The sequence below is a fragment of the Pseudarthrobacter oxydans genome (genome assembly GCF_030812335.1).
GTDB lineage: Bacteria > Actinomycetota > Actinomycetes > Actinomycetales > Micrococcaceae > Arthrobacter > Arthrobacter oxydans_B.
Map to the genome: position 1 here is coordinate 1 of NZ_JAUSSN010000002.1, position 55,932 is coordinate 55,932.

Sequence of the window (55,932 nt, forward strand, 5' to 3'; positions counted from 1 at the left end):
ACGGGGTGGCGGATCCAGTCAATTCAACCAATTCAATACAATAAATTGGTATCAACAAACTTGGCACACTATTGAGTTCTCAAACAACAGACACATTCGAAGTACTATCCGAAACAATTCAATACAATTGAATTCTTTTGTTTCGCTTTTTCTTCGCTGCGATATTTGAAGCTTATTTCATTCATATCCACTTTGCAAATCCAGATTTTCATCTAAATTCCACTCGGTGGAACAATTGCACCCACCAAAATGTGAAGCAATTTTTCATTCTTGCGCCGCGTGCTCCAGGGGAGCCGAAAGCGCTAGAAGAATTGCTTCTCTATTTTTGTTGGGGTTGGTCACCACTCTGCGGTGGCGACTCAGAAAACAATACACCCTCCGGCCCGACCTTGCAACTGTGTCGGGCAGGAGGGTGCAGGTGGCGTGTGGTGCCGTTCTAGGCGGCGGAAACTTCCACAGTTGCGAGGTTCTTCTTGCCCCGGCGCAGCAGCAGGTAGCGTCCGTGCAGCAGCTGGCCGGGCTCGATCACGGCGTCCGGATCCGCGACCTTGGCGTTGTTGACGTACGCCCCGCCCTCCCCCACGGTTCTGCGGGCGGCCGACTTGCTCTCCGACAGGCCCGTGGCGACCAGCAGTTCGATAATGCCCAGGCTGCCGGCATCAACGGTGGCTGACGGGAGTTCGGACGTCGCCGCCTTGAGCGTGGCCTCGTCCAGGGCGCTGAGGTCACCATTGCCGAACAGGGCGGCAGAGGCAGCGATGACTTTCTCCGTGGCGTCCACACCGTGGACGAGGGAGGTCACCTCGTAGGCCAGCTTCCGCTGTCCTTCGCGGGCGAAGGGTCGCTCGGCAACCGCGGCTTCCAGGGCCTCGATCTCGGCACGGTTCAGGAAGGTAAACACCTTCAGGCGTGCCGCCACGTCGCTGTCCGCCGTGTTGAGCCAGAACTGGTAGAAGGCGTACGGGCTGCACATCTCCGGATCGAGCCAGATGGCGTTGCCCTCGCTCTTGCCGAACTTAGTGCCGTCGGAGTTCGTGATGAGGGGGGTACCCAGCGCGTGGACGTGCTTGCCCTCGACCTTGCGGATGAGATCGGTGCCACTCGTGAGATTGCCCCACTGGTCCGACCCGCCGGTCTGCAGAACACAGCCGTAGTCTCGGAAGAGCTGCAGGTAGTCCATACCCTGAAGAATCTGGTAGCTGAACTCCGTGTAGCTGATCCCCTCGTCGGAATTCAGTCGGTTGGCAACAATGTCCTTTTTGATCATGGTGCCGACCCGGAAGTGTTTGCCGATCCCGCGAAGGAAGTCGATCGCGCTCAGGGGCGCGGTCCAGTCCAGGTTGTTGACCATTCTGGCCGCGTTGTCACCCTCGAAGCTGAGGAAGCGCTGGACCTGCGCCTGCAGCTTTCCAACCCACTCGGCGACCGTCTCGGGGGTGTTGAGCACGCGTTCGGCGGTCTGCCGGGGATCCCCGATCAGGCCGGTGGAGCCGCCGACCAGCCCGAGGGGCTTGTGGCCGGCCAGCTGGATCCGGCGCATCAGCAGCAGCTGGACCAGGTTGCCCAGGTGCAGGCTTGGCGCGGTGGGATCGAAGCCGCAGTAGTAGGTCGCGGGGTCGCCGGCGAGGAGCTTCTCCAGCTCCGCCTCATCGGTTGAGACGTGGACCAGGCCTCGCCATTTCAGCTCCTGCCACACGTTGGCGAAGCTGGGGTCATTCTGCTGGGAACGTAGATCATTTAGCTGGGACACGGAATCTAAGTTAGCAGGATCCGGGCACCGTCAGCGCGTGTGACCGGCGGGCGGCCGGGCGCCCGACGGCGGGTCTCAGTCCTCGATGCCGGCTGGCACCCCGGCGGAGGCGATGAGCCGCAGCCGCTGGGTGGGCCGGGTCATGGCCACATACAGGTCCCCGACCCGGCCGTGCTCATGGTTGAGCATCGCCGACGGCTCCAGCACCACAACGCCGTCGAACTCCAGGCCCTTGGCCTCACGGGGGCTGATCACCACGATGTCCTGCACATAGCTGCCGGCATCCGTGCCGACGCGGCGTCCATAGACTGCGCGCAGCGCGGCGGTCGCCTCCGGAAGGAGCTCGCCGTCGGCAATGACGGCCAGCAGGCCGCCCTCAAGCGCGCCCAGCTCCTCCGGCAGGACCTCCACGAGCTTGCTGATGATCCCGCCGCGCTCGACGCGGTCGATCACCGGCGCCCAGCGGCCCTCGCGGACCGCCTTCGGTGCGGACACCACCAGCCCCGCCGCGTTGGCCATCCGGGCCGCCGCTTCCGCGATCTGCGAGGGCGTGCGGTAGTTGACCGTGAGTTCCTCGAGCTGCCAGCGGTCGCCGAACATGGGGGCGAGGGCGCTGTGCCAGGAATTGGCGCCGGCCACGGAGCTCGTCTGGGCAATATCGCCCACGATGGTGAAGGACTTCAGCGGGCAGCGGCGGACCAGCAGGCGCCACTGCATCGGCGAGAGCTCCTGGGCCTCGTCCACGACAATGTGCCCGAACGCCCAGCTGCGGTCCGTCGTCGCGCGCTCGGCGGCGGTCAGCCGGGCCTCGCGTTCCTGGTTCTGGTCCACGAGCTCTTCCGCGGAGATCAGGACGTCCACGCCGGCTGTTTCCATGTTGACCAGCGTCTGCTTGGCATTGGCCAGGTCGCGGGCACGGTCGTGTTCCTGCTGGGCCAGTCCCCGGCCCGCGGCCGCGTCGAGTTCGCCGAGGAGTTCGGCGGCCTCGTCCAGCAGCGGCACGTCCGCCTCGGTCCACGGAGAGTCGGCGGGCCGGAGCAGCAGTTCACGCTCGGCCGGGGTGAGGTGCGGAGTGCAGGCTGCCAGGATCGCCGGCCGGCTGAGGAGCTCCCCGATGAGCTTCTCCGGCGTCATCGGCATCCAGCACAGGTTCAGGGCGATGCGGACGTCCCGCGCGGAGCGGACGTCCTCGGCCAGATAGGAGCGGTCGGCGTTGTTGCCGATGCTGCCGGCTTCCACGAGTTCCGTCATCTGCTCGGTCAGTTCGCGCAGCAGGATCTTGACGAACGAGACACGGGCCTCGTTGTGCGGCTTGCCGGTCGAGCGGGCCCGGTCCCTGGCACGGCGGACCTGCCGGGGAGTGAGCAGGAGTTTGCGCCCATCGACTTCGAGGACGCGGTTCTCTGCCGGGATGCGCTGCCGGTTCGCCACGGCGTTCGCCACGACCTCGGCCATGTCGAGCCGTCCCTTGATCGCCGCGACCGCGGAATCGGGTTCGGCGATGGCGTGGATGCCGGGCATCAGGCGCCCTACGCTCGCCATCACGACGCCGGTTTCGCCCAGCGACGGCAGGACGCGCTCGATGTACTTCATGAACGACGACGACGGGCCCACCAGCAGGACGCCGGCAGTCTTGAGCCGGTCACGGTGGGTGTAGAGCAGGTAGGCGGCGCGGTGCAGCGCCACGGCGGTCTTGCCGGTGCCGGGTCCGCCCTGCACCACGAGGGCACCGGAAATCGACGAACGGATGATCCGGTCCTGCTCGGACTGGATCGTCCCGACGATGTCCGACATCCGTCCGGTCCGCTTGGAGTTCAGGGCCGCGAGCAGGGCGCCCTCGCCCTGGAGGGACTCGTTGTCGGCCAGCAGGTCGGCGTCGAGGACGTCATCCTCGATCGCCTTGACCTCGCGGCCCTGCAGGATCAGGTGGCGGCGGCGGCGCACACCCTGCCGGTCGAACGCGGTGGCCTGGTAGAAGTGCCCGGCCTCGGGGGCGCGCCAGTCCAGCATGAGGCGCTGGAGGTCATCGGTGGTCAGGCCGATACGGCCGATGTACTGGGCCTCCCCGGAGTCGAGGTCGAGGCGGCCGAACACTAGCCGGTCGTCTACGGCGTCGAGCTGCGCCAGGCGGTCCTCGTACAGCGCGGCGAATGCGTCCCGCTCGGAGACGTTCTGCATGGTGCCCACCGCTCCTGCACGCCGTACCTGCGCCAGCTGGGCGCGCTTTTCCGCCCGCAGCTCATCCAGCCGGGCGTAAAGTCCGGCCACGTAGTCGCGTTCATGGGCCAAATCAGCGTCGTGCATCGAACGTTCCCCTATCGAAAAAGACAGACCAACCATTCTACAACCATTTCGGTCTCCCCACCGGCACATGTCTGTTTTGTGCAGGAAGTCTACCGAGGCGCGCGGAATCGTCCACTCCTCCCGGCGGTGATTCGCCCGCGGCCGGGGCGGGGGCTACAGGCGCAGCAGGGAGCTGACCCGGTGGCCGTCCAGGGCCGAGCGCCCGCCGAGTCCGCCGAGTTCCATGACCACGCCCACGCCGGCCACCTCGACTCCGCAGCGTTCGAAGAGCCGCACGGCGGCGCCGAGCGTGCCGCCCGTGGCGAGGACGTCGTCGAGGATCAGGACGCGGCTGCCGGGAGCGAGGTCCGTAGTGTGCAGTTCCAAAGTGGCGTTGCCGTATTCGAGCGCATAGTCCTCGGAGACCACCTCGCGCGGCAGCTTGCCGGCCTTGCGGACGGTGATGACGCCGGTGCCGGTGGCGTACGCCGCCGCGGCAGCCAGCAGGAAACCGCGGGCTTCCACCCCGGCGACGGCGTCAAACTGGCCTTCGAACGGCTCCACCAGGGCGTTCACGACAGCCTTCAGCGCGGCACCGTCGGCGAAGACCGGGGTCAGGTCCTTGAAGACGATCCCGGGCTTGGGGTAGTCGGGGATCGTGGCGCACAGGCTGCTGATCAGCTCATCCACCGCTGCGGTGGTCTCATTCCGGGTCATCGTGGTCTGGTGGTGCTCGCTATGATTCACCCATCAACCTTACTGGCTGGTGCCGCGGCGCCGGCCGGGCCCGCGTCGCTGGCTGGAGCTGGCCCGGCCGGCGCGTCGCCGGCTGGAGCCGCGCCGGTGGCTGGAGGTTCGTCGCTGGCCGGTGTGGCCGGTGACCGCAGGAGCCCGTGCGCGAGTCCGTAGCTAACGACGTCGAGTGCCTTGCTGAGCGCATGCTCCGCGTCGAACCGCCGGGCCGCCGCCGCACCCAGGCGGTCGCGGTCCTTCGCCCATTCGGAACGGCGGAACCGGTCAGCGTCACCGTGCAGGAGCCGTCCGTAGAGAACGTCCTCGAAAAGCTCACGACCGTCGTCCTGGGCCGGTCCGGGCACCTCATGCTGCCGGCCCTGGACCATCTCGGCGGTGAACAGTTCCGCCACCGCCTCCGTCCCCTCCGCGAGCCTGCGGTCTTCCGCGTAATTGCACAGGCGGAGCGCCCTCACCACCAGCTTGAGGGACACGTGTTCATCCCGCACGATGAACTTCCGCAGCAGGGCCGCCCGGAAGAGCTCCACCCACTGCCGGCGCTCCGCCTCGGGGGAAGCCGCCGGCACCGGTCCGTCAGCAGGCCTGAACAGCTCGACCATCCGGAAATAGTCGGCGGCCAGCTGCACAAAGATCTCCAGCCTCTCGAGCTCGCTGCGTGGTTTGCCGCGCTTGCCCTCGCCCATCCGATACCCCTCCCCCGCCGCCGGTCCCAGGTAGACCTCCAGAACCACCAAACCACCAGAATCACCGCAGCCGCCCGGCTAGGCCGTCCGCACCTTCGCCGCCTTATAGCGGGAGACGGTCGGATCACCCGTCAGCCAGAAGCGCCAGGGGTAGTCGTGGGAGCCTCCGGCGCCGGAGACGCCGACGCGCGGCCCGGCGCTGACGTCCACAGCCTGCAGGGCGGGGAGCTCCAGTCCGAACGGGGCCTGGAGGGCGTCCCTGCCGCTGTCCGCCGTCGTGATTCCAAGCGACGTGGCGAGCCGGGCCGGGCCGCTCGCCAGGTCCTTGGGGGATTTCGACGCCGGCCGCCGGCTGAGGGCGAGCTGCTCGCCGGCCACAATCTCGCCGGCCCGCAGCAGCACGGCGGAGGCGACGCCGGCCGGCCCGCACACGATGTTGGCGCAGTGGTGCATGCCGTAGGTGAAGTAGACGTAGAGATGGCCGGCCGGGCCGAACATCGGGGCGTTGCGCGCGGTCGCGCCGCGGAAGGTGTGCGAGCCGGGGTCCGGGTGCGGCGAGTCATGCGGGCCGAGATAGGCCTCCACCTCCGTGATCCGCACGGACACCGGGCCGTCGTTCCCCTCATGCGTCAGCACCGCGCCGAGCAGCAGGGGCGCCACCTGCCGGGCGTCCAGGGACAGGAGCTCCCGGAGTGCGTCCGCGGACGGCCCGCCGGCAGGGAGTCCACGGCCCGGCGCACGGAGGGGAGGCGTCAACGTCATGCTCCGACTTTAACAAACGGCACCTGTCCCCCTCCACAGCCGTGTCCGATTTCCGCTAGCAGCTGTTCCCGGAAGCTGGCAGGATGAACCCATGGACTTCTGGCAGCGCTACCGGGCAATCGATGCCCGGGACACCCGGTTCGACGGGCAGTTCTACACCGCTGTCCGCACCACGGGCATCTACTGCCGGCCCTCCTGCCCGGCCCGGACCCCCAAGGCGGGGAATGTCACCTTCTACGAAACGTCCGCCGCCGCGCACGACGCCGGCTACCGGGCCTGCAAGCGCTGCCTGCCCGAGGCAGTCCCCGGCACGCCGGCCTGGAACGTGCGCTCCGACATTGCCGGACGCGCGATGCGGCTCATCAATGACGGTGTCATCAACCGCGACGGCGTGGAGGGGCTGGCCGCCCGGCTGGGCTACTCCTCGCGGCAGCTCAACCGGATCCTGAGCCACGAACTCGGCGCGGGACCGCTGTCGCTGGCCCGGGCCGGCCGGGCCCAGACCGCCCGCACCCTGCTCGTCTCCACGTCCATGAAAGTCGCCGACATTGCCTTCGCCGCCGGTTTCAGCAGCGTGCGGCAGTTCAACGAGACCATCGGCGAGGTCTTCGCCATGACACCCTCGGCGCTGCGGGCCACGGCCCGGCACCACCGTCCGTCGGGCCCGGCCGCCCAGTCGACGACGGCCCTGACGCTCAATCTGCCGTACCGCGAGCCGTTCGACCCGGGCGTCTTCGACTTCCTCGCGGTCCGGGCCATCCCCGGCATCGAGGAAGGCTCGTCCACTTCCTACGCCCGAACCCTGCGCCTGGCCCACGGCGACGCCCGCTTCCGGGTGGACTACGACGCCGGCTCCCCGGGCCGCCCGCTCGTGCTGACCATCGGCGCCGTCGACCTGCGGGACCTGCCGCCCCTGCTCAGCAGGGTCCGCCGGCTGCTGGACCTCGACGCCGACCCGGTCGCCATCGACGGTGCGCTGGAGTCGGATCCGCGGCTCTCAGCCAGTGTCGCCGCGACTGCGGGGATACGGATGCCCGGCGCCGTCGACCCGCAGGAGCTGCTGGTCCGGGCCATGATCGGCCAGCAGATCACCGTCGCGGCAGCCCGTACCGCCCTCACCCAACTGTCCGCGGCCGGCAGCGACAGCCTGGTCCCGGCGGACGGCCTGCACCGGCTGTTCCCGACGGCGGAGCAGATCGCGGGGCACGGTTTCGAGCTGCTCCGCGGGCCGCAGCGCCGCATCGATTCCGTCCGCGCCGCCGCGGCGGCGATGGCCTCGGGAGGGCTCGACTTCGGCTACGGCGACGACCTGCCCGGCCTGGAGTCCAAACTGCTGCCCCTCGCCGGTGTGGGGCCGTGGACGGTGGGTTATGTGGCGATGCGCGTGATCGGCGCCCCGGATGTCTTCCTGGCCAACGACGCAGCGGTGCGCAATGGCATCCGCTCACTCGCCCGGAAGACCGACGTCGCGGCAGCGGGCCCCGAGGGAGCCCTGAGTCCTGATTTCCGGGAGCTCAGCCCCTGGCGCTCCTACGCCACGATGCACCTCTGGCGCGCTGCAGCGGCCGCCCAGGCCGCGGCGCGCAAGCCGTCCCCGACTGAACCTCAGACACCACCGCAGGGTCCAACAGACACTCCAGTGCAGGTTTCACCGCAGACTCCGAAGAAAGCGATCCAATGAAAGCCCAGTTGTTGACCATGTCCACCCCGGACGGCCCGTTCACCATCATTGCCCGGGACGGGACCGTGCTGGCCTCGGGGTGGACTGCCGTGCCCGGCGAACTGACCGGCCAGATCCATCCGGAGCTGCTCCCCGCGGAGTACGAGACCGTCACGGGGCTCGGCGGCATCTCGGCGGCGGTGGAGGACTTCTATGCCGGGAACCCCGGACCCGCCATGGCGGTTCCGGTGCTGCAGAAGTCCGGTCCGTTCCGGGGCCACGCGTGGGATGTCCTCCGGACGGTCGCGCCGGGCCACCCCGTGACCTACACCGAGTACGCGGAGCTGTCCGGCAACGTCAAAGCCGTGCGCGCCGCGGCCAGTGCCTGCGCCTTCAACGCTGCAGCGCTGTTCGTCCCCTGCCACCGGGTGATCCGCACCGACGGCAGCCTGGGCGGCTTCCGCTGGGGACTGGCCATCAAGGAGAGCCTGCTGGATCGGGAACGCCGGCAGGCCGCCGCCGTGGCGTAACGCCAGCCGCACGGCGCCGAGGAAGCGTAACGCCAGTCGCACACCGCCGAGGTGAGGCTTCGCGCCCATGTCGCGGCGGGTCATGGGCGTCAAATGTCACCTCGGCGCGGGTCCCGGGGGATGTGAGAGCCGGGCGCCGGGTGCCCGGCGCCGAGGTGAGACTTCGCGCCCATGTCGCGGCGGGTCATGGGCGTCAAATGTCACCTCGGCGCGAGTCCCGGGGCATGTGAGAGCCGGGCGCCGGGTGCCCGGCGCAGAGGTGAGACTTCGCGCCCATGTCGCGGCGGATCATGGGCGTCAAATGACACCTCGGCGCGAGTCCCGGGGGCGCGGGTGGCAGGGGCGCAAGACCCGGGGCTTGAGTGCTACGGGGTGACGGGCACTCCGGCCGGCCAGGGCAGCAGCGCGGGGAGGTCCACGCCGTCGGCCGCCGCGGTGGCGCGCAGGCTGCCGAGGGTCGGGGTCCGTCCCGCGAGCCAGGCCGCGATATCGGTGAGCATCCCGTTGATGGCGGTCGAACGGCCGCCGGGGGTACCGATCGAGACGGCTGGCAGGCCGAGCGGCTGGAGCACGAACCGCTGTCCTTCCGGCACCCGCTCGGCGAGGAAATCGAAGAGATGCTCGCAGAACGGCCGGCTCCAGGTTTCCGGCCCGCGGCCCGTGCCGAGGTCGGTGGCATGGATAACGAGCTCGCGCCAGAGCGCCAGTCCGCCGTCGAAGACGACTCCCCCGCGGAAGCTGATCGGCGCCTGCCAGCCGTCGTCGTCCAGCGTGCCAAAGGCCTGCAGCGCCCGGTCCAGGGCGGCGTCCACGTCGGCCCGGTGTTCCGCGATCGTGTGTCCGGCCGCCATTTCGATGGCGCGGGTCCGGCCCTCGTAGCCGCCGTCGTAGAGCTCGATGCTGTCGCCCCGGGCGGCGTATTCCAGCTGGCGGGCCATCGCATTGGCGATCCCGCAGATGTGGGCCAGCACGTGGCCGCGGGTCCAGCCCGGCAGTTCCGAGGGCGCCTTGACGACGTCCTCGTCGGAGAAGCTGGCGGTGATTCCAGCCACGATTCCGGCGGCGCGGCGGAGTTCGTCCAGGAGTTTTTCCGGGGTGATGGTGGTCATGGCGATCATCCTAATACGAAGGTCCTTCCAACACCGGATAAATGCCGGTTAACTGAAAGACTCCGGACCAAAGCGGTGGCGCAGGTGCCGGCGGTCATGCCGGGCCTGCCAGAACTCGATTTCCCGGGGCCTAAGGGCGTACAGCTGCCAGTCCGGGTTGTCGCTGCCGTCCGCGCCGGGCCGGGCGTGCCAGTCCGCAGCCGAGGCCTCGGCGGACAGCTCGACGACGTGCCCGGCCACGCGGACCTGACGGCCCTGCCCCTGCCAGAAGAAGTTCAGGGCGGCGTGCGGGTTGGCCGCGAGTTCGTGCCCCTTCCGCGATGCCCGGGAGGTCGCGAAGTGCCAGCCGTCGGCGTCGATGTCCTTGAGGATCAGCATCCGTGAGGACGGCCGCCCGAGTTCATCCGCTGTGGCCAGGCTGCAGGCGTTGGGCTGCGGGACACCGGCGGCCAGCGCCTCCTCGAGCCAGAGCCGGAAGAGCTCCGCCGGGTCCGCGGGGGCGGCGTCCGGGTCGAAGTCCGGGAGCAGTTCGGGGAAATCGGGCAGGGCGCGCAGCAGCTGGCGGAACGTTTCGCTCATGTCGCAATGCTAGCGGGGAGGTTCCAGCGGCAAACACAGAACGCCCCCTCAGTTATTGCGTGAAAGTTATTGCGTGAAAATCGGCAACGCTCTCTCACTTTCTTGGCGAAAGTGAGAGAGCGTCGGCCTAAACCCTGCCGAAACTGAGGGAGGGTCCGGAGTGGCGGCTACCCCGCGTAGCCGCGGACGGCGGCGAGCTCACCCTCGAGGGCCAGCAGCTGGCGCTCGACGGCGGCCGGTGCGGTGCCGCCCTGGGAGTTCCGGCTGTTCAGCGAGCCTTCGGTGCTGAGGACCGTCCGGACCTCCGGCGTCAGGTGCTCGGAGATGGCCGCGTACTCCGCGTCCGTGAGGTCCCAGAGTTCGACGCCGCGGCTTTCGGCCTGCTTGACCGCGGAGCCGGAGAGCTCGTGCGCCTCGCGGAACGGAACGCCCTGGCGGACCAGCCATTCGGCGATGTCCGTGGCCAGCGCGAAGCCCTGCGGCGCCAGCGCCTCCATCCGTTCGGTGTTGAACGTCAGCGTCGCAATCATGCCCGAGACTGCCGGGAGCAGGACCTCCAGCGTGTCGGCGGCGTCGAAGACCGGCTCCTTGTCCTCCTGCAGGTCGCGGTTGTACGCGAGCGGCAGCCCCTTCAGGGTGGCCAGCAGCCCGGTCAGGTTGCCGATCAGCCGGCCGGCCTTGCCTCGGGCCAGTTCCGCCACGTCCGGGTTCTTCTTCTGCGGCATGATCGAGGAGCCGGTGGAGTAGGAATCGTGCAGGGTGGCGAAGGAGAACTCCTTGGTGGCCCACAGGATGACCTCCTCCGACACCCGGGAGAGGTCCACCCCGATCATGGCCGTAATCCATGCGAACTCGGCGAAGACATCGCGGGAGGCGGTGCCGTCGATCGAGTTGTGCGTGGCGGAGAAGAAGCCCAGGTCCGCGGCCACGGCCTCCGGGTCCAGGCCCAGGGAGGAGCCCGCGAGGGCGCCGGAGCCGTAGGGCGAGACGCCGGCGCGCTTGTCCCAGTCCGACAGCCGCTGCACATCGCGCAGCAGCGCCCAGGCGTGGGCCAGCAGGTGGTGGCTGAGCAGCACCGGCTGGGCGTGCTGCAGGTGGGTGCGGCCGGGCATGGCCACGCCCTGGTGCGCCTTGGCCTGCTCCACGAGGGCATCGATCGTGGCGAGCACGCCGCGGGCGATGATCCGGGCGTGGTCGCGCAGGAACATCCGGCCCAGTGTGGCCACCTGGTCGTTGCGGGACCGGCCCGCGCGGAGCTTGCCGCCGAGCTGGGTGCCGGCGCGCTCGATCAGTCCGCGTTCCAGCGAGCCGTGCACGTCCTCATCGGACTCCGCCGGCAGGTAGGCGCCGGAGGCGACGTCCTCGTCCAGCCGGCCCAGGGCATCCAGCATGCCCTCGAGCTCGGCGTCGTCGAGCAGGCCGGCCTTGTGCAGCACGCGGGCGTGCGCCTTGGACCCGGCGATGTCGTAGCGGGCCAGCCGCCAGTCAAAGTGCGTGGACTTGCTCAGCGCGGCAAGAGCGTCCGCGGGGCCGCCGGCGAACCGGCCGCCCCACAGCGCACCGGTGTTGGTAGCTTCGGACTTTTGCTCAGCCACAGGGGCTACTTTCCGTCGACGCGGAGGTCGCGCTTGGAGGCCACCTTGGCGGACATGCCCCACAGCTCGATGAAGCCGCGCGCCATCGACTGGTCGAAGGTGTCGCCGGTGTCGTAGGTGGCGAGGTCGAAGTCGTAGAGCGAGGTCTCGGAGCGGCGTCCGTTGACGATCGCTTGGCCGCCGTGCAGGGTCATCCGGATGTCCCCGGAGACGTAGCGCTGGGTGTCCTCGATGAAGGCATCGAGGGAGCGCTTGAGCGGCGAGAACCACTGGCCGTCGTAGACCAGCTCGGACCAGCGCTGGCCGACGGTGGCCTTGAAGCGGGCCTGCTCGCGCTCGACCGTGATGTCCTCGAGGTGCTTGTGCGCGGTGATCAGCGCCATCGCGCCCGGTGCCTCGTAGATTTCGCGGGACTTGATGCCGACGAGGCGGTCCTCGACGACGTCGATCCGGCCGACGCCCTGGGCGCCGGCGCGGCGGTTGAGTTCCTTGATCGCCTGCAGCGGCGTGACCTTGACGCCGTCGATCGCGACCGGGATGCCGGCCTCGAAGGAGATGATGACCTCATCGGGTGCCGGCGGGAATTCCGGGGTGGCGGTGTAGTCGTAGATGTCCTTGGTGGGGGCGTTCCAGATGTCCTCGAGGTAGCCGGTTTCGACGGCGCGGCCCCAGACGTTCTGGTCGATCGAGTACGGGTTCTTCTTGGTGGTCTCGATCGGCAGTCCCTTTTCCTCGGCGAAGGCGATGGCCTTGTCGCGGGTCAGGGCGAGGTCGCGGACCGGGGCGATGCACTTCAGGTCCGGCCCGAGGGTCTGGATGCCGACTTCGAAGCGGACCTGGTCGTTGCCCTTGCCGGTGCAGCCGTGGGCCACCGTGGTGGCGCCGAATTCGCGGGCGGCCTTGACGAGGTGCTTGACGATCACCGGGCGGGAGATCGCGGAGACCAGCGGGTAGTGGCCCTGGTAGAGGGCGTTGGCCTTCAGCGCGGGCATGCAGTACTCGTTGGCGAACTCGTCGCTCGCGTCGGCCACGTAGGCCTCGACTGCGCCGCAGCCCAGGGCACGCTGGCGGATCGTCTCCAGCGACTCGCCGCCCTGTCCGACGTCGACCGCCACGGCGATGACCTCGGCGCCGGTCGCTTCGCCGATCCAGCCGATGGCTACGGAAGTATCCAGGCCGCCGGAGTAGGCCAGCACAATACGCTCAGTCACTTGAAATGCTCCTTAGTTGTTTGGGAAAAATGTCGGGGAAAAGCTTGTCTACTGAAAGCCTGTCACATCCCTGTGGCAGGCCCAATCTTCAGGCCGGGCAGGCTCAGCCGGTGCCGGCTTCCTCGGCTAGCTGCAGGAAGCGGGCGGCCACGTCGGCCCCGCCCAGCGGGTCCCGGGTGACCAGCAGCACGGTGTCGTCGCCCGCGATGGTGCCGAGGATCGAGGGCATCACGGAGTGGTCGATCGCGAGGGCCAGGAAGTTGGCGGCACCCGGCGGCGTCCGGAGCACCACGATGTTCGCGGACGCTTCGGCGGTGACCAGCAGTTCGGCGCAGAGCCGGGCCAGACGCGCGTCGAGGATCTCCTGGGTGACGCCGCTCTTGGCCGCGCGTTCCCCGCCCTCCCCCGGCACCGCGTAGACGAGCACGCCGTCCTTGCCGCGCACCCGCACCGCGCCCAGCTCCACCAGGTCCCGGGACAGGGTGGCCTGGGTGACCTGGACGCCGTCGTCCGCGAGCAGCGCCGCGAGTTCGGCCTGTGAGCGGACCGACTCACTGGTGAGGATCGCGGTGATCCGCGCCTGCCGGGCCGTCTTGGTGGCCGGGCTGGCCCCCGGCGAGGCGGGCTGGACGGACACTATCCGAGAGCCTTCGGTGTCTGCGTCCGATTCGGCGCCAGCCCCTCGACCATAGCCAGGCCGGAGCGGTGCATCAGCCACGCCATCAGTGCCTTCTGGGCGTGCAGCCGGTTCTCGGCCTCGTCCCAGACGACGGACTGCGGGCCGTCGATCACGGCCGCGGCGATCTCGTAGCCGCGGTAGGCGGGCAGGCAGTGGAGCACGACGGCGTCCGGCGCCGCGAGCTTCATCGCCGCCTCGTCCACGGCGTAGCCGCGGAACAGCTGCAGCCGGGCCTCCTTCTCGTCCTCCTGGCCCATCGACACCCAGGTGTCGGTGGCGACGACGTCGGCGCCGAGCAGCGCTTCGGCGGCGTCCACGGTGACGAGCACCGAGCCGCCGGTCTCCGCGGCACGGTCTTCGGCCGCGGCGATGATGGCCGGGGACGGCAGGTAGCCGTCCGGGCCGGCGATGCGGACATGCATGCCGGCGGTGACGCCGGCCAGCAGGTAGGAGTTGGCCATGTTGTTGGCGGAGTCGCCGAGGTAGCTCATGGTCAGGCCCGCCAGGTCGCCCTTGTGTTCCTTGATGGTGAGCAGGTCCGCGAGGAGCTGGCAGGGGTGGTAGTCGTCGCACAGGGCGTTGATGACCGGCACGCGGGAGTTGGCGGCCATGGCCACGAGCCCGGAGTGGGCGCCGGTGCGCCAGACGATGGTGGACACCATGCGCTCCAGGACCTTCGCGGTGTCCTCGACCGATTCCTTGTGACCGATCTGCGCCTCGCCCGGGTTGATGATCAGCGCGTTCCCGCCCATGTCGGCGACGCCGGCGGCGAAGGACACCCGTGTCCGGGTGGAGGTCTTGTCGAAGATCACGGCGACGGTCTGGCGCCCGCTGCCCTCCGCGGCGAAGGGCTGGACGCTGTAGGGGGCGGCCTTCATCCGGACGGCGAGGTCCAGGACCTCGGCCTGCTCGGCCGGGGTGAGGTCCGTGTCCTTGAGGAAGTGGCGGACCTGGCTGTTAGAAGTCACGGTCGAAGTGTCAGTCGCGGTCACTGGGCGTCCTTTGCGGTCTGGAGGAGGGCGGGCAGTGCCGCGAGGAAGCGGTCGGCCTGTTCGGTGGTGAGGATCAGCGGCGGCGCGAGGCGGATGGTGCGCGGGCCGGGGCTGTTGACGATAAAGCCCGCCCCGAGGCCGGCGGTCACGACGGCCGGGGCGACGTCGGCATCCAGATCGAAGCCGATCAGGAGCCCTTCGCCGCGGACCTCGGTGACACCGTCGACCGCGGCGAGGCCGGCACGCAGGTGCTCCCCCACCTCCCGGACGTGGCCCAGGACCTGCTGGTTTTCCAGCACGTGCAGGGTCGCCAGCGCCGCGGCGGTGGCGACGGGGTTGCCGCCGAAGGTGGTCCCGTGCTGGCCGGCGGTCAGCAGGGCGGACGTGTCCGGGCCGTAGGTGACGAGGGCGCCGATCGGGAAGCCGCCGCCGAGGCCCTTGGCGAGGGTCACGGCGTCGGGCATGATCCCGGCGTCCTCGCTCGCGAGCCACTTGCCGGTGCGGCCGATGCCGGTCTGGACCTCGTCCAGGATCAGCAGGGCACCGGCGGCGCTGGTGGCCTCCCGGGCCGCCCGCAGATAGCCGTCGGGCAGCGGGCGGACCCCGGCCTCGCCCTGGATCGGTTCGAGGAAGACCGCGGCGACGGTGTTGTCCACCGCGGCGCGGAGGGCGTCGATGTCGCCGAAGGGAAGGTGTTCGACGCCGCCGGGCAGCGGGGCGAACGGCGCCCGGTAGGCTTCCTTGGCGGTCAGCGCCAGGGCGCCCATTGTGCGGCCGTGGAAGGCGCCTTCGAGGGCGATGATCCGGGTCCGCGGCTGCGCCTCCGGTCCGGCGTTGCGCCGCGCCAGCTTGAAGGCCGCCTCGACGGCTTCGGTGCCGGAGTTGGCGAAAAACACTTTGGACCCTGCGGGTGCCCTGGTGATCTCCAGCAGCTTCTCGGCCAGGGCGATCTGGGTGGGGCTCGTGAAGAAATTGGAGACGTGGCCCAGGGTGGCGAGCTGGCTGGAGATCACCGAGGTGACGAAGGGATGGGCGTGGCCCAGGGCGTTGACCGCGATCCCGCCGAGCAGGTCCAGGTATTCCTTGCCGTCGGCGTCCCAGACCAGGCAGCCGGAGCCGCGGACCAGGACCCGCTGCGGGGTGCCGAAGACGCCCAGCAGCGAGGAGTTGTAGCGGGACAGCCACTGCGCGCCGGTGGCATGGGAGTGGACGAGCTCGCCCACCGGGGAGTGCTCGAGATCCGTGGTCGGTGCTGTTTCGGTCGGGTTCATTTGTTGTCCTCGTCCGGGACGACCTGGGTGCCGATGCCCGCCGTCGTGAAGGTTTCCAGGAGCATCGAGTGCGGCAGCCTGCCGTCGACGATGTGCGCGCGTTCGACGCCGCCCTCAACGGCCTTGAGGCAGGCTTCCATTTTGGGGATCATTCCGGACTCCAGCCGCGGCAGCAGTGCGCGCAGTTCCGACGCGGTGAGCGAGGAAATCAGCGAGGAGCGGTCCGGCCAGTTGGCGAAGAGTCCCTCGACGTCGGTGAGGATGACCAGCTTCGAGGCGCCGAGGGCTTCGGCCAGGGCAGCCGCGGCGGTGTCGGCGTTGACGTTCAGCACCTGGCCGGTGGTCTGCGCCTGCTTGGCGCCCGGATCGCCGCCGCCGTCCTCGAAGATTTCCGGCGCGACCGTGGAGATCACCGGGATGCGCCCGGCCGCGATGATGTCCAGGATTCCCTCCGGGTTCACGCCGATCACTTCGCCGACCAGGCCCAGGTCCACCTCTTCGCCGTCCACGACGGTGCCGGTCCGGACCGCGCGGAGCAGGCCGCCGTCCTCGCCGGACATCCCGACGGCGTAGGGGCCGTGGGAGTTGATCAGGCCGACGAGCTCGCGGCCGACCTGGCCGGTCAGGACCATGCGGACCACGTCCATGGCCTCCGGCGTGGTGACCCGCAGCCCGCCCTTGAACTCCGATTCGATGCCGAGCCGGCTGAGCATGGCGTTGATCTGCGGGCCGCCGCCGTGCACCACCACCGGGTGGATCCCGACGTGGTGCAGGAAAACGACGTCCTCGGCGAAGGCGCGGCGGAGCTCGTCGTTGACCATGGCGTTGCCGCCGTACTTGATCACCATGGTGGTGCCGGCAAAGCGCTGGATCCAGGGCAGTGCCTCGATCAGGGTGCCGGCCTTGCTCTGGGCATCGGACATGGAGGTGGTCTCGCGGGTCTCGGTGTTCATGCTGTTCGTCCCTCCGGGAACTGCCTAGCTGGAGTAGGCGCTGTTTTCGTGGACGTACTCGTGGGTGAGGTCGTTGGTCCAGATCGTGGCCTCGGCCCCGCCGGCCTGGAGGTCGATGTCGACCCGTACCTCGCGGGGTTCCAGGTCCACGAGGCTGCGGTCATCGCCGATGCTGCCGTTGCGGCAGATCTGCACGCCGTTCATGGACACGTTGAGCTGGTCGGGCTCGAAGACGGCGTCGGTGGTTCCGACGGCGGAGAGCACGCGGCCCCAGTTGGGGTCCTTGCCGAAGATCGCGGCCTTGAAGAGGTTGGAGCGGGCGACGGCGCGGCTGACCACTTCGGCGTCCTTTTCGCTGGCGGCGTTGAACGTGCGGATCGCGATGTCGTGGCTGGCGCCTTCGGCGTCGCCGATCAGCTTGCGGGCCAGTTCCGCGCAGACCTGGGTCAGGCCCTTGCCGAAGTCGACGGCGGACGGCACGGCGCCGGAGGCTGCGGAGGCGAGCAGCACCACGGTGTCGTTGGTGGACATGCAGCCGTCCGAGTCCGCCCGGTCAAAGGTGACCCGGGTGGCGTCCCGGAGCACGACGTCGAGCATGTCCGGCTGGACGTCGGCGTCCGTGGTGAGGACCACCAGCATGGTGGCGAGCCCGGGGGCGAGCATGCCGGCGCCCTTGGCCATCCCGCCAATGGTGAATTCCTTGCCGTCGGCATCGGCGCCGATGAAGAGCGCCTGCTTGGGCACGGAGTCCGTGGTCATGATCGCGGTGGCGGCGTCGGGTCCGCCGTCGGTGCTGAGCGCTGCCGTGGCGGCACCGATCCCGGCGAGGATCTTGTCCATCGGGAGCTGCTCGCCGATCAGGCCGGTGGAGCAGACGAAGACGTCGGTGGCGGAGACACCGAGCGCCTCGGCGGTCTTCTCGGCGGTGGTGTGCGTGTTCTGGAAACCCTGCGGGCCGGTGCAGGCATTGGCTCCGCCGGAGTTCAGGATCACGGCGTCCACACGGCCGTCCTTGACGACCTCGCGGGACCAGTGCACGGGGGCGGCGGCCACCCGGTTGGAGGTGAACACGGCCGCGGCGGCCTTGGCGGGGCCGTCGTTGACCACGAGGGCCAGGTCCGGGTTGCCGGAGGCCTTCAGGCCGGCCGTGACGCCGGCGGCGCGGAATCCCTGGGGGACGGTGATGCTCATGGTGCGACTCCCTGCAGATCGAGGCCGGCGGTTTCCGCCAGGCCGAGGGCAATGTTCATGGACTGCACGGCCCCGCCGGCGGTCCCCTTGGTCAGGTTGTCGATGGCGCAGGTGACGATGACGCGGCCGGTGTGCCCGTCGAGGGCCAGCTGCATCACGGCGTGGTTGGATCCCTGCACCGACTTGGTGGAGGGCCAGCGGCCTTCCGGGAGCAGGTGGACAAACGGCTCGTCGTCGTAGGCCTCGCTCCAGGCGTGACGGAGTTCCTCGGCGGTGACGCCGGGCCGGACCTTCGCCGTCGCGGTGGTGAGGATGCCCCGGCTCATGGGGGCCAGTGTGGGGGTGAAGGACACCGTGACCGGCGCGTTCAGGGCACGGGAGAGCCCCTGCTCGATCTCCGGGGTGTGCCGGTGTCCGCCGCCGACGCCGTACGGGCTCATCGAGCCCATAACCTCGGCGCCGATCAGGTTGACCTTGGCGGCCTTGCCGGCCCCGGAGGTGCCGGACGCGGAAACGATGACGACGTCGTCGGCCTGCAGCAGGTGGTTGCTGAAGCCCGGGATGAGGGCCAGCAGGGCCGACGTCGGGTAGCAGCCCGGCACGGCGATCCGCTTGGCGCCGCGCAGCTCCTCACGCTGGCCGGGAAGCTCCGGCAGCCCGTAGGGCCAGGTCCCGGCGTGCGGGGAGCCGTAAAACTTCTCCCAGGCGGCCGCATCGGACAGCCGGTGGTCGGCGCCGGCGTCGATGACGAGCGTTCCGGCCGGCAGCTGCGCCGCGATCTCCGCGGAGGCGCCGTGCGGCAGGGCCAGGAACACGACGTCGTGTCCGGACAGGTTCGCCACCGTCGTGTCTTCGAGGATTCGGCTCGCCAGACCGTGGAGATGGGGCTGCAATTCCCCTAGTCTGGAACCTGCGTTGCTGTGGGCCGTGATGGCGCCGATCGTCACGTCGGGGTGGCCGGCGAGGAGCCGCAGCACCTCGCCGCCGGCATAACCGCTCGCGCCGGAGACGGCAACAGAAATAGTCATAGCACCGACTATACAGCAAGAGTATGCATAGATGCCGATATTTATGCATCCGATGCTCCATGTCCGGACCGGGTCCCGGGAGGCCCCGGCGGGCTCTTCGCCCATGCTCCGCGCTGCGCTTTGCCCTGGGCAGGTCGTTCCGATTCGGGAGGGCAATGCAGTCCGGGGGCGTATGCTTGGTATAGGGTGACCCCCAATCTTGCAGTCCGAGTGTCGGGCGCAGCGTTGCCCGTTACAGTTTCGAGGCACGCGCTACATGACCCTCACCACCGCCACTCCGGAGCGACCAAAATCCCGAATCCGGCAGCCGAACGCCGTCGTCCTGAGCTACTCGGAACTCCTGAAAACCGTCAAGGCCGCAGGCCTGCTGGAACGCCGCGTCGGCTTCTACATCACGGTGTTCTCCGTTCTGGTCCTCCTGATGACCGCCACCTGGTTCGGGTTCGCCCTGATCGGTGACAGCTGGTTCCAGCTCCTCATCGCCGCGGCCCTGGGCATCATCTGCACCCAGCTGAGCTTCCTGGCCCACGAGGCCGGACACCGCCAGATCTTCGCCTCCCGCCGCGCCAACGACTGGGCCGCACGGCTGCTGGCCACCTCGGTCGCCGGAATCAGCTACTCCTGGTGGGAGCAGAAGCACGGCGCGCACCACAACCACCCCAACGTGATTTCGAAGGACCCCGATATCGCCACCGGCGCCATCGCCTTCTTCCCGGAAGCCGCCGCCACCCGGCAGGGACGGTTCTCCTTCCTCACCCGCAAGCAGGGCTGGCTCTTCTTCCCGCTGCTGTTCCTGGTGGGCCTGGGCCTGCAGATCGACTCGATCAAGTTCATCTTCCAGCGCGCCCAGGTTACGCACCGCTGGGTTGAGATCCCGATCCTCGTGGTCCGCCTGAGCCTGCTCCCGGTGCTCGCCTTCACCTTCCTGCCGTGGGGCATGGCGCTCGCGTTCATCGCGGTCCAGCTCGCCGTCTTCGGTTTCTACATGGGGGCCTCGTTCGCCCCGAACCACAAGGGCATGCCGGTCCTGCCGGCCGACAGCCGCGTGGACTTCTTCAGCCGCCAGGTCCTGACGTCCCGGAACATCTCCGGCGGCCGCTACATGGACATCCTGCTCGGCGGCCTCAACCGCCAGGCCGAGCACCATCTCTTCCCGGACATGGCCCGGCCGCAGCTCGACAAGGCCGCCGTGATCGTCCGCGAGTTCTGCGCGAAGCACCAGGTTCCCTACACCGAAACGACGCTGATGCAGTCGTACGGCATCATCGTCCGCTACCTCAACGACGTCGGTCTCTCCGCCGGACGCCACTTCGAGTGCCCGATGGCGACCGTCACCCGCCGCTACTAAGACGGCGGCACCGGGCTGCGGCGCGGTTCCGCGGAGGCCTCCTGCCCGGGGCCATGATTTTCCTGTTTGACCCCAAGTGACGGCCGGTTACCGGCCGTCACTTCGTCGTTGGCGCCGGTGTACCTAGGATGGTGCAGGACAGGGCCGGGAACTCCGGGCCCGGAAGTACTCAATCCGGAAAATTCGGCCGGACATTCAGCCAGGAAGTTCATTGCGGAGCTTCCTGGCAGCAAGGAGACACAGGTGCATGCAATCGTCGCCCGCGAGGCCGGGGGCCCCGAGGTCCTCACGCTCGCCCCGGTGGAACGCCCGGTTCCGGGTCCCGGCCAGCTGCTGGTGAAGGTCGCCGCCGTCGGGGTGAACTTCATCGACACCTACAAGCGCAGCGGCAGCTACAAGGTGGGCTACCCCTTCACCCCCGGCACGGAGGCCTCGGGCACCGTGGAGGAACTCGGCGACGGCGTGAGCGTCTTCTCCCCGGGCGACCGGGTCGCCACGGCCGAAGGCGTCAACTGCTATGCCGGCTACGCCCTGATCGATGAGGACAAGGCGCTGCCGGTCCCCCACGGCGTGGACGACTTCACGGCCGCGGCGCTGCCGCTGCAGGGCATCACCGCGCACTACCTGATCAATTCCTCCTTCAAGGTCGAGCCCGGACACACCGTGCTGCTGCACGCCGGAGCCGGCGGCGTCGGACTCCTGCTGATCCAGCTGCTCAAGGCCAGGGGCGCGCGCGTCATCACCACCGTCTCCACCGAGGACAAGGAGCAGCTGGCCCGCGAGGCCGGCGCCGACCATGTGCTGCGCTACGACGGCTTCGCCGCCAGGGTGCGCGAACTGACCAACGGGGCCGGCGCGGACGTGGTGTACGACGGCGTCGGGAAGGACACCTTCGACGGTTCCCTCGCGGCCCTGCGCGTCCGCGGCACGCTGGTGCTCTTCGGTGCCGCCTCCGGGCCGGTGCCGCCGGTCGACCCGCAGCGGCTCAACGCCGGGGGCTCGCTGTACCTGACCCGGCCGACGATTGGCCATTTCCTGCGCGACGCCCAGGAGCGCCGCTGGCGCTCGGACGAGCTCTTCGCGGCGGTGGCCGACGGAAGCCTCAAGGTCCGGATCGGCGCCCGCTACGACCTGGCGGAAGCCGCCCGGGCCCACGATGACCTGGAGCAGCGGCGCACCACCGGCAAGGTCATCCTGGTTCCGTAGGCCCTGCCGCCCGGGGGCAGGGGAACACGTCGGGAAAAGAGCGTGCGATCGACCGGCCGGAGGCGGAGTATTAACACAAAGCGAAGCCGGACACCTTCCGTTCACCTAGGCCGGAGACGATCCCCCTGTGACTGAGCAACAACAGCAACCCCAACGCAGTGACCTTCCCCAGGCGCTCGCCACCGTCAGCCCGGTCTTCCAGGCCCAACTTCCGGGGTCGCTGGCCACACCGCCGGAGCGGACGCTGGTCGACATCCTGCATGACACAGCCCGGCGCTTCCCGGATGCCTCCGCGCTCGACGACGGCCACCAGTCGCTCAGCTATGCCCAGCTGCTTTCGGCGGTCCGGGCCAAGGCGCGGGAGCTGCACCGGGCCGGTCTGGGGGCCGGGGACAAGATCGGCGTCCGGATTCCCTCCGGCACCAACCAGCTTTACATCGCCATCCTGGCCGTGCTTCTCATCGGGGCGGCATATGTCCCGGTCGACGCCGACGACCCGGAAGAGCGCGCCCGGCTGGTGTTCGGCGAAGCCCGGGTCGCCGGCACGGTGCGCGGCGCCGGGGAGATTGTGACCGATGGCCCGCGGCCCCGCCCGTTCCCGGACCCGCGGCTGCCCGGCCCGGACGACGACGCCTGGGTCATCTTCACGTCCGGCTCCACCGGAACCCCGAAGGGCGTCGCCGTGCAGCACCGCTCCTCGGCGGCCTTCGTCGACGCCGAGGCCCGGCTTTTCCTCCAGGACGAACCCGTGGGTCCGCAGGACCGTGTCCTGGCCGGGCTGTCCGTGGCCTTCGACGCCTCCTGCGAGGAGATGTGGCTGGCCTGGCGCCACGGCGCCTGCCTGGTCCCGGCGCCGCGGGCCCTGGTCCGGACCGGCATGGACCTCGGTCCCTGGCTGATCAGCCACGGCATCACCGTTGTGTCCACCGTCCCCACCCTCGCCGCGCTCTGGCCGGTGGAGTCGCTCGAGAGCGTGCGGCTGTTGATTTTCGGCGGTGAGGCGTGCCCGCCGGACCTCGCCGAACGGCTCGCCGTCGAAGGCCGCGAGGTGTGGAACACCTACGGCCCCACCGAGGCCACCGTCGTCGCCTGCGCTGCGCCGCTGGGCGGTCCCGGACCGGTCCGGATCGGCCTGCCGCTGGACGGCTGGGACCTCGCCGTCGTGGACGCCGACTCCCTGCCGGTCGCGGAAGGGGAAATCGGCGAACTGATCATCGGCGGAGTCGGACTGGCCCGGTACCTGGACCCGGCCAAGGACGCCGAGAAATATGCCCCCATGCCCTCGCTCGGCTGGACGCGCGCCTACCGCTCCGGCGACCTGGTCCGCTACGAGGCCGCAGGGCTGATCTTCCAGGGCCGCGCCGACGAACAGGTCAAGCTGGGCGGGCGCCGGATCGAGTTGGGCGAGATCGACGCCGCCCTGCAGTCGCTCCCGGATGTGGCCGGCGCCGCCGCGACCGTGCAGACGACGGCGGCCGGCAACCAGATTCTCGTCGGTTACCTGTCCCCCGCCGGCGGCCGCGAGCTCGATCTGGCGGCCGCCCGGGAGCTCCTCGGCGAAAGCCTGCCGGCTCCCCTGATCCCGCTCCTGACCGTCGTCGATTCGCTGCCCACGAAGACCAGCGGCAAAGTCGACCGGCACGCGCTGCCGTGGCCGCTGGCGGGGGCCGGCGCCGCCGACGCCGCAGCGGCCCCGCTGAACCTCCCGGACGATGCGGCCTGGATCGTGCAGCAGTGGAGTGCGGTGCTCGGCAGCGCCGTGTCCGACCTGGACGCCGACTTCTTCGCCTACGGGGGCGGGTCCCTCGCCGCCGCGCAGCTCGTCTCCGCCCTGCGCGTGCGCTACCCCACCATCACGGTGGCCGACATCTACGCCACGCCCCGGGTCGGGGCGCTCATCGACGCCGCCCGCCAGTCGCTGCCCGAGGGCGGGGCGGGCCCCGCCCCGGAACGCACGGTCCGGCGCACGGCCCGCAAGTCGCAGGTCTTCCAGACCATGATGGGCGTGCCGCTGCACATCCTGGTCGGCATGCGCTGGCTGACGTACCTCATGGCGGCGAACAACCTGCTCTCCTCCCTCGCCGGCTTCTCTGCGGCGCCCACGGTGTCCTGGTGGTGGGTGGGCGCCTCCTGGCTCATCTTCGTCAGCCCGGCGGGCCGGATGCTGGTCTCCATCGCGGCCGCGCGGCTGCTGCTGCGCAAGGTGGTGCCGGGGACGTACCCGCGCTCCGGCCGGGTGCACCTGCGCCTCTGGCTGGCCGAGCAGATCCAGGACCTGGCCGGCGCGGTGAGCCTGGCCAGCGCCCCCTGGGTGCCGTATTACGCCCGGGCCCTCGGGGCGAAGATCGGCGACGACGTCCAGCTCCACTCGCTCCCGCCCGTCACCGGCCTGCTCTCGCTCGGCAGCGGCTGCAACGTCGAGCCCGAGGTGGATCTGTCCGGCTGGTGGATCGACGGCGACATCGTCCACATCGGCGCCATCCGTATCGGGCCCGGCGCGACGGTCGGTGCCCGCAGCACCCTGATGCCCGGCGCCACGATCGGCGCCGGGGCCCGGGTGGAACCCGGCTCGGCCGTGCTGGGCAAGGTCAAGGCCGGGCAGCTCGTCGCCGGGTCCCCGGCCGAGCGGCGCGGCAAAGCCAAGCACTCCTGGCCGGAGACTCCCCCGGAGCACCGGCTGATCGGCCGGCTCTGGTTTGCCGGCTTCGCCACCGCCTCGGCCGTCCTGGCCCTGATTCCCTATCTGTCCGCCGCCGCCGCGGCCCTGGTGGTCTTTAGCTTCATCCGGGGCAGCGCCTCGCTGACCGCCGCGCTGCCGCAACTCCTGCTGTCCCTGCCGCCGGCGGCCCTGGTCTGGTTCCTGTCCAACCTCGTGCTGATCCTCCTCACCACCCGGCTCCTGGGGCTGGGGCTGGCCGAAGGCTACTACCGGGTGCGCAGCAGGATCGGCTGGCAGGTCTGGGCCACCGAACGGGTCCTGGACCTGGCCCGCGACCTGCTCTTCCCCATCTACGCCAGCCTGTTCACGCCCGTCTGGCTGCGCCTGCTGGGCGCCAGGATCGGCAAGAACGTGGAGGCCTCCACGGTCCTGCTGATCCCCAAGATGACCACCGTGGGCGAAGGCGCGTTCCTGGCCGACGACACGATGGTGGCCTCCTATGAGCTCGACGGCGGCTGGTTGCGGATCGCCCCCGCCAAGATCGGCAAACGCTCCTTCCTGGGCAACTCCGGGATGACCGCGGCCGGCCGCAGCGTGCCCAAGAACTCCCTCGTGGCGGTGCTCTCGGCAACCCCCGCGAAGGCGAAGTCCGGGACATCCTGGCTGGGCAGCCCGCCGGTCCGGCTCCGGCGCACCGCCATCGCCTCCGACGACACGAGGACGTACCAGCCGCCGCTGAGGCTGAAGGTCGCCCGGGCGCTGTGGGAGCTGTGCCGGTTTGTCCCCGTTGTCGCGACGGTCGCGATCGCCGCCGGGGTCCTCCTCGCCTTCGACTGGCTCGCCTCAGTCTTCAATTACGGCATCGCGGCGCTCCTGAGCGGAGTCGTGATCCTGCTCGCCGGCGCCGCGGCAGCCGGCAGCGCCGTCGTGGCGAAATGGCTGCTGGTGGGGCGCATCCGCCCCGGCGAGCATCCGCTGTGGAGCTCCTTCATCTGGCGCAACGAGGTCGTGGACACCTTCATCGAAATGGTCAGCGCACCCTGGTTCGCGCGCTCGGCCGCCGGGACCCCGGCCCTCGTCTGGTGGCTGCGGGCCCTCGGCGCACGGATCGGTGCCGGGACCTGGTGCGAGAGCTACTGGCTTCCCGAAGCGGACCTCGTGACCCTGGGCCGGAACTCGACGGTCAACCGCGGCTGCGTGGTCCAGACCCATCTCTTCCACGACCGCGTCATGAGCATCGACACTGTTACGCTCGATGACGGGGCAACGATGGGACCGCACGGAGTCATCCTCCCGCAGGCCCGGATTGGCAAGGGCGGCACTGTGGGCCCGGCATCCCTGGTGATGCGGGGTGAGACGGTGCCCGCCGCGAGCTACTGGATGGGGAATCCGGTGAGCCCGTGGGGCGGACCGGCGGTGCCGGCTCCCAAGCCGAAGTAGCCCCGCGCTGTTCGTCCTGCACCTGCAATCCCGAAAGCCGATTTGATGAGTCCCAGACCCGTGAGTCCCGCTGCCCCAGCGGGCGCCGGCAGCGGCCTGCCCGCCGACGATGCGGCCAGCTCCCCCGACCCCTACCTGCCGGGCCATGGCACGGATGCCTACCGGGTGACCCGCTATGAACTCGAGCTGGACTACAAGCTCAGCAGCAACCGCCTGAACGGACGCGCGCTGGTGCATGCCGTGACGCAACGCCCCACTTCGGCCATTGTCCTGGACCTGACCGGGCTCCGGGCCACCAAGATCCAGCTCAGCGGGCGAAGGGTGCGGAAATTCAGCCAGCGCGCCGACCAGCTCGTCGTCGTCCCCGATGCCGGCCTGCTGCCCGGTGAGGAATTCACCCTGGACATCCGATACGAGGGCAACCCCACGCCCCGCCGCGGGCTGTGGGGCGAAGTGGGCTGGGAGGAACTGACCGACGGCGTCCTCGTGGCCGGCCAGCCCAACGGCGCACCGTCCTGGTTCCCCTGCAACGACCACCCGCTGGACAAGGCCAGTTACCGGATCTCGGTGACCACGGACGCGAACTACCGGGCCGTGTGCAACGGGATCCTGATCGCCCGCACCAGCCGGTCCAGCCGCGAGACCTGGGTCTACGAGCAGTCCGAGCCCATGTCCACCTACCTCGCCACGGTCCAGATCGGCCGCTACGAACTGCTGGCCCTCAATCCCGTCACAGCGGCGTCGGAGGTTCCCCAGCACGCGGCTGTTCCGTCTGCGCTGGCCGACGCGGCCCGGGCGGGACTGGCGAGGCAGCCCGAGATGATGCGCACCTTCATCGACTGCTTCGGCCCGTACCCCTTCGCCGAGTACACGGTCGTGGTGGCTGGCGACGAGCTGGAAATCCCGCTGGAGGCGCAGAGCCTGTCCATCTTTGGCCCCAACCACCTGGAGCAGGACTGGGACTCCCAGCGGCTCATCGCCCATGAGTTGTCCCACCAGTGGTTTGGCAACTCGCTGACGGCGGCCTCGTGGAAGGACATCTGGCTGCACGAGGGATTTGCCTGCTACGCGGAGTGGATCTGGTCCGAAGAGGCCGGCGTCATGACCGTGGCGCGCCGGGCCGCCAGCGCGTGGCGGAAGCTGAGTGCCGGCAAGCAGGACCTGCTCGTGGGCGACCCCGGGCCGGAGATGATGTTCGATGACCGGGTCTACAAGCGGGGCGCCCTGGCGCTGCACGCCCTGCGCCTGCGCTGCGGCGACCTGGCGTTCTTCTCGCTGCTGCATGAATGGGCCAGCCAGAACCGGCATGGCTCCGTCTCGACGCCGCAGTTCATCCTCACCGCGGACCACGCGACCGGCCTCGACACCGAGGCGTTGCTGCACCCGTGGCTGTACCAGGAGGCCCTGCCGCCGCTGCCGCTCAGCTAAGGCGTGTCACGAAATTGATGCGTGCCGTGCAACGTACCCGTTCAGGCTCATTGGATCAGGACGTCTTCCGGGTATGGTCCATCGGGAGGCGCTGGCCAGCCCCGACGGTCCGTGTCTGCTGCGGGCCATGGGTGCCCGGACAGAAATTCGCGCCAGTCCGCTAAGGGGTCCGGGGGAAGTTCCAGGTTTGGATCCCGGCCGGGGTCAGGGGGCAGGTCCAGGTCGGGATCCCAGCCTGGATACGCCGGCAGACCTGAATCCTCGAGTGTGTCCGGGAGCGTCTCCGTGGCCGGGATGCCGGGTGGCCAGTGGGTTGGTTCCCAGTCCTGCTGCTCGCTGGGGTAGTACCGTCCGGAGGGTGAGGTCCACCCTGGCGGTTTGTCTTTGCTGGCCCCGGACGGTGTCCAGGCCGAGGCGTGTTTCAGCCCGTGGTGCTTGGGACATGGCTGTCCGAGGTTGGTGATGCCGGTGGTGCCGCCGTCGGCCCAGGCCAGGAGGTGGTCTGCGTCGTTGTCCAGGGACGGGTTGTTGCAGCCGGGGAACGGGCATCGGCCGTCGCGGAGGTGCAGCCAGAGCCGCTGGGCCTTCGTGAGGCGGTAGTTGGTCCGTCCGATTTCCAGCGGCGCCCCGTCGCGGGGGTCGACCAGGACCCGGTAGAACGAGTCCGCGCCGTCGGCGACCAGTCGGCGGGCCATGGACGGCGGGATCGGCCCGTACCCGTCCAGCATCGCCGGTTCGTCCCCGGCGCCGAGGAGCGAGAGCACGGGCACGGTGATGAGGACCTGCGCCCGCGGGACCGGCACATCCCCGGTAAGGCCGTCGGCGTCGGTACCTGTGCTGAGGAGCAAGGTGGCGGCGATGTCGGCGCGGAGCTGGGTCAGGGTGCGGGGCTCGTCCGGGCCCTGGAGGGCGCGGGCGGCAGCAGTGGTCCGGTCCCAGATCCCCGCGGCGGTATCTACCGGGAGGTACGCGGAGAACCAGGCCATCCCGTCAGCGTCCGGGCAGAATTCGACCCGCCGGTCTTTGGCGCTTTTGGTGTGGCGTTGTTCGATGCTGTCCGGGTGGTGCCGTTCGCGCCACGTGCGGGCCTTAGCGCGGAACCGGTACGGGACGAGGTCCCCGGCCGGGCACCCGCGGGCCGGGTTCGGCGCGTCGGGGTCCAGGAAGTGCGCCTCCAGCGCCGCCGCCCCGGCCGGATCCAGGTTCGCGGTTTCGTCCACCATGGCCCGGGCATGCGCCCAGGAAATCGTCCCGGCCCGCAGCGCCGCCAGGGTCAGCGGCAAACGGCTCGTCAGGGCCAGACAGTCACCCAGAAACGCCCCGGCGGTCCCCTCTCCCACCGTCAGGACACACGCGACCTCAGCCCTCACCGCCATCTCCTGGCATCTGGCGTCGTGCAGGGCCACCGCCGGTGCCGCCAGGGCGTCCGTGGCCCGCACATAGGCCGCTGCCACCAGCACCTTCAACGCAGCAAACCGCGCCTCTACCCGGGCCATGTCGGCCAGGCCCTCCAGGCAATCATCCGCCAAAGCCCGCAACGGATCCTCCCACATCGGACCGGCCCCGGACGGACCAGTCAGATCAGAACCGGACGGACCAGCGTCATCAGAACCGGACAGAACAGCGCCGTCAGGAGCAGCGCGGTCAGCGCCGCCCCCGGCGACGGAACCCAGCGCCGTCGTCAACGCCGCAACAGCCGCCAGGGCCTCCCGGCCCTCCGCACTCCAGTCCGTGCTTTCCATAAACCCATCAAATCATCGAGCCCCGACAATTAAGTGATGTGCCGTCTGGCTGGCTGCAGAAATTGGCGGCGGCTGCTATTCAGCCCCAAACACGGCCAGCGCGGCGGCAAAGCCCGCGGGCAGACCCAAGGCAACAGTGTCCAGGTCCACGACGATTTTCCCGTCCCGGCGCTCCGCGTAGGCCTCGACGGAGGCCGGCTCCGTGCGCAGTCCGGTGCCGCGGGCCTTCAGTATGGCTTCCTTGCGGGCCCAGGCCGCTGTCCGCCAGAGCGTGGCCTGGTCCGGCGCCAGGGCGGCGAGCAGCTGCCGCTCCGCTGGGGTGAGGGCGACGTCGTCGAACCCTGGGAACATCACGCCGGCGCTGTGTTCCAGGTCGACGCCGATCGCCACCCCGTCTGGACGGACGGGAGCGGCTGGACCAGCGGCCAGCAGCGCCCAGCCGTGGCTGCGGGACAGGCTCAGGACAAGGCCGGCAGGGGCCTGGCCGAGGCGGTAGCCGGGCCGGCCGTGGTCGAGATCCGGTCCCGTTCCGCAGTCCGGGCAGGAATAGGCGGTGCTCAGGTCCCCCGGGCGCACCGCCAGGATCCCGGCGGCGAACTCCCGCAGCGCGATCCGGCCGGCCAGGAAGGCCCGCCGGGTTGCCGGGTCCGTGATGCCCGCGGCACGCGCGCGTTCCGCGGGATCGAGGAAGGCCTCGCCGTCCGGCCCGACGTCGGCAAGACAAACGGACCGGACGGTGACTCCGGCGACGGCGAGGGTCGCTCTGTGCCCCCTAGGCTTTAGCGTTGGACTGCTCCGAAGCGCTCATGGGCGACCGCCACGGCGCCCTCGCGGGCGGCGGATGCCTCGTCGGCGGTCAGCGTGCGGTCATCGGCCCTGAAGCGCAGGCTGAAGGCCAGCGACTTCTTGCCGTCCTCGATGCCCTTGCCCGCGTACACGTCGAAGAGTGCGACGTCTTCGAGCAGCTCCCCCGCGCCTTCGCGCAGCGCGTTGAGCACCTCATCCGCCGGCACCTCCTGCGGCACCACCAGGGCGACGTCCTGCGTGGCCACCGGGTACGTGGAGATGTGCCGGGCGACGATCACGTCGGCGGCGGCCGCGAAGAGGGCGTCCGCGTTGAATTCGAGCGCCACGGACCGTGCGGGCATGTCGTGGGCGGCCAGCAGCTTCGGGTGCAGCTCGCCGGCATGGCCCAGGACCTCGCCGGTGCGGAGCGCCAGCTGCGCGGTCCGCCCCGGGTGGAAGGCCTGGTGCTGGCCCTGGCTGATAACGATCTCGACGCCGAGCACGTCGCCGGCGATCCGGGCGATGTCCAGGGCATCCGCCCAGTCCCACGCCCGGGGCGCGTGGCCGGGGGCGGCCGGCGAATCGTGTCCGGTAAGGACGGCGGCGAGGTACAGCGGCTGGTCCGGGACGCCGTCGTACAGGCCGTCCAGCACCTCTTCGCTGGGCCTGATGCCCAGCGGCGGGATCGAGGCGGTGCCGAGGGTGTCGCCCGGCAGGAACACGAGGCCGGCCTCGAACAGTGCCAGGTCGCGGAAACCGCGCGAGTGGTTGCGCTTGGCGACCTCGATCAGGCCCGGCAGGATCGAGGTGCGCAGGTAGCCCTGCTCCTCGCTGATCGGGTTGGCCAGCTTGAGGGCCTTGCGCGGCGATCCTTCCGTGGACACGCCGAAGGTGTCATTGGCGGCCTTGGAGACGAACGGGTACGCAAGGACCTCCGTGAGGCCGGAAGCCGCGAGGGCCTGGACCAGGCGCCGGCGCTGCTGCTGGACGCGGGTCAGCCCGCGGCCCGGCGGCGCGACCGGCAGGGACGCCGGGATCTGGTCGTAGCCGACCAGCCGGGCGATCTCCTCGGTGAGGTCTTCCTTGGTTTCGAGGTCGTTCCGCCAGCTCGGGGCGGTCACGAGGTACCCGCCGTCGTTCTTCGCGACGACGGCACCCAGGTCCTCGAGCGAGGTGAGGATCTGCTCCTCGGTGAAGTCGATGCCGATCCGTTCCGCGGCGAAGGCCGCGGGCAGTTCGACGGTGACGGCGTCCGGCGCGGTGCCGACGTCGGTCCCCTCGGCCGCGGCGGTGCCGCCGGCGAGCTCGACCAGAAGGTCGACGACCCGCTGGGCGGCCACGCCGGCCACCTGCCAGTCGACGCCACGTTCGAAGCGCTTGGACGCCTCGGACGGGAGCTTGTGGCGGCGGCGCGAGCGAGCGATGGACACTTCGTCGAAGTGCGCGGCCTCAACGAGGACGTTCGTGGTGGAGCCGGACACCTCGGTGGCGGCGCCGCCCATCACGCCGGCGATGCCGATCGCACCGGAACCGTCGGTGATGAGGAGGTCCTCGACGTCGAGCGCGCGTTCCTTCGCGTCCAGGGTGGTGATCTTTTCCCCGGCCACGGCACGGCGGACCACGATGTCACCGGACAGCGTGTCCAGGTCGTAGCAGTGGGTGGGCTGGCCGAGTTCGAGCATGACGTAGTTCGAGATGTCCACGGGCAGCGAGATCGAACGGATGCCGGCGAGCCGCAGCCGGGAGGTCATCCACGGGGGTGTCGGCTTCGTGGCGTCGACGCCGCGGACGGTGCGGGCCACAAACCGGTCGCAGCCGGGCTTGCCGTAGATCGGGGCGTCGTCGTTGAGTTTGACGCCGTAGCCGCCGGCCAGTTCCGCGGGTGCCTGGACCTTCGACGCCGGGTCGGTGAAGGACGTGCCGGTGGCGTGGGCGTATTCGCGGGCGACGCCGCGGATGGAGAACGCATACCCGCGGTCCGGGGTGACGTTGATTTCGGCGGCCTGGTCGTAGAGACCGAGCAGCTCCATGGCGTCGGTGCCGATTTCCGGGTCCAGCCCGATCCGGGACAGCACCAGGATGCCGTCGTGGTCCTCGCCGATGCCGAGCTCGCGCACGGAGGCGATCATGCCGGCGGAGAGGTGCCCGTAGGTCTTCCGCGCGGAGATGTGGAAGTCGCCGGGCAGCACAGCCCCGGGGAGGGTGACCACCACCTTGTCGCCTTCCACGAAGTTGTGGGCGCCGCAGATGATGCCCTGGACACCGGAGGGGTCGATGCCCTCGCCGGTGAGGCTCTGCTGCTGCCCTTCGGGGACCACACGGACCTGGCACCAGTTGATGGTTTTGCCGTTGGTCTGGGGTTCCTTGACGATGCTCAGGACCTGGCCCACGACGATGGGGCCCTTGAGGGTGTCCGTGGGTCGGTGGACGGCTTCTTCTTCAAAGCCGACCTTGACCAGTTCGGCCATCACGTCTTCGGCCGTTGCTCCGGCCGGTACCTGCGCGAATTCACGCAGCCAGGAAAGTGGGATACGCACTGTTAGATCTCCATCCCGAAGTGCTCGCTGAAACGTACGTCGCCTTCGATCATGTCGCGCATGTCGCCGACCTCGTTGCGGAACATGAGGGTCCGCTCGATGCCCATGCCGAAGGCAAAACCTGAATAGATGTCCGGATCGATGCCCGCGGCGCGGAGCACGTTGGGGTTGACCATGCCGCAGCCGCCCCATTCGATCCAGCTGGGACCGCCCTTGGCGCCCGGGTGCCAGATGTCCAGCTCGGCGGACGGTTCGGTGAACGGGAAGTAGTTGGGGCGCAGCCGGATCTGGGCCTCGTCGCCGAACATCTGGCGCGCGAAATGCTCCAGGGTGCCGCGGAGGTCCGCCATGCTGAGCTTCTTGTCGATGGCCAGGCCCTCGAACTGGTGGAACACCGGGGTGTGGGTGGCGTCGAGCTCATCGGTGCGGAAGACCTTGCCGGGGCACAGCACGTAGATGGGCACTTCGCGTTCCAGCATGGAGCGGACCTGCACCGGGGAGGTGTGGGTGCGCATCAGCAGGTGGGCCTCGGGCGGCTCCACGAAGAAGGTGTCCTGCATTTCGCGGGCGGGGTGGTCAGGCTTGAAGTTAAGCGCGTCGAAGTTGAACCACTCAGACTCGACCTCCGGGCCTTCGGCGATCTCCCAGCCCATGCCGACGAAGATGTCCGCGACGCGTTCCTGCAGGGTGGACAGCGGGTGGCGTGCACCGGCACGACGACGGCGCGGGGCGGCCGTGACGTCGACGGTCTCCTCGACCAGGATGCGCGCGTCGTTCTCGGCTTCGAGCTCGGCCGTGCGGTCCGCGAGCGCCTTGTTGACGCGTCCGCGGGAGGAGCCCATGAGCTTGCCGGCGGCGGCCTTCTGGTCCTTCGGCAGCCCGCCGATTTCGCGGTTGGCGAGGCTCAGCGCGGACTTCTCACCGGTGTGCGCGAGGCGCACGGCCTTGAGTTCATCGAGCGTGGAGGCGGCGGCAATGGCGGCAACGGCCTGGTCTACGGCGGCGGTGATGGCGGCTTCATCCAGGGGATTCGGGACGCCGGCGCCCGGCAAAGTTTCAGTCATCTACTGTTCTTAGCTACGAGTCGGTTCATGCCAGCGCACAGGACCTTCAACAGGAGCAGGGACCGGCGCGCGGACAAAGGGCAGGGCTCGCCAAAATCGCTCCGGCGGGCACTCCCCACCAGTCTAGTTGAACGGGCTCAGGTGCCCGAACGTGACGGTGCTCCCGGGGCCGTCGGCACTCCTGCGCACCGCTCTGCCGCTCGCTCTGTCCATCCCCCTGTCCGTCCGGTCTGTCCGTCCCCTCCGTCCGCCCGCCCCGCCTCTATCCCTCGTGCGTCATATCCGGCAGGCGGGTCCCCGGCTAGCATGGCCTCATGACGCCGGGACAACGGCTGCGGCAGCTGGCCAACGTACTCAATGCAACAACTCCGCTGGGGTTGCTGCTGGCCGGCTGTGCCCGCGCCCCCGTCCGCCGCGGACCCCGGGGACTGCTGATCGCCACCGGGTACCGCTGGCGGCTGCCCTTTGCGGGCGCCTTCACGGTCGGCAATGTGGTGATCTTCCGCGCCGGGCCCGCCGAAGCCCTGGCCAACGCGGCGCTGCTGGGGCACGAGGAGCGCCACTGCACCCAGTACGCCTGGTGCCTGGGCCTCCCGTTCCTGCCGCTGTATTTCCTCGCCGCAGGCTGGTCCCTGGCCCGGACCGGCAACCCCGGCTCGCGCAACTTCTTTGAACGGCATGCCGGGCTGCAGGCCGGCGGCTACCCGGAGCGGGGCGACCGGCTCCAGGCATCCGGTCGAAGAACCATGCTCTACAACAACGGATCCCAGAAGACCGGCAGGACGGGCCCGGCGGCCCGCGAGCGGAACGAGGCATGACATGAGCGACAGCCCCAGGACCATCACCGTCACCGGATCCGGCAGCGCGGAAGCCGCCCCGGACCTGCTGACCCTATCGATCGGCGTCGAGTGCCGGCGGGAGGAGGTCGGCGCGGCCTACGGCGAGGCGGCCCGGGTCTCCGCGGCCATTACCGCGGCACTCCGCGGGTACGGTGTCGCGGACCCGGACATCACGACGTCGGGCCTCAATGTCCGCGCCGAGGTGAACTGGCAGGAGGGCCGGGGCCAGGTGGTTTCGGGCTACCTGGCCTCCAGCGTGCTGAGTGTCCGGCTCAGGGACTTGGGGGCATCGTCTGAGGTCATCGCCGCCGCGGTGGCGGCCGGCGGCAACGATGTCCGGCTCAACGGGCTGGAGCTCGGCTTCGCGGATCCCGCAACGGTCACCGCCCGGGCCCGCGAGGCTGCCTGGCAGGACGCCCTCACCACGGCCGCTCACTTCGCGTCCCTCGCCGGGGCCTCGCTGGGCAAGGTGGTGTCCCTTACCCAGCAGATCGGTTACCCGGCGCCGATCCCGGTGGCGAAAATGCAGCGGGCCGCCGCGGTGGAGTCGCTCACCGTGGAGGCCGGAGAATCCAGCATCAGCGCTACCGTCAACGTCGTGTGGGAGCTGCTCGGCTGAGGCGCCGTCGGGCCGGCCGGGGTCCGGGCGGCTAGTGCGTGGCGCCGGCGGCGATCCTGAGGTCCACCGTCGTCGCCAGGGTGGTGCGGACGACGACGGCGAGCGCCTCCGCGAGCTGTTCCAGCGGCAGCGCAGGGTCCGTGCTGCCTGGGGGCAGCTGGGCCGGCTCGAAGGGAACGTGGACGAAGCCTCCCCGGGTTCCGGGCCGCAGCCGCAGGGCATGCATCAGCCCGTAGAAGACGTGGTTGCAGACGTAGGTGCCTGCGGTCTGTGAGACCTCGGCGGGGATCCCCGCAGCGAGGAGGTCTGCGAGCGCCGCCTTTACCGGAAGGGTGCTAAAGTACGCGGCGGGTCCGCCGGTGACCACCGGCTGGTCCACGGGCGCGTTGCCGGCGTTGTCCGGGATCCGCGCGTCGGCGCAGTTGATCGCGATCCGTTCCAGCGAGACCCGGGCCCGCCCGCCGGCCTGGCCCGCGCTGATCACCAGATCCGGGCGGTACTGCTCCAGCGCTGCTTCCAGCACGCGGACCGCGTCCCCAAAGACGCAAGGCAGCTCCACGGCCTGCACCTCGAGCCCCCCGGCTCTTAGCCGGGCCGCGGCCTCCCGCGCTGCCGACCACGACGGGTTGGTGCTTTCGCCGCCGAACGGTTCGAACCCTGTCAGGAGAATCATCGCCCCAGCCTAACAAGGCGGCCGGCGGGCAAGCCGAGACCGGGCAGCCGGCGGGATGGCGGGATGCGGCGCTGACCGGCGGGGCCACCGGTGGCCGGCAGGGCTCCCGGTGGCAGGCAGGGCTCCCCGGATAGCCGGCGGGATGCGGCGCTGACCGGCGGGATGCGGCGCTGACCGGCGGGATGCGGCGCTGACCGGCGGGGGTCCTTGACTTAAACTCGAACATACATTCGAATAGAGCCATGAGATGGGACGCACAAGCACTAAAACCGGCGCCCGAAGACAGGGCCCCAGGAACCGGGTCCCCGGGTGGCGGGGCACCCGGGGGCACCATCGGGCGGAGCCCGTCCCCCGCCACCGATCCCCTGCTGCCCCTGATCGGGCTGGTGCGTTCCGTGACCACCCCCGAGTTTGCCGGCGTCACTTTCCATGAGGTCACCGCCAAATCGGTGCTCAACAAAGTGGTCGCCGGTTCGCGGATGCCTTTCGAATGGACCATCAACCCCTACCGCGGCTGCAGCCACGCGTGCGTCTACTGCTTCGCCCGGAAGAGCCACACCTACCTCGACTTCGACGCCGGGCTGGACTTTGACAGCCAGGTGGTGGTGAAGATCAACGCAGCCGAGGTCCTGCGCCGTGAACTGGCCAAGCCCTCATGGGCGCGGCAGCATGTGGCCCTCGGCACCAACACGGACCCCTACCAGCGGGCCGAGGGCCGCTACCAGCTCATGCCCGGCATCATCGGCGCCCTGGCCGATTCCGGCACTCCCCTGTCGATCCTGACCAAGGGCACGCTGCTGGCCCGGGACATCCCGCTCCTGAAGCACGCCGCCGCCCAGGTGCCCGTCGGAGTGGGCATCTCGCTGGCGATGACGGACGAGCGCCTCTCCGAAGCCGTGGAGCCCGGCACACCCGGTCCGCGTGCACGCCTCAAGCTGATCACCAGGCTCCGGGAAGCGGGACTGCCGTGCGGGGTGATGGCCATGCCCATCCTGCCCTGGCTTTCGGACAGCGACGAGGCCCTGGATTCCCTGTTCGCCTCCCTGGCCGCGGCGGGCGCCACCGGCGTCACGGCGGGGGCCCTTTACCTCAAGCCTGGAACCCGGGAATGGTTCATGCAGTGGATCGCCCGGGAACATCCGCAGCTCGCCGGCAAGTACCGGCGGCTGTACGGCACCGGCTCCTACGCTTCCCCGGAGTACCGGGCCTGGCTGTCCGGTCGCATCCGCTATTTCAAGGCCCGCCATGGTTTCTCCGGATCGCAGGGCTTCAGCCACAGAGACCTCAACGACGGTTCCGGCGGCGGTGATCCCCGGGATGAGGAGGCGCAGTATCCGGCCGGCAGCATCCCCGAGCCGGCCGCACTCCGCGGCGTCGAGCGGGCCGCCAGCGATGCCGCGCAGCCCACCCTGTTCTAGCGGGTTCCGAAGGGCTGTCCAGACGGCTGGAGGCTTTCCAGAAGGCTGGAGTGTCGGCTAGAGGGCTTTCACGGCGCCCAGGACCCGGGTGAGCGAATCCTTGGCGTCGCCAAACAGGAGTGTGGTCTTCGGATCAAACAGCAGCTCGTTCTCGATCCCGGCGAAGCCCGGCCGCATGGAGCGCTTGAGGAAGACGACCTGGCCGGCCTGGGCCACCTCCAGGATCGGCATCCCGTAGATCGGGGCGCCGGGCGTGGACTTGGCGGCAGGATTAACCACGTCGTTGGCGCCCACGATGAGCGCCACGTCGGTGTTCGGGAACTCCGGATTGGCTTCCTCGAGCTCCTTCAGCGCCTCATAGGGAACGTTGGCTTCCGCGAGGAGGACATTCATGTGGCCCGGCATCCGCCCGGCCACCGGATGAATGGCAAAGACCACTTCGACGCCGCGGGCCGCCAGGGCCGTGGCCAGCTCGGCAATGGTGTGCTGGCCCTGGGCCACGGCGAGTCCGTACCCGGGGACGATCACCACCCGCTGCGCATAACCGAGCTGGACGGCGACGTCCTCGGGTGAGGAGGAGCGCACCGGCCGGTCGCTCTGCAGGGTGGATCCCGCCGTCGAACCGCCCCGGAAGGCGCCGAACATGATGCCCGTGACGCCGCGGCCCATGGCTGCCGCCATCACCTTGGTCAGGATCGTACCGCTGGCCCCGACGAGCGTGCCGGCCACCAGGAGGAGCACATTGCCCAGCACAATGCCGGACGCCGCGACGGCGAGGCCGGTGAAGGCGTTGAGCAGGGAGATCACGATCGGCACGTCGGCCCCGCCGACGGGCAGTACCAGCAGGAGCCCTGCCACGAGGCCCAGTACCAGCAGCGCCACAGCCCAGCCGATCGACCCCGTGGCCACAACAAAGCCTCCGGCGGCGACGGCCCCGAGCACCACGGCGCCCATCAGCACCGGCATGCCGGGGAACAGCAGGGGGCGGGTGCTGATCAGCTCCTGCAGCTTGCCGACCGTCACTGCCGAACCGGCAAAGGACACCGCGCCCACCAGCATGGTGAACACCACGGCCAGCCGCACCCAGGGGTCCTCGCTGTGGCCGAGTTCCAGCACCGCCACAAGTGCTGCGGCGCCGCCGCCGACCCCGTTGAACAGGGCGACCAGTTGCGGCATCTGGGTCATCTGCACGCGCCGGGCCACCGGGACGGCAACGGCCGACCCGACGGCGATCGCGGCGATGATCAGCGGGATGTTCTCCAGTTTCGCGGAGAGGAACACCGTGATCACGGCCACGAGGGCTCCGGCCGCTCCGATGGCGTTGCCCCGCCGGGCGGTCCGGGGAGAGCTGAGGCCCTTCAGCGCGAGGATGAAGCAGACCGCGGCCGCCAGGTAGAGCACGGCGGTCCACCCCGGGCCGAGGACGCTCATGTGCCGTCCTCCCCCGCGCCGGCACGGGGCCGGGCCGGCTTCCGGCTGCCGAACATCTCCAGCATCCGGTCCGTGACGACGAATCCGCCGACCAGGTTGACGGTTGCCAGCACGACAGCGATGAGGGCGACCGTCAGCAGCCACGGGTCACTGGCCTGCCCGGCCACGATGATGGCGCCCACCAGGATGATGCCGTGGATGGCGTTGGCACCGGACATCAACGGGGTGTGCAGCTTGCTGGTCACCTTGGAGACGACTTCGAATCCTACGAAAACGGCGAGCACCACCACGGTCAGCAGCGTGATCGGATCCATCATTTGAGGGCCTCCAGTGCTTCGGCGGTGGCGGCGTGCCGCACGGAGCCGCCGTGGGTCAGGCAGGCGCCGGCAACGACCTCGTCGTCAAAGTCCGGGACCACTTTGCCGTCGGCGGTCATCAGGGCCAGCAGGTTCGCGACATTCTTGGCGAACAGCCGGGAAGCATCCGAGGGCATCGCCGAGGCCGCGTCCTGCAGGCCCACCAGGGTCACCGACCCGCCGTCCACCGGGATCTGGAGGTCCCGGCCCGCGATGACCCCTTCAACGTTTCCGCCGGACTCTGCCGCCAGGTCGACGACGACCGACCCGGCCCGCATCCCGGCCACCATATCCGTCGTCACGAGCAGGGGGGCCGCCCGGCCGGGGATGGCCGCCGTGGTGATGAGGACATCCGCCGCCGCGACGTGGGGGGCCAGTAGGGCGCGCTGGCGTTTGGCCCGGTCCTCGCCAAGCTCCCGGGCGTAGCCGCCGCTCCCCTCAGCGGACGTGTCCGCGGTCCGAGCGTCAAGATCCAGATGGATGAACGTGCCGCCCATCGAGGCGACCTCGTCAGCGGAAGCCGCCCGGATGTCGTTGGCGGAGACCCGCGCCCCCAGGCGTTTCGCGGTGCCGATCGCCTGCAGTCCGGCGACGCCGGCCCCCAGGATAAGCACCCGAGCGGGCGGGATCGTTCCGGCGGCCGTCATGTAAAGCGGGAAGAACCGCGGGTAGCGCAGGGCCGCCTCGAGGACGGCGCGGTAGCCGGAGACCAGCGATTGGGAACTGAGCGCGTCCATCGACTGGGCCCGGGAGATGCGCGGCACCAGTTCCAGCGCGAAGGAGGTGACACCGGCGGCGGCGAGGGCTCCCACGCCGGGCAGTTCCGAGCCTGGTGAGGCGAACCCGATGGTGATGGTGCCGGGCCGGAGCCGCCCGGCGGCCTCCGGCTCGAGCGGCCGCACGTGCAGCAGGACATCCAGTGATTCGGCGATCAGCTCCGGAACGATCAACGCTCCGGCCGCGGCGAAGGCGGCGTCGCCGTACCCGGCTTCGTCGCCCGCCCCGCTTTCCACTGCCACGTCCAGGCCGAGGGCCCTGAGTTGCTGCACCGTCTCAGGTGTGGCGGCAACCCGGCGCTCCCCTGCACGTTGCTCCCGTCTGACACCGACCTGCACGGGTTGCTCCTCTCGATTCGCTTCAGCGTAGTCACATGGTTCGCGCTTTGGCGAGAGGTGGGGCCCCGGCGGGCCGAAAGCTCAGCTCAGTTGGCGGAAACGGCCGGCGAATCCGCTACCGGCAGCCTGTCCAACAGTGCCTCAACGATCGGCAGGTCAGCAGGGATCCATGGCAGGCCCAGCACCTCGTCGCGGTCCCGAAGGTTGATCCAGCGCAGCTCATCGTGGTCCTGGAGGGGGTGGGGAACGCCGTCGAGCAGTTCCGCGAACCACACCCGCATCGCCGCGCGCTCGTTGAGCGGCCAGCCGTCCTCGGATCCGCTTTCCAGTTCGGCACCGAGCCGGACGGTCACGCCCAGTTCTTCCAGGAGCTCCCGGTGCAGGGCCTGCTCGCCCGTCTCGCCGGACTCGACCTTGCCGCCGGGAAACTCCCACATGCCCGCGAAGTGCGGGGGCGCCGTCCGCCGCGCCACGAGCAGCAGGCCGGGTCGGGCCAGGGAATCCAGTACGGCGCCGCCAACGACGCTGATAAGTCCAGTCACGTCCTCAAGTCTAGACATCTCGCGGGGCCACGGCGTCAGATCCGGGATAGCTGCCGGTTCCCCTAGCGAGATGCTCTACGGGGCGAATCCGATGACCGGAGATGAAATCAGCGATGGGGATCGGTCCTGCGTGCCCGGATCATAGTCGAGGCCAGATTTTAAGGAGGTTCCATTCCTGCTGGAAATCAACCGCGCGGCCCTCAAACCACACGTCCTGCCCGCTCATCGTGTGCCCCTGGCCGGGGTTATTCCAGTTGGGCCTGACCTTGATGTGAATAAACTGCCCATCCGGACCCACGCCAAAGTGACTCGCAGGAAAGTTCCGCTGCTCAGCGTCGCAGCGTTGTTCGTCGTCGGCGTCCGAATTTGTCACTGGGGCCTCCCGGAAGCATAAGACTGCTTGGGGGGAAGAGCATACGCGCGGCGCGAATGCGTGTAAATGGCAGCTTTTTTCTTCCGCCGTCCCGCACACGAAGCCGGCGTTCGCTGGAGGAATCACCGCGGCGCCGGTCAGGGCAGGATCGGCCTCCACCACGGCGAAGTTTCGCGGGCACTCGGGCGGCCTGAGCCGTCGCCCGATTTGGGCCATTGCAGGTCCGGCGAAGCTGGGACCCTGGCTTCATGTCTGCCGAGGAGTTCGGCGCGTTTCTTGACGGCGCTGACGTAATCGGCGAAAGCCCGTTCCAGATCGGGGACGGTGCTCCACATCGGACCCAACAGTGGGCCGGTGAATTCCTCCCGGACGCGCAAGTGTGTCATGCCACCATGGGGAGTCAAGGTGAACGTGCACACGCTCTTCAACAGGCCCCAGGGCAGGCCCCCGGTCCAGATCATCACCTCGCCCGGTATCTGCTGGACGCGTAGCCTGAAGGTGCGGTTCCCGCCGGTGCGGGTCCGGACTCTTATCGGGCCGCCGCTGCGCAACTGGCCGTCGATGCGGGTAATGCCGGAGTCCCAGACGGGGTAGTTTCCGCCGTCCGTGATGATGTCCCATACCGTGGAGTTCCGGGCGTTGATCACGGTCTCGGCCTCGAAGGATTTCATGGCGTTCTCAGGCCGGTATCCCGTGAGTCTTCCCCGAAACACATTCTTGACTTCGCTGCTTCCAGCGGGGGCGGCACGCTGATACCGCGAAATGCGGAGCATGCGGCCAGCGGCGCCTCACCCGGAAAATTCCGGGCCTTAGCATTTGGCCGCAGTCTGGAGGTCGCTGACAGCGGCCTGGACGTTAGCTGCCTCGTCCCGCAGGGAGGCGACCGCCTGGGTCAGGGTGGCATCGTCAGGAACAGCTTTGACGGCTCGCTCGAAGTTTTCTTCAGCCGTCTTAACGGCGTCCACCTCGTCCCTCGCCACGTCCTGGCTTGCCTTGATCAGATCGTCGAAGGTCTTCGCGACCTGATCCCGTGCCGAGTCGAGCTGTCCCACCGTGACACCGGGCTGAAGTGTCTGCTTGAAATTTGTCAGGGCTGCGGCATAGGCACTGGCAGCAGCACACGCCTGCGAAACGTTTTCCTCCGCTCGGGCGCTGCTGACGCTCGCCCCGGGGCTGGAAGTGCTGCAGCCCGCCAGCATTGCGACGGCGAACCCGACTGCGATCGATCCTGCAAGGATTGGGCGTGGTCCCGACATGGGAGGCTCCTTTCCGGGATGGGGTGCGGCAGACAGCCCTGCCGCTGGCAAGTACGACCATTGTCGGGCCGCACCGGGGGCGCGGACCTCATCCGGGGCAGGTGATCTGTGGTCGCAAAACGGGGCACGGGGTGCCTTGCGCGGCGGCCCACCCTCCCAGCAGAAATCTGGCGCCGTTCATCCCCGGACGCGGTACTCTGGGGGTGGTCAGGCAGCCGGCCGTTCGTGATTTGTAGAGAGATCGTGTCTATGAACAGCAAATTGGGTGTCACCGTCTCCATGGACATGAGCGAACTGGCCGCCGCTGAGGCGCCGTCCTCAAGTATTTTCGGAACATTCCGCCGCTGGCCCCTCGTATCTTCCTTCGAGTTGTGCCTGCTCCAGGCGGCGCTCACCCAGTGCGTGGAACTCGCCGGTCCGGAGTCCGCCCATGAGCTGCTCACGGACGTCGCTGTTGAACTGGAACGCCGCACCGCGGAGACCCCGCCCCTCCCCGGCTAGAACGCAGGCCATCCGCTGATGAGCGTCCGCTGATGCAATGCGGGGGCGCTTCCTCAACGGCGGGAATCCGACCGGGCCCAGCTGGAACCACCGGCGCAAATGCACGGGCGCTGCCGGGTTAGGGGAGAATGGATGGGGGCCGCCTTCCTGAATACCCGGAAAACCGAGCGTGCCCGCACCGTTTCACACCTCAGACCACACATCAGATTTAATTTGCCGCATTCTCCTGGCTTCAGCCGGGAACGTCACCGAAAAGCAGACGAATGACTATCACCGCACACGCCCCGGCGACGCCCAAAACCGGCACCCGCCATGTTGCCCTTGCCATCGTTTCCCTTGCCATGGGCGGATTCGGCATCGGCACCACGGAGTTCACCATGATGGGCCTGCTCAAGGAGGTGGAGCAAGGGCTCAACATCAGCACCCCGGAGGCGGGCCACCTGATCTCGGCCTACGCCCTCGGCGTCGTGATCGGGGCCCCGCTGCTGGCCGCCGTCGGTGCGAAGATGCCGCGGAAGTACCTGGCTCTGGGACTCATGCTCTTCTTCAGCATCGCGAACCTGACGTCCTTTATCGCCCCCGACTACGGCACCATGCTGGTGTCGCGCTTCGCCGCCGGGCTGCCCCACGGGGCCTTCTTCGGCGTCGCGGCCGTGATCGCGGCGTCACTGGTCGCACCGACCAAACGTGGCTGGGCCATTTCGATGGTCATGGCCGGCCTGACCGTCTCAAACGTCATCGGCGTGCCCTTTGGCACCTGGCTGGGCCAGGCGTATGGCTGGCGGCTGCTGTTCCTGCTGGTGGGCGTGATCGGCCTCCTCACCCTGGTGATGCTCTGGAAGTTCCTGCCGTTCCAGAAGCCGCGCGCTGATGCGAGCTTCCGCCGCGAACTGGGTGCCCTCAAACGGCTTCAGGTTTGGCTGGCGATCCTGATCGGCATCGTGGGTTTCGGCGGCTTCTTCGCCACGTACACCTACATCGCCCACACCATGACATCCGTTGCGGGCATTCCCGCGGCCTGGCTGCCGCTGGTCGTCGCCCTCTACGGGCTGGGCATGGTGGTTGGAAACATCGTCGGCGGCCGGATCGCGGACAGGTCCGTGATGGGAACGATCTTCTGGGTGCTGCCGGGCATTGCCGTGGCGCTCGTGGTCTACGCCGTCGCCGTGCACTGGCCCTGGTCCGCCTACGTGATGGTCTTCGTCGTCGGCGCCGCCGGTGCCCTGCTGGTCCCGGCGCTGCAGACCCGGCTGCTGGATGCTTCCCCGGATGCCCCCTCGCTGGCCTCCTCACTCAACCATGCGGCCCTCAACGTCGCCAACGCTTTGGGCGCTTTCCTCGGCGGGCTCGTCATCGCCTGGGGGTGGGGCTACGTTGCACCGGCCCTGGTCGGGGCCGGACTGGCTGTCCTGGGCCTCGTCGTCGCCCTCATCAGCGGACTCGTCGAACGCATGAGGCCGCTGGTCCGGTAGCCCGCAATGCGCCTACCGGACCAGCGGCCCCTCACAACCCGTGGCGGGGCAGAAGGTCTGTTACGGGGTGGTGACGCGCTGAACGTCCGGTTCGAGGTAGATGACCCGGGCGATCGGCACCGCCTCGCGGATCCGGGTCTCGGCGCCGTCGATCGCTGCGGCGATTTCCTGGCCCGTCTCTGAACGGCCGATGCTGATCTTGGCCGCAACCAGCAGTTCCTCCGGGCCCAGGTGCAGGGTCTTGAGGTGGATGATCGAGGTGCCGTCGGACTCGATGGCCGCCCGGATCTTGGCGACGTCGTCCTTGGTGGCTGATTCGCCGAGCAGCAGGGACTTCGTTTCCACGGCCAGCACGGCGGCGATGGCCACGAGCAGGAAGCCGATCATCGCCGTACCCAGGGCATCCCAGATGCCGTTCCCGGTGATGAGCGTCATGCTCACACCGAAGAGCGCGAAAACCAGGCCGACCAGCGCGCCGAGGTCTTCCAGCAGAATGACCGGCAGCTCCGGCTGCTTGGCACTGCGGATGAACTTGACCCAGCTCTGCTTGCCGCGGACGTGGTTTGATTCGATGATCGCGGTCCGGAACGAGAAGGACTCCGCGATGATGGCACCGATGAGCACGGCGAGCGGGACCCACCAGAACGCACCTTCGATGGCGTGCGGGTGCTGGAGCTTTCCCCACGCCTCGTACAGTGCAAAGAGGCCGCCCACGCTGAACAGCACGATCGAGACGATGAAGGCGTAGATGTAACGCTCACGTCCGTAGCCGAACGGATGCTGCGGGCTCGCCGCCCGCTTGGCGCGCTTGCCGCCCACGAGCAGCAGGATCTGGTTGCCGGAGTCGGCGAGCGAGTGGATCGCTTCGGCCAGCATCGATGATGAAAACGTCAGGAAGTACGCGACGAATTTCAGGACGGCGATGGTCAGGTTCGCAGCAAGAGCCGCGACAATCGCCTTGGTACCGCCATTTGCAGCCAAGAGAGCTTCTCCTTAGGGGTTCGACCCGGTGGTGGACTCCGGCCGTTGCCTGCGCCCACCAGAAATACCGTACCCGTTGTCGGCCCCGCCGGAGCACCGCACCCGGCCCCGCTCCGACGCGGTGAGGCGGCCTGATTGGCCCGCAACAGCGCAGGTCACCGGGCAGATAACGATTGGGTCTGATCCTGCTGACAAGCAAACTGGCCTATGTTAGCTTGAAGCCATAATCGGGATTCACCATTTGGATGCCGACGATATGTAGGAGGAGTAATGGGCTTTCTTGGCTGGATCATTCTCGGACTCATAGTAGGTGCAATCGTCAAGGCAGTTATGCCTGGCAGGGTCGGCGGCGGCTGGGTCACCAGCCTCGTGCTCGGCGTTGTCGGCGCAGTTGTCGGCGGCTGGATCGGCGATCTCCTGTTTGGCGGCGGCAAGATGGAATTCTGGAATCTCGGTTCCTGGCTCCTGGCCATTGTCGGCGGCCTCCTGGTCGCCCTTGTCTACGGCGCCATCACAGGACGCAAAAAGACCAGTTAACTGCACAGGTACGACGGCGGGGGCCCACCTTTCGGTGGACCCCCGCCGTACTTATTTGCCTGTTGCCGGGCGGCTGCCGCGAACCCGTCAGGAGATCAGCCGGCCGGGTTTGTGGGCCGCTATCCCGGGTTTGCCGCGCCGTCCTGCTGTGAGCGGGCGCTGGCGTAAAGGCAGACCGTCGCTGCGGTGCCGAGGTTGAGGCTTTCAGCGGCCCCGTATACGGGCACGGCCACCCGGTGGTCTGCCAGGGCGAGTTCTTCCCCGGTCAGGCCCTGGGCCTCGTTGCCGAACAGCCAGGCGGTCGGGTTCTCCAGGGCGTACACGGACTCGCGGGGCGGCGCGCCCAGCCGGCGGGCCGCGTTCTGGTCCTGCAGCCGGTCCAGGTTCAGTTCCCCGTTGCCATCGGCGGCGAGGACCCCGATGCCGCGTTCCTTGCAGCGGGCCACGATCTCCTCGACTTCAGCGCCGATCACAACGGGCAGGTGGAAGAGGGATCCCGCCGTCGAGCGCACAGCCTTGGGGTTGTAGATGTCCACGCTGGATGCGGTCAGGATGACGGCGTCCGCGCCGGCCGCGTCCGCTGCCCGGAGCACGGTGCCGGCGTTGCCGGGATCGCGGACCTGGCACAGCACGGCTACGAGCTGCGGGCCGGCGTCGAGCACCTGCTCAAGGCTCACGTCGAGGAAACCGCAGACCGCGAGGATGCCCTGCGGGGTGACCGTGTCCGCCATCGCGGCGAGCACTTCGTCAGTGGCGAGGAACGCCGTGACCCCTTCCGCGAGTGCCTCCAGGTCCGGGTGCCGGTCGAGGCAGGCCTCGCTGGCGTAGACCTCATAGACTACGCCGGGCTCCCCCGCGGCAATCCTCTTCTGGTGCAGGGTCAGGGCCTCCCGGACAGCCTGGGGGCCCTCCGCGAGGAACTCGCTGCGCTTTAAACGGGCCGGGCGCCCGGCAAGCTGAGCCACCTTCCTCACCCGATCAGCTCGGGGGTTGGAAAGTAAAACATCTTGCGGGCGCCCGGTTTCGTTCATACAAGAACCTTAGTTGCTTTCCAGCCGGTTCCTGAACGACGTCGTTATCGAACGACTACAGGTACTACTCGGCAGCCTTGTCGGTGGCCTTCTTGGCAGCCGGCTTCTTGGCGGCGGCCTTCTTGGCGGCCGGCTTCTTGGCAGCCGGTGCAGCCTCAGCCTGAACGGCCGGAGCGGACGTGTCGGCGGGCAGTGAGTCCTTGGCGATCTTGACCAGCGCGGAGAAAGCGTTGGCGTCGGAGACGGCCAGCTCTGCCAGCATACGGCGGTCAACCTCGACCTCAGCGGCCTTGAGGCCCTGGATCAGACGGTTGTAGGTCAGGCCGTTGGCGCGGGATGCAGCGTTGATACGCTGGATCCACAGGCGACGGAAGTCGCCCTTCTTCTTCTTGCGGTCCCCGTAGCTGTACACAAACGAGTGCAGCAGCTGCTCTTTGGCCTTGCGGTACAGGCGTGAACGCTGTCCACGGTAGCCCTTGGCGCGCTCAAGGATAACCCGGCGCTTCTTGTGGGCGTTGACCGCCCTCTTCACACGTGCCACGTGCGTACTCCTTCAGAATTCTGATCCCAAGCGTCTACTGCCGGAACAACCGGCTGGCCTGAGAAGCCTTTTTGGTAGTTGACTGCTGCCAGGTGGCGAACAGTCAGAGAACTTGGAACTTAGATGCCGAGCATCTTCCGGATGACCTTGGCGTCGCCCTTGAAGACGATCTTGTCGCCGGCGAGGCGGCGGGTCAGCCTGGAGGACTTGTGCTCGAGGTAGTGGCGGCGGTTGGCCTGCTGGCGGCGCAGCTTGCCGCTGCCGGTCAGCTTGAAGCGCTTCTTAGCACCACTGTGGGTCTTCATCTTCGGCATGGGAACCGATCTCCTTACGTATCCGCAGACAGGGTCTGCAGTCTTTCGTGCAGCCTCCCCTGCGGGCGGCGTGCTGGTTTCTTGCTGCCGGACATTGCTGTCCGGCAGCCCTGAGCTAGTTGGTCTTCTTGGTGCCCGGCTTGGCGGCGGCCTTCGGGGCAGCCGGCCGTGCAGCAGGCTTCGGCGCCGCGGGACGCGGCACCGGCTTCGGTGCAGCAACCGGCTTCGGCGCTGCCGCCGGAGCGGCCTTTTCAGCCTCGGGAGCCTTCGCGGCTTCCGGAGCCTTGGCAGCGGCCTTGGGCGCTGCGGGCGCCTTGGCTACTGCCGGCCTGACGGCGGCCTTCGGAGCCTCAGCCTTGGGAGCCTCAGTCTTGGGAGCCTCGCGCTTCGGAGCGGCCTTGGGGGCCTCCTGCTTCGGCGCTTCCTGGACGGGAGCCTTCGCTGCCGGGGCTTCCGCAACCTTGGCTTCGGCGGCCGGGGCCTCCGCGGCTTCGACCTGGTCGGCCTCAGCCTTTTCAGCCGGAGCCTCGACGGCGGGAGCGGCTTCCTCGGCGGCGGCTTCCGTTGCGGTTACCTCAGCCTCGGGTGCCTCGGTCCGGACCTGGTAGCCCTCCGGCAGCAGATCGGCGAGCGACTGCGTCAGGGGTGCTTCGGGGCCGGACGTGTCAACGCGGAAGTCACCTGAGGCCTTGGCCTCGTTTTCGGCCTTGGCTTCTGCACGCTGCGATGCGCGGCGGGCCTCTGCCTTGGCTTCTGCCTTGTTCTTCAGGGGACCGACGACCATGACCATGTTGCGGCCATCGATACGCGGGCTGGACTCCACGACGCCAACTTCGGCGACGTCGTCCGCGAAGCGCTGGAGCAGGCGGATGCCCATCTCGGGGCGCTGCTGCTCACGGCCGCGGAACTGGATCATGGCCTTGACCTTGTCACCGGCGCCGAGGAAGCGGAGCGCATGGCCGCGCTTCGTCTCGTAGTCGTGGGTGTCGATCTTCAGGCGGAAGCGGATTTCCTTCAGGACCGTGTTGGTCTGGTTCTTCCGGGCTTCGCGTGCCTTGACGGCGGCTTCGTACTTGTACTTGCCGAAGTCCATCAGCTTGCACACCGGAGGCTTGGCCTGCGGTGCAACTTCAACGAGATCAAGATCGGACTCGGCAGCCAAACGCAGGGCATCCTCAATACGGACAACGCCTACTTGCTCGCCTGCAGGGCCGACCAGCCGCACCTCGGGGACGCGGATACGCTCATTGATTCTTGGCTCGCTAATGTTAAAGCTCCTGTGTTCGTGAGGGGTATTCCACCGGCAAAAAGAGAAGGCCCCCAATTGCCGGAGCAATCGAAGGCCTCGAAGATCGGAACTGCCTGCCTCGTGTGAGGCGACATGCATCCTGCCAGTGCTGACGCCCGGGAAAAATGCCCGACCAGGTACCCGGCAACCTTGCTTCTTGCGAAGCTTCCCGAAGGAGAGCGGTTGACGCGGGTGGGAGAGAACTCCGCTTGCAAACTGAAAGTCGATTCTACAGAAGAAATCCCGTCCGGCGCACCTGCATGACGGGCATGTCGGTTGCGGACGGGTTCCGGCTGTCAGACCGCTGCAGTATTACTGAAGAACAGTAGCTACCGGAGCGAAATAACGACAATCAGTCGGTCTGTGACAAGCTTACCAGCATGAGCACTTCAGACAGTAATTCACACGTTTACGAGCCCGCCAGCGCCCAGGGCGACGTCTCACAGCAGATCCGCGACATCTCCGAGGTGCCCGCGATCGAGGTCATCACCACCGCCGCCGTGCACCTTATGAGCGCTGCCGCCGTGAAGCTTGGCCTCGCCGCCGAGGAAAACGCCGAAGAGCTCAAGGACCTGGACGAGGCCCGCAAGCTGATCACGGCCCTCGCCGGCCTGGTCACCGCGGCCGCTCCGGAGATTGGCTCCCAGCACGCCGGGCCGTTGCGCGACGGGCTACGGTCCCTGCAGCTGGCCTTCCGCGAGGAATCCATCATCCCGGACGCCCCGGGCAAGGGCCCGGGCGAGAAGTACACCGGCCCGGTCAACTAAGCATCCAGTCAACTAAGCACGCGGTCAACTAAGCACGCGGTCAACGAAGCACAGAGTGTTTCCAGCGGCACCGCGGCGGCGGGCGGACCATACCGGTCCGCCCGCCGCCATCGTTTAAGGCCCGCGGGTTTAGGGGCGTGCCGGTCCCGGTGCGCTCAGACTGAGGCGAGGCGCCGCCGGCGGCGGTGCTGCAGCACCAGCCCCAGCAGGCACAGCGCGACGCCGCCCACCCCCACGGCCACGAATCCGGCAGAGGGACCGACGCCGTCGATGAACACGCCGGCGAGCGGCGCACCGAGCGCGACGCCGCCGGTGAGGGCGGAGCCGTACCAGCCCATGGCCTCGCCGCGGCGGCGCTCGTCGACGAGTTCGGCGACCTTCTCGGAGGCTGCCGATAGCACCGGGGCGCAGAGCAGCCCCGGCAGGAGCGCGAGCAGGCTGAGGGTCCAGGTGTCCTGCGCGAAGGCCATGGGAATGCTCAGCGCGGACATTCCCATCAGCAGCAGGATCGGCGAGATGGGCCGGTGCATGGCGCCATAGATCACGCCGCCGACCACCGAAGCCCCGCACCAGAAGAGGAAGACCAGTCCGATCTCGGCCTGGTGGCCGCCGGTTTCGAGGGCGGCCACGATCCCGACGTCGGTGCCGCTGAGGACCATGCCGGCCCCGGCGGCGACGGCAAAGACGGCGGCCACCGCGGGGGTGAACCAGACGAAATTACGGATGACCTTGTGCCGCAGCCCGGCACGTTCGAGTCGCCGGTCCCCGGCGGCGGCCAGCGGAGCGAACTCGGCGGCAGCCTCCTGCAGGCGGGCCGGGGCGGCGGCGACCACCGCAACCTCGGCTGCTTCCTGCTGGCTTGCCTCGAACTCGGCATCGTACCCGGAAGCGGACGCGGCATCGGCCCCAGGGCCGGGTTCGGCGCTGCGGGTCGGCGGGTTGAACCACATCAGGAAGAGCCCGGACACGGAAGTGGCGACGCCAACAATGGTCAGCCCCAGGACCGAGAGTCCGGCGGTGGCGACGAGGGCCCCCGCCGCGGGGCCGATCATAAAGACCAGTTCGGTGGAGATGGCGTCGAGGGCAAAAGCAGTGCGCCGTTGCTCCCCCGTGGCGAGGACTCCGAGGGACTGGCGGACGACGCTGAAGATCGGCAGGGTCAGCAGGCCGCCGACGAACACCAGCGGCAGCAGCAGCTCGTAGGACACGTGCGGCACCACCGACCAGATGACAGCCTCGGAAATGACCGACGGAATCAGGGCCCGCCGCAGGCCCACGGTATCGACGCGCCGGCCGCGCCAGGGTGCTCCGACGGCAATGCCGATGGTCATCACGGCAGCCGCGGCCCCGGCCGCGGCGTAACCCTGCCCGAGGGTGAGGACAATGTGCAGGGTCAGCAGGACCCCGGCCGCGGAGTGCGGTATGCGGGCAACCATCCCCACCAGCAGGAGCCGCCTGATCGGCCGAACGGCCAGCAGCTCCCGGTACAGCGCGAAGTTCACGTAGTTTTCATCCTTCCGGTACTGCCCCCGGCAGCACCGGGCTCTCCCCCGCTGGCCGTCAGCTACTGTGCTGCGCGCTGCAATTTGACCTCGATTGAGTCAACCCGCTCAGCAAATACTTCATTCCGCGCCCAGGCACTGTTGAGGCCGGACACGATGGACTGGACGCCGGCGGCGTCGAGCCCGTCTTCAAGGTAGAGCATGACGCGGAGTTCCGGGCCGGAGCCCCCGCCCGGCAGCGTCGTCCCGTCGGCCGCACGCGAGGCAACCCCACCGCCTGGATGAATTTCAACACGGCGGACCGCGGGAAAGCCAACCGCGGCCTCGCCGAGGCTTAGGGCGAGCTCGGGATCAGCGTACGACGGAGTCCAGTCCCGCTGCTGGGCGAGGGCCCACACGGCGGGCCGGCGCACGACGAAGGTCACCGCCGAGCCCGGGTCCAGCACGAGCAGTTCGGCGTTCTCGGCGACCGCGGAAAGCGCCGCGCGGGCAGCGTAGACGGCCACCGGGCGTGCTTCCGGGTGCCAGGCCTGGAGCGAAGCGGCCGAGGTGAACACGGGCATCGCCGTCCGCCCGTCCGGGGCCTTGAGCGTCACGAGGGCCATGTCCGCCTGTTTGTCGGCCTGCAGGCCGCCGGCACCGTCGCCTTCTTCGGCGAGGGTGGCCAGGATCGGGACGAAGACCCGCGCCGTCGCCAGCGCGGCCACCACCGCGGCCTCGTCGCCGTCGCCGGACGCGAGGGCCGCCAGGGCCGCAAGGTATCCGGGGTCGGCCGCACCGTCGTCGTCCTCGAAATTGTGGATGTTGGCGCTGTCGCCGGACAGGCTGCGCCCGGCCCAGGGCTGGCCCGCCGAGTCCGCCGCCCCGCCCGCGCCGGCCAGGGCCGCCGCAATGTGTCCGGGCAGCGGGCGTGACGTGGCGGGAAGGTCGGCTGCGTGCTCGCCCGCGGGAGGGTGCTCCATGCTGCGGTCCGGCTAGCGCCGGCCGGCGACGTCGAGGGCCTCGGGCAGCGTGAAGTTGCCGTTGTAGAGGGCCTTCCCGACGATGGCGCCCTCGACGCCGAGCGGCACGAGGGAGCGCAGGACCTTGAGGTCGTCCAGGCTGGAGATCCCGCCGGAGGCGACCACCGGCTTGCCGGTCTTCTCCACCATCTGGCGCAGCAGTTCGACGTTGGGTCCCTGGAGCGTGCCGTCCTTGGTGACGTCGGTGACGACGTAGCGGGCGCAGCCGGCCTCTTCGAGGCGTCCGAGGACGTCCCAGAGGTCGCCGCCCTCCTTGGTCCAGCCGCGGCCGGCCAGCGTGGTGCCGCGGACATCGAGCCCGACGGCGATCCGGTCGCCGAAGCGCTCGATCACCCGGGCCGTCCACTCCGGGTTTTCCAGTGCCGCGGTGCCGAGGTTCACGCGGGCGACCCCGAGGTCGAGGGCCTTCTCGAGCGACTCGTCGTCGCGCAGGCCGCCGGAGAGCTCCACCTTGATGTCGAGCCGGCCGACCACTTCGCGGAGCAGCTCGGCGTTGGAGCCCCGGCCGAACGCGGCGTCGAGGTCAACGAGGTGGACCCACTCCGCCCCCTGCTGCTGCCAGTTGAGCGCGGCTTCCAGGGGGGTGCCGTAACTCGTTTCGCTGCCGGCCTCGCCCTGGACGAGGCGGACCGCCTGGCCGTTGACGACGTCGACGGCGGGCAGCAGCTCGAGCACGGGCAGCGGGGTTTCGGTGGTCATCGTGGATCCTCAGTTTTCAGGGTCGGCAGGTGGTCGGGGGGCGCTGCGGGGCGTCAGGCGGCGGGCAGCGTCAGGAGGTAGGCGGCGAGCAGCGCCATTCCGGCCAGGACGTAGAACACGACCTGGACCCAGCGCGGGCTCTTCTGCTGGCGGAAGGACAGCGCCCCGCCGACCAGCAGGCCGGCGAGGCCCATCAGGACGATGGACCACATCTAGGCGGTCCCGGCTTCCGGGGCGGCGGCGGTCCCGGAACGCTCCCGCAGGCCTTCCACCCAGTTGCGCAGCAGGCGCGCACCGGCGTCGCCGGACTTCTCCGGGTGGAACTGCGTGGCGCACAGCGGTCCGTTTTCCACGGCGGCGATGAACGGGGCACCATGCTCCGACCAGGTGACAAGCGGCGCCGTCATGCGCGGCTGGATGACGTCGAAGTCCCACTGCTGGACCCCGTAGGAGTGCACGAAGTAGAAGCGTTCGTCCTCGACACCGGCGAACAGCTTGGACCCTGCCGGGACGGATACCGTGTTCCAGCCCATGTGCGGGACGACGTCGGCGGGAAGGAGCTCGACCTTTCCGGGCCACTCCCCCATGCCTTCGGCTACGGTGCCGTGCTCGACGCCTGCCTCGAAGAGGACCTGGAGGCCCACGCAGATGGCCAGCACGGGGCGGCCGCCGGCGACCCGGCGCCCGATCATGCGGATGGCATCAACGGCTTTAAGCTCGCGCATCACGGTTTCGAACGCCCCGACCCCGGGGACCACAAGGCCATCGGCGTTGAGGACATCCTCCGGCCGGGAGCTGAGGATGACCTCGGCACCGGCGCGTTCGAGGGCGCGCACGGCGGAACGGACGTTGCCGGAGCCGTAGTCCAGGACCGTGACGGTGGGCTTGCCCTCGGGCGAGGCCGGCTTCCGGCCGGCGTCGGGGTCGATGATGGCGCCGTCCTTCAGGACCTTCCCGGTCACAGCGCACCCTTGGTCGACGGAATGCCCTCGACGCGGGGATCCGGCTCGACGGCGGCGCGCAGGGCGCGGGCGAAGGCCTTGAACTGGGCCTCGACGATGTGGTGCGGGTCCCGGCCGGCGGTGACGTTCATGTGCAGGCAGATTCCGGCGTGCAGGGTGATCGCCTCGAAGACGTGGCGGGTCAGGGAACCGGTGAAGTGTCCGCCGATCAGGTGGTATTCCTGGCCGGCAGGCTCTCCGCCGTGCACGAGGTAGGGGCGGCCGGAGACGTCGACGACGGCGTGCGCGAGGGCCTCGTCGAGGGGAACGGTGGCTTCGCCGAAGCGGCGGATCCCGGCCTTGTTTCCGAGCGCGGTGCGCAGGACCTCGCCGAAGGTGATGGCCACATCCTCGACCGTGTGGTGGACGTCAATGTGCGTGTCGCCGGTGGCCTTGACCGTCATGTCGATCAGGGAGTGCTTGCTCAGCGCCGTCAGCATGTGGTCGTAGAACGGCACCGAGGTACTGATGTCCGAGACGCCGGTGCCGTCCAGGTTGATCTCGACCAGCACGGATGACTCGCTGGTGGTCCGTTCCATGCGTGCGGTCCGGCCCTCGGCAGCGGTTGATCCGGTGTTGCTCATGTGGGTGTCCTTTGGATGACGACGGTGCCCGGCGTACAGGCAGGGTGGATGTCCTGGGTTAAGTCTAGGCGGGCTGCACGGCGCGGCCGGCCAGGATCCGTTCGAGGGCTTCGAGGAAGGCTGTGGTTTCCGTCTCAGTTCCGGCGGTGACGCGCAGGTGCCCGGGGATGCCCACGTCGCGGACCAGCACGCCGGCGTCGAGCAGGCCCTGCCAGACCTCGTGCGGGTTGTCCAGACCGCCGAAGAAGACGTAGTTCGAGTCGGAGGCAGCCGGCTTGAGGCCCATCCGCTGCAGTTCGGACACGATCCTGTCCCGCTGGCGCTTGATGTCCTCGACGTCGGCCATCAGCGCGACCCGGTGGTGCAGGGCGGCCAGGGCTGTCGCCTGGGTGATGGCCGAGAGGTGGTACGGGAGCCGGACCAGGCGCAGGGCGTCGGTCACCTCCGGCGCCGCGGCCATGTAGCCAACCCGGGCGCCGGCGAGGGCGAAGGCCTTGCTCATGGTCCGCGAGACGATCAGCCGTTCCCGGCCGGGCAGCAGGGCGAGGGCGCTGGGCGTGCCGTCGTGGGCGAACTCGTGGTAAGCCTCGTCGACGATCACGATGGTCTGGCTGGCTTCCCCGGCCTCGTAGACGGCCTCCACGACGTCCAGGCCCAGTCCGGTGCCGGTGGGGTTGTTCGGGGAGCACAAGAAAACGATGTTCGGCTGGAGTTCGCGGACCTGGCGGGCGGCCGAGGCGGCACTGAGTCCGTAGTCGTCGGCGCGGACCCCGACGATGTAGCCGGTGTCCGTGCCGGAGGCCAGCAGCGGGTACATGGAGTACGTGGGAGGGAAGCCGAGGGCGGTGCGCCCCGGGCCGCCGAACGCCTGAAGGATCTGCTGGAGAACCTCGTTGGAGCCGTTTGCTGCCCAGATGTTGTCCGCCCCGAGTCCGTGCCCGAGGTATTCCGCGAGGGCTTCGCGCAGTTCCGTGAACTCGCGGTCCGGGTAACGGTTCAAGCCGGCCGCGGCGATCGTGACGGCCTCCGAGATGGCGGCACGCACGTCGGCGGGAACACCATGGGTGTTCTCGTTGACGTTGAGCAGGATGGGGACGTCCAGCTGCGGCGCGCCGTACGGCGTCAGGCCGCGCAGATTGGTCCGGAGGGGAAGTCGGTTCAGTCGCTCTAGCTGGTCAGTCACTGCACTAGTTTAAGTGAGAACGCGGCGGGCCCTGAAACTGTGACGGGTTGAACGGCTTACTTGGATGGGATGAAGAGCGCCTGGCCGGGAACGACGCGGGCGGCTTCGAGGTTGTTCAGCTGGATGATATCGGTGACGACGTCGCGGGGGTCCCGCTCCGGGGCCACGGAGGCGGCGATCGCCCACAGCGACTCACCGGGCTGCACCGTCACGGTCACGGTGGGGGTCAGCGACAGCCCGGCTGCGGACTCCGCCGCTTTGGCCGGGGCGTTGAGGAAGCCGCTGAGGGTAAGGATGAGCGCGGCCAGCAGGATCAGCGGCACCCCGATGAAGACAAAGCGTCCCCGCCGGGTGAGCCGCAGCGGCGCCTGCTTGGCCCGCTGCTTGCCAACGGTGCCCCGCTTACCCACGGTGCCCTGCAGGCCGGACGCACCGCCGTCGGGCCGGCCGTACTCGCCGAATGCGTCGCGGCCGAAAGTGTCGTGAAACGCGCTTGATACTGACATGAACTGAGCCCTCCTGGACCATACTGTGCCGCCCGGCGTACTCCACGTACTTGCCGCCAACCGGCCTAACCTTCGAACAAAGAACCGAACGTCACGCTGTACCGAACAGTGCTCCACCCGCAAACAGCGAATTACTAGAACA

The 55,932-nt window shown here is 69.0% G+C and carries 53 protein-coding genes; 13 read left to right on the top strand and 40 right to left on the bottom strand.

Going from position 1 to position 55,932, the window contains the following annotated elements:
- Nucleotides 1–436 precede the first annotated feature (436 nt).
- The 5 genes from tyrS to J2W14_RS03210 all read right to left on the bottom strand — a co-directional run bounded on the left by tyrS (nucleotide 437) and on the right by J2W14_RS03210 (nucleotide 6,231).
- On the bottom strand, nucleotides 437–1,750 hold the full coding sequence (gene tyrS, locus J2W14_RS03190; protein ID WP_307458316.1) for a tyrosine--tRNA ligase: 1,314 nt from the start codon (nucleotides 1,748–1,750) through the stop codon (nucleotides 437–439).
- 75 nt (nucleotides 1,751–1,825) lie between these two features.
- A complete protein-coding gene (locus J2W14_RS03195) occupies nucleotides 1,826–4,054 on the bottom strand; it encodes a HelD family protein (RefSeq protein ID WP_307458318.1) in 2,229 nt (742 codons plus the stop codon).
- Nucleotides 4,055–4,207: 153 nt separating this feature from the next.
- A complete protein-coding gene (locus J2W14_RS03200) occupies nucleotides 4,208–4,750 on the bottom strand; it encodes an adenine phosphoribosyltransferase (RefSeq protein WP_307459358.1) in 543 nt (180 codons plus the stop codon).
- A 26-nt stretch (nucleotides 4,751–4,776) separates the two neighbouring features.
- Nucleotides 4,777–5,520, bottom strand: coding sequence for a hypothetical protein (locus J2W14_RS03205; RefSeq protein WP_307458320.1), 744 nt, complete (start codon nucleotides 5,518–5,520; stop codon nucleotides 4,777–4,779).
- Nucleotides 5,521–5,547: 27 nt separating this feature from the next.
- A complete protein-coding gene (locus tag J2W14_RS03210) occupies nucleotides 5,548–6,231 on the bottom strand; it encodes a DNA-3-methyladenine glycosylase (RefSeq protein ID WP_307458323.1) in 684 nt (227 codons plus the stop codon).
- 91 nt (nucleotides 6,232–6,322) lie between these two features.
- Between J2W14_RS03210 and J2W14_RS03215 the strand changes: the two genes are divergently transcribed.
- A complete protein-coding gene (locus J2W14_RS03215; protein ID WP_307458325.1) occupies nucleotides 6,323–7,912 on the top strand; it encodes a DNA-3-methyladenine glycosylase 2 family protein in 1,590 nt (529 codons plus the stop codon).
- Nucleotides 7,909–8,421 (top strand): methylated-DNA--[protein]-cysteine S-methyltransferase, encoded by a 513-nt coding sequence (locus J2W14_RS03220; protein WP_307458327.1) that lies wholly within the window; start codon nucleotides 7,909–7,911, stop codon nucleotides 8,419–8,421. Before J2W14_RS03215 ends, J2W14_RS03220 begins: the two co-directional genes overlap by 4 nt.
- Before the next feature lie 365 nt (nucleotides 8,422–8,786).
- Here the strand turns inward: J2W14_RS03220 and J2W14_RS03225 are convergent, their stop codons facing one another.
- The 10 genes from J2W14_RS03225 to argC all read right to left on the bottom strand — a co-directional run bounded on the left by J2W14_RS03225 (nucleotide 8,787) and on the right by argC (nucleotide 19,029).
- On the bottom strand, nucleotides 8,787–9,530 hold the full coding sequence (locus tag J2W14_RS03225; protein ID WP_307458330.1) for a maleylpyruvate isomerase family mycothiol-dependent enzyme: 744 nt from the start codon (nucleotides 9,528–9,530) through the stop codon (nucleotides 8,787–8,789).
- A 48-nt stretch (nucleotides 9,531–9,578) separates the two neighbouring features.
- On the bottom strand, nucleotides 9,579–10,109 hold the full coding sequence (locus J2W14_RS03230) for a pyridoxine/pyridoxamine 5'-phosphate oxidase (protein ID WP_307458333.1): 531 nt from the start codon (nucleotides 10,107–10,109) through the stop codon (nucleotides 9,579–9,581).
- A gap of 167 nt (nucleotides 10,110–10,276) precedes the next feature.
- Entirely contained in the window at nucleotides 10,277–11,704 is a 1,428-nt protein-coding gene (argH, locus tag J2W14_RS03235; protein ID WP_307458335.1) for an argininosuccinate lyase, read from the bottom strand.
- 5 nt (nucleotides 11,705–11,709) lie between these two features.
- Nucleotides 11,710–12,915, bottom strand: coding sequence for an argininosuccinate synthase (locus J2W14_RS03240; RefSeq protein ID WP_307458337.1), 1,206 nt, complete (start codon nucleotides 12,913–12,915; stop codon nucleotides 11,710–11,712).
- 103 nt (nucleotides 12,916–13,018) lie between these two features.
- On the bottom strand, nucleotides 13,019–13,552 hold the full coding sequence (locus J2W14_RS03245) for an arginine repressor (protein ID WP_307458340.1): 534 nt from the start codon (nucleotides 13,550–13,552) through the stop codon (nucleotides 13,019–13,021).
- Nucleotides 13,552–14,562 (bottom strand): ornithine carbamoyltransferase, encoded by a 1,011-nt coding sequence (gene argF / locus J2W14_RS03250; RefSeq protein WP_307458344.1) that lies wholly within the window; start codon nucleotides 14,560–14,562, stop codon nucleotides 13,552–13,554. The genes J2W14_RS03245 and argF overlap by 1 nt, the downstream gene beginning before the upstream one ends.
- A gap of 20 nt (nucleotides 14,563–14,582) precedes the next feature.
- Nucleotides 14,583–15,857 (bottom strand): acetylornithine transaminase, encoded by a 1,275-nt coding sequence (locus tag J2W14_RS03255; protein ID WP_307458348.1) that lies wholly within the window; start codon nucleotides 15,855–15,857, stop codon nucleotides 14,583–14,585.
- Nucleotides 15,854–16,810 carry an acetylglutamate kinase gene (argB, locus tag J2W14_RS03260; RefSeq protein ID WP_307458350.1) on the bottom strand — a complete coding sequence of 319 codons (957 nt, stop codon included), beginning with the start codon at nucleotides 16,808–16,810 and terminating at the stop codon, nucleotides 15,854–15,856. Before argB ends, J2W14_RS03255 begins: the two co-directional genes overlap by 4 nt.
- A 24-nt stretch (nucleotides 16,811–16,834) precedes the next feature.
- Nucleotides 16,835–18,001, bottom strand: a complete 1,167-nt coding sequence (argJ, locus tag J2W14_RS03265; protein ID WP_307458352.1) for a bifunctional glutamate N-acetyltransferase/amino-acid acetyltransferase ArgJ — start codon at nucleotides 17,999–18,001, stop codon at nucleotides 16,835–16,837.
- Nucleotides 17,998–19,029 carry an N-acetyl-gamma-glutamyl-phosphate reductase gene (gene argC / locus J2W14_RS03270; RefSeq protein ID WP_307458355.1) on the bottom strand — a complete coding sequence of 344 codons (1,032 nt, stop codon included), beginning with the start codon at nucleotides 19,027–19,029 and terminating at the stop codon, nucleotides 17,998–18,000. Before argC ends, argJ begins: the two co-directional genes overlap by 4 nt.
- A gap of 256 nt (nucleotides 19,030–19,285) precedes the next feature.
- Between argC and J2W14_RS03275 the strand changes: the two genes are divergently transcribed.
- From J2W14_RS03275 to J2W14_RS03290, 4 genes are all read left to right on the top strand, one after another.
- Nucleotides 19,286–20,377, top strand: coding sequence for a fatty acid desaturase family protein (locus J2W14_RS03275; RefSeq protein ID WP_307458357.1), 1,092 nt, complete (start codon nucleotides 19,286–19,288; stop codon nucleotides 20,375–20,377).
- A 243-nt stretch (nucleotides 20,378–20,620) separates the two neighbouring features.
- A complete protein-coding gene (locus J2W14_RS03280) occupies nucleotides 20,621–21,583 on the top strand; it encodes a quinone oxidoreductase family protein (protein ID WP_307458360.1) in 963 nt (320 codons plus the stop codon).
- Between the two features lie 220 nt (nucleotides 21,584–21,803).
- Entirely contained in the window at nucleotides 21,804–25,682 is a 3,879-nt protein-coding gene (locus J2W14_RS03285; RefSeq protein WP_307459361.1) for a Pls/PosA family non-ribosomal peptide synthetase, read from the top strand.
- Nucleotides 25,683–25,727: 45 nt separating this feature from the next.
- Nucleotides 25,728–27,110 carry a M1 family metallopeptidase gene (locus J2W14_RS03290; protein ID WP_370871183.1) on the top strand — a complete coding sequence of 461 codons (1,383 nt, stop codon included), beginning with the start codon at nucleotides 25,728–25,730 and terminating at the stop codon, nucleotides 27,108–27,110.
- A gap of 47 nt (nucleotides 27,111–27,157) precedes the next feature.
- Here the strand turns inward: J2W14_RS03290 and J2W14_RS03295 are convergent, their stop codons facing one another.
- From J2W14_RS03295 to pheS, 4 genes are all read right to left on the bottom strand, one after another.
- Nucleotides 27,158–28,852, bottom strand: a complete 1,695-nt coding sequence (locus tag J2W14_RS03295; protein WP_307458364.1) for an HNH endonuclease signature motif containing protein — start codon at nucleotides 28,850–28,852, stop codon at nucleotides 27,158–27,160.
- 75 nt (nucleotides 28,853–28,927) lie between these two features.
- Nucleotides 28,928–29,428, bottom strand: a complete 501-nt coding sequence (locus J2W14_RS03300) for a 4'-phosphopantetheinyl transferase family protein (RefSeq protein ID WP_307458367.1) — start codon at nucleotides 29,426–29,428, stop codon at nucleotides 28,928–28,930.
- 203 nt (nucleotides 29,429–29,631) lie between these two features.
- Complete coding sequence (pheT, locus tag J2W14_RS03305; RefSeq protein WP_307458370.1) at nucleotides 29,632–32,175, bottom strand: phenylalanine--tRNA ligase subunit beta; 2,544 nt, start codon at nucleotides 32,173–32,175, stop codon at nucleotides 29,632–29,634.
- Nucleotides 32,176–32,177: 2 nt separating this feature from the next.
- Nucleotides 32,178–33,239 carry a phenylalanine--tRNA ligase subunit alpha gene (pheS, locus tag J2W14_RS03310; protein WP_307458372.1) on the bottom strand — a complete coding sequence of 354 codons (1,062 nt, stop codon included), beginning with the start codon at nucleotides 33,237–33,239 and terminating at the stop codon, nucleotides 32,178–32,180.
- A gap of 314 nt (nucleotides 33,240–33,553) precedes the next feature.
- Between pheS and J2W14_RS03315 the strand changes: the two genes are divergently transcribed.
- Nucleotides 33,554–34,057, top strand: coding sequence for a DUF4157 domain-containing protein (locus tag J2W14_RS03315; RefSeq protein WP_307458377.1), 504 nt, complete (start codon nucleotides 33,554–33,556; stop codon nucleotides 34,055–34,057).
- A 1-nt stretch (nucleotide 34,058) separates the two neighbouring features.
- The gene (locus J2W14_RS03320) at nucleotides 34,059–34,697 is read left to right on the top strand and encodes an SIMPL domain-containing protein (protein WP_307458380.1); all 639 of its coding nucleotides are present in this window, start codon (nucleotides 34,059–34,061) and stop codon (nucleotides 34,695–34,697) included.
- Between the two features lie 31 nt (nucleotides 34,698–34,728).
- Here J2W14_RS03320 and pcp read toward each other — a convergent pair whose 3' ends face one another.
- Nucleotides 34,729–35,370, bottom strand: coding sequence for a pyroglutamyl-peptidase I (gene pcp / locus J2W14_RS03325; RefSeq protein WP_307458384.1), 642 nt, complete (start codon nucleotides 35,368–35,370; stop codon nucleotides 34,729–34,731).
- Nucleotides 35,371–35,612: 242 nt separating this feature from the next.
- Here pcp and J2W14_RS03330 point away from each other — a divergent pair, with 242 nt between their 5' ends.
- The gene (locus J2W14_RS03330) at nucleotides 35,613–36,788 is read left to right on the top strand and encodes an Rv2578c family radical SAM protein (protein ID WP_307458387.1); all 1,176 of its coding nucleotides are present in this window, start codon (nucleotides 35,613–35,615) and stop codon (nucleotides 36,786–36,788) included.
- Between the two features lie 57 nt (nucleotides 36,789–36,845).
- On the opposite strand, the gene J2W14_RS03335 is transcribed toward J2W14_RS03330, so the two are convergent.
- From J2W14_RS03335 to J2W14_RS03365, 7 genes are all read right to left on the bottom strand, one after another.
- The gene (locus J2W14_RS03335) at nucleotides 36,846–38,219 is read right to left on the bottom strand and encodes an NAD(P)(+) transhydrogenase (Re/Si-specific) subunit beta (protein ID WP_307458389.1); all 1,374 of its coding nucleotides are present in this window, start codon (nucleotides 38,217–38,219) and stop codon (nucleotides 36,846–36,848) included.
- A complete protein-coding gene (locus J2W14_RS03340; RefSeq protein ID WP_307459364.1) occupies nucleotides 38,216–38,533 on the bottom strand; it encodes an NAD(P) transhydrogenase subunit alpha in 318 nt (105 codons plus the stop codon). Before J2W14_RS03340 ends, J2W14_RS03335 begins: the two co-directional genes overlap by 4 nt.
- Nucleotides 38,533–39,690: a Re/Si-specific NAD(P)(+) transhydrogenase subunit alpha gene (locus J2W14_RS03345; protein WP_307458392.1), complete on the bottom strand. Its 1,158-nt coding sequence runs from the start codon at nucleotides 39,688–39,690 to the stop codon at nucleotides 38,533–38,535. Before J2W14_RS03345 ends, J2W14_RS03340 begins: the two co-directional genes overlap by 1 nt.
- A gap of 86 nt (nucleotides 39,691–39,776) precedes the next feature.
- Nucleotides 39,777–40,232, bottom strand: a complete 456-nt coding sequence (locus J2W14_RS03350; RefSeq protein ID WP_307458395.1) for a (deoxy)nucleoside triphosphate pyrophosphohydrolase — start codon at nucleotides 40,230–40,232, stop codon at nucleotides 39,777–39,779.
- A gap of 139 nt (nucleotides 40,233–40,371) precedes the next feature.
- Nucleotides 40,372–40,605, bottom strand: a complete 234-nt coding sequence (locus J2W14_RS03355; protein WP_307458397.1) for a hypothetical protein — start codon at nucleotides 40,603–40,605, stop codon at nucleotides 40,372–40,374.
- Nucleotides 40,606–40,742: 137 nt separating this feature from the next.
- Nucleotides 40,743–41,276 carry an SRPBCC domain-containing protein gene (locus J2W14_RS03360; protein ID WP_307458402.1) on the bottom strand — a complete coding sequence of 178 codons (534 nt, stop codon included), beginning with the start codon at nucleotides 41,274–41,276 and terminating at the stop codon, nucleotides 40,743–40,745.
- Nucleotides 41,277–41,414: 138 nt separating this feature from the next.
- Nucleotides 41,415–41,861, bottom strand: a complete 447-nt coding sequence (locus tag J2W14_RS03365; RefSeq protein WP_307458405.1) for a hypothetical protein — start codon at nucleotides 41,859–41,861, stop codon at nucleotides 41,415–41,417.
- Between the two features lie 249 nt (nucleotides 41,862–42,110).
- On the opposite strand from J2W14_RS03365, the gene J2W14_RS03370 reads away from it, so the two are divergent.
- Together J2W14_RS03370 and J2W14_RS03375 are read left to right on the top strand one after the other, a co-directional pair.
- Nucleotides 42,111–42,362, top strand: coding sequence for a hypothetical protein (locus tag J2W14_RS03370; RefSeq protein WP_307458407.1), 252 nt, complete (start codon nucleotides 42,111–42,113; stop codon nucleotides 42,360–42,362).
- A gap of 263 nt (nucleotides 42,363–42,625) precedes the next feature.
- The gene (locus tag J2W14_RS03375) at nucleotides 42,626–43,834 is read left to right on the top strand and encodes an MFS transporter (protein ID WP_307458410.1); all 1,209 of its coding nucleotides are present in this window, start codon (nucleotides 42,626–42,628) and stop codon (nucleotides 43,832–43,834) included.
- 60 nt (nucleotides 43,835–43,894) lie between these two features.
- Here the strand turns inward: J2W14_RS03375 and J2W14_RS03380 are convergent, their stop codons facing one another.
- Nucleotides 43,895–44,815 (bottom strand): cation diffusion facilitator family transporter, encoded by a 921-nt coding sequence (locus tag J2W14_RS03380; RefSeq protein WP_307458413.1) that lies wholly within the window; start codon nucleotides 44,813–44,815, stop codon nucleotides 43,895–43,897.
- A gap of 270 nt (nucleotides 44,816–45,085) precedes the next feature.
- On the opposite strand from J2W14_RS03380, the gene J2W14_RS03385 reads away from it, so the two are divergent.
- On the top strand, nucleotides 45,086–45,352 hold the full coding sequence (locus J2W14_RS03385) for a GlsB/YeaQ/YmgE family stress response membrane protein (RefSeq protein ID WP_307458416.1): 267 nt from the start codon (nucleotides 45,086–45,088) through the stop codon (nucleotides 45,350–45,352).
- A 119-nt stretch (nucleotides 45,353–45,471) separates the two neighbouring features.
- On the opposite strand, the gene J2W14_RS03390 is transcribed toward J2W14_RS03385, so the two are convergent.
- The 4 genes from J2W14_RS03390 to infC all read right to left on the bottom strand — a co-directional run bounded on the left by J2W14_RS03390 (nucleotide 45,472) and on the right by infC (nucleotide 48,463).
- On the bottom strand, nucleotides 45,472–46,383 hold the full coding sequence (locus tag J2W14_RS03390; protein ID WP_307458418.1) for a TrmH family RNA methyltransferase: 912 nt from the start codon (nucleotides 46,381–46,383) through the stop codon (nucleotides 45,472–45,474).
- A 64-nt stretch (nucleotides 46,384–46,447) separates the two neighbouring features.
- Nucleotides 46,448–46,924: a 50S ribosomal protein L20 gene (gene rplT / locus J2W14_RS03395; protein WP_307458421.1), complete on the bottom strand. Its 477-nt coding sequence runs from the start codon at nucleotides 46,922–46,924 to the stop codon at nucleotides 46,448–46,450.
- 119 nt (nucleotides 46,925–47,043) lie between these two features.
- Nucleotides 47,044–47,238 (bottom strand): 50S ribosomal protein L35, encoded by a 195-nt coding sequence (rpmI, locus tag J2W14_RS03400; RefSeq protein WP_009358635.1) that lies wholly within the window; start codon nucleotides 47,236–47,238, stop codon nucleotides 47,044–47,046.
- A gap of 115 nt (nucleotides 47,239–47,353) precedes the next feature.
- Nucleotides 47,354–48,463, bottom strand: coding sequence for a translation initiation factor IF-3 (gene infC / locus J2W14_RS03405; RefSeq protein WP_370871184.1), 1,110 nt, complete (start codon nucleotides 48,461–48,463; stop codon nucleotides 47,354–47,356).
- 443 nt (nucleotides 48,464–48,906) lie between these two features.
- Between infC and J2W14_RS03410 the strand changes: the two genes are divergently transcribed.
- Nucleotides 48,907–49,293 carry a DUF1844 domain-containing protein gene (locus J2W14_RS03410; protein ID WP_226761144.1) on the top strand — a complete coding sequence of 129 codons (387 nt, stop codon included), beginning with the start codon at nucleotides 48,907–48,909 and terminating at the stop codon, nucleotides 49,291–49,293.
- A gap of 155 nt (nucleotides 49,294–49,448) precedes the next feature.
- Here J2W14_RS03410 and J2W14_RS03415 read toward each other — a convergent pair whose 3' ends face one another.
- From J2W14_RS03415 to J2W14_RS03450, 8 genes are all read right to left on the bottom strand, one after another.
- Nucleotides 49,449–50,795 carry an MFS transporter gene (locus J2W14_RS03415; protein WP_307458429.1) on the bottom strand — a complete coding sequence of 449 codons (1,347 nt, stop codon included), beginning with the start codon at nucleotides 50,793–50,795 and terminating at the stop codon, nucleotides 49,449–49,451.
- A 62-nt stretch (nucleotides 50,796–50,857) separates the two neighbouring features.
- Entirely contained in the window at nucleotides 50,858–51,757 is a 900-nt protein-coding gene (locus J2W14_RS03420) for an SseB family protein (RefSeq protein ID WP_307458431.1), read from the bottom strand.
- Between the two features lie 12 nt (nucleotides 51,758–51,769).
- Entirely contained in the window at nucleotides 51,770–52,516 is a 747-nt protein-coding gene (gene priA, locus J2W14_RS03425) for a bifunctional 1-(5-phosphoribosyl)-5-((5-phosphoribosylamino)methylideneamino)imidazole-4-carboxamide isomerase/phosphoribosylanthranilate isomerase PriA (RefSeq protein ID WP_307458434.1), read from the bottom strand.
- A 53-nt stretch (nucleotides 52,517–52,569) separates the two neighbouring features.
- Entirely contained in the window at nucleotides 52,570–52,728 is a 159-nt protein-coding gene (locus J2W14_RS03430) for a hypothetical protein (RefSeq protein ID WP_307458438.1), read from the bottom strand.
- On the bottom strand, nucleotides 52,729–53,478 hold the full coding sequence (hisH, locus tag J2W14_RS03435; RefSeq protein ID WP_307458442.1) for an imidazole glycerol phosphate synthase subunit HisH: 750 nt from the start codon (nucleotides 53,476–53,478) through the stop codon (nucleotides 52,729–52,731).
- Nucleotides 53,475–54,101 carry an imidazoleglycerol-phosphate dehydratase HisB gene (hisB, locus tag J2W14_RS03440; protein WP_307458445.1) on the bottom strand — a complete coding sequence of 209 codons (627 nt, stop codon included), beginning with the start codon at nucleotides 54,099–54,101 and terminating at the stop codon, nucleotides 53,475–53,477. Before hisB ends, hisH begins: the two co-directional genes overlap by 4 nt.
- A 64-nt stretch (nucleotides 54,102–54,165) precedes the next feature.
- The gene (locus J2W14_RS03445) at nucleotides 54,166–55,284 is read right to left on the bottom strand and encodes a histidinol-phosphate transaminase (protein ID WP_307458448.1); all 1,119 of its coding nucleotides are present in this window, start codon (nucleotides 55,282–55,284) and stop codon (nucleotides 54,166–54,168) included.
- A 56-nt stretch (nucleotides 55,285–55,340) separates the two neighbouring features.
- Complete coding sequence (locus J2W14_RS03450; protein WP_307458451.1) at nucleotides 55,341–55,790, bottom strand: LysM peptidoglycan-binding domain-containing protein; 450 nt, start codon at nucleotides 55,788–55,790, stop codon at nucleotides 55,341–55,343.
- Nucleotides 55,791–55,932: the final 142 nt, after the last annotated feature.

Excerpts from the sequence above, each read along its gene's own strand:
- J2W14_RS03215 (WP_307458325.1), top strand. The coding sequence starts at position 6,323 with ATGGACTTCTGGCAGCGCTACCGGGCAATCGATGCCCGGGACACCCGG.
- J2W14_RS03195 (WP_307458318.1), bottom strand. The coding sequence starts at position 4,054 with ATGCACGACGCTGATTTGGCCCATGAACGCGACTACGTGGCCGGACTT.
- J2W14_RS03230 (WP_307458333.1), bottom strand. The coding sequence starts at position 10,109 with ATGAGCGAAACGTTCCGCCAGCTGCTGCGCGCCCTGCCCGATTTCCCC.
- J2W14_RS03315 (WP_307458377.1), top strand. The coding sequence starts at position 33,554 with ATGACGCCGGGACAACGGCTGCGGCAGCTGGCCAACGTACTCAATGCA.
- J2W14_RS03430 (WP_307458438.1), bottom strand. The coding sequence starts at position 52,728 with ATGTGGTCCATCGTCCTGATGGGCCTCGCCGGCCTGCTGGTCGGCGGG.
- J2W14_RS03255 (WP_307458348.1), bottom strand. The coding sequence starts at position 15,857 with ATGAACCCGACCGAAACAGCACCGACCACGGATCTCGAGCACTCCCCG.
- J2W14_RS03220 (WP_307458327.1), top strand. The coding sequence starts at position 7,909 with ATGAAAGCCCAGTTGTTGACCATGTCCACCCCGGACGGCCCGTTCACC.
- J2W14_RS03330 (WP_307458387.1), top strand. The coding sequence starts at position 35,613 with ATGAGATGGGACGCACAAGCACTAAAACCGGCGCCCGAAGACAGGGCC.
- J2W14_RS03360 (WP_307458402.1), bottom strand. The coding sequence starts at position 41,276 with ATGAAATCCTTCGAGGCCGAGACCGTGATCAACGCCCGGAACTCCACG.
- argJ (WP_307458352.1), bottom strand. The coding sequence starts at position 18,001 with ATGAGCATCACCGTCCCCCAGGGATTCCGCGCCGCCGGCGTCACGGCC.
- J2W14_RS03320 (WP_307458380.1), top strand. The coding sequence starts at position 34,059 with ATGAGCGACAGCCCCAGGACCATCACCGTCACCGGATCCGGCAGCGCG.
- J2W14_RS03340 (WP_307459364.1), bottom strand. The coding sequence starts at position 38,533 with ATGGATCCGATCACGCTGCTGACCGTGGTGGTGCTCGCCGTTTTCGTA.
- hisB (WP_307458445.1), bottom strand. The coding sequence starts at position 54,101 with ATGAGCAACACCGGATCAACCGCTGCCGAGGGCCGGACCGCACGCATG.
- J2W14_RS03420 (WP_307458431.1), bottom strand. The coding sequence starts at position 51,757 with ATGGAGCACCCTCCCGCGGGCGAGCACGCAGCCGACCTTCCCGCCACG.
- J2W14_RS03275 (WP_307458357.1), top strand. The coding sequence starts at position 19,286 with ATGACCCTCACCACCGCCACTCCGGAGCGACCAAAATCCCGAATCCGG.
- J2W14_RS03335 (WP_307458389.1), bottom strand. The coding sequence starts at position 38,219 with ATGAGCGTCCTCGGCCCGGGGTGGACCGCCGTGCTCTACCTGGCGGCC.
- J2W14_RS03290 (WP_370871183.1), top strand. The coding sequence starts at position 25,728 with ATGAGTCCCAGACCCGTGAGTCCCGCTGCCCCAGCGGGCGCCGGCAGC.
- J2W14_RS03370 (WP_307458407.1), top strand. The coding sequence starts at position 42,111 with ATGAACAGCAAATTGGGTGTCACCGTCTCCATGGACATGAGCGAACTG.
- J2W14_RS03225 (WP_307458330.1), bottom strand. The coding sequence starts at position 9,530 with ATGACCACCATCACCCCGGAAAAACTCCTGGACGAACTCCGCCGCGCC.
- argB (WP_307458350.1), bottom strand. The coding sequence starts at position 16,810 with ATGAACACCGAGACCCGCGAGACCACCTCCATGTCCGATGCCCAGAGC.
- J2W14_RS03365 (WP_307458405.1), bottom strand. The coding sequence starts at position 41,861 with ATGTCGGGACCACGCCCAATCCTTGCAGGATCGATCGCAGTCGGGTTC.
- J2W14_RS03375 (WP_307458410.1), top strand. The coding sequence starts at position 42,626 with ATGACTATCACCGCACACGCCCCGGCGACGCCCAAAACCGGCACCCGC.
- pheS (WP_307458372.1), bottom strand. The coding sequence starts at position 33,239 with ATGACTGAAACTTTGCCGGGCGCCGGCGTCCCGAATCCCCTGGATGAA.
- pcp (WP_307458384.1), bottom strand. The coding sequence starts at position 35,370 with ATGATTCTCCTGACAGGGTTCGAACCGTTCGGCGGCGAAAGCACCAAC.
- J2W14_RS03200 (WP_307459358.1), bottom strand. The coding sequence starts at position 4,750 with ATGACCCGGAATGAGACCACCGCAGCGGTGGATGAGCTGATCAGCAGC.
- J2W14_RS03385 (WP_307458416.1), top strand. The coding sequence starts at position 45,086 with ATGGGCTTTCTTGGCTGGATCATTCTCGGACTCATAGTAGGTGCAATC.
- priA (WP_307458434.1), bottom strand. The coding sequence starts at position 52,516 with ATGACCACCGAAACCCCGCTGCCCGTGCTCGAGCTGCTGCCCGCCGTC.
- J2W14_RS03295 (WP_307458364.1), bottom strand. The coding sequence starts at position 28,852 with ATGGAAAGCACGGACTGGAGTGCGGAGGGCCGGGAGGCCCTGGCGGCT.
- rpmI (WP_009358635.1), bottom strand. The coding sequence starts at position 47,238 with ATGCCGAAGATGAAGACCCACAGTGGTGCTAAGAAGCGCTTCAAGCTG.
- argC (WP_307458355.1), bottom strand. The coding sequence starts at position 19,029 with ATGACTATTTCTGTTGCCGTCTCCGGCGCGAGCGGTTATGCCGGCGGC.
- J2W14_RS03450 (WP_307458451.1), bottom strand. The coding sequence starts at position 55,790 with ATGTCAGTATCAAGCGCGTTTCACGACACTTTCGGCCGCGACGCATTC.
- J2W14_RS03410 (WP_226761144.1), top strand. The coding sequence starts at position 48,907 with ATGAGCACTTCAGACAGTAATTCACACGTTTACGAGCCCGCCAGCGCC.
- J2W14_RS03390 (WP_307458418.1), bottom strand. The coding sequence starts at position 46,383 with ATGAACGAAACCGGGCGCCCGCAAGATGTTTTACTTTCCAACCCCCGA.
- J2W14_RS03210 (WP_307458323.1), bottom strand. The coding sequence starts at position 6,231 with ATGACGTTGACGCCTCCCCTCCGTGCGCCGGGCCGTGGACTCCCTGCC.